The sequence below is a fragment of the Corynebacterium sp. HMSC077G07 genome (genome assembly GCF_001809225.1).
GTDB lineage: Bacteria > Actinomycetota > Actinomycetes > Mycobacteriales > Mycobacteriaceae > Corynebacterium > Corynebacterium jeikeium_D.
In genome coordinates this window covers 1-57671 of the sequence record NZ_KV796537.1, presented here as the reverse complement: position 1 = coordinate 57671, position 57671 = coordinate 1, and the positions used below count along the sequence as shown (strand labels likewise).

The following is a 57671-nucleotide window of genomic DNA, read 5'->3' as shown; positions in this document are numbered from 1 at the left end:
TTCAGCCATAATTGATTTCTAGAAGGCATACCGGCCTGAAATCCCTCAACTTATGGAGGAGTTCACGGTTACCGACATGGAAATCCTGAGAGTATTCAATAACAACGTGGTTCTGGCCAAGGACGCGACCGGCGAGAAAATCATCACCGGCCGCGGCATTGGCTTCAAGGCCCGCCCGGGGCAGCCGGTTGATTCGAGCAAAGTTGTTCGCATCTTTGTCCCAGCGGAAGGCCGTGATCCGGACCATATTGCCACGATGCTCACAGAAATTCCGCTGGCTCACATGACTCTTGTGACCGATGCGGTAACCGCAGCCGGCCTGCCGGAATCAATGACGAAGAACGCTTCCCTCCTTGTGGCGTTAGCCGATCACATTGGTTTCGCCATCATGAGGGCAGCTAACGGGCAGCGAGCAGATTACCCGCTGCTCGCGGAAGTCAGCCAACTTTATAGTGAAGAATACGCGCAGGCGCAGGCGATTTTGTCGCATATCAATCGCGCCCTCAATGACCGTCGTATAGCGCCATTGCCCCGCTCAGAAGCGGTGGCGATTACGTTACACCTGGTCAATGCTGGTTTTTCTACGGGTGATTTGAGCTTCACCTACACCATGACGGGCGTCCTGCAGCAGCTGCTCACAATCATTGAAAGTGATTTTGGCATCACGCTGGAGCCAGAGACTGTCAATGTGGGGCGCTTCATCACACACCTGCGCTACCTGTTCGTCCGGATTGCCAAGCATGAGCAGTTGAAAGATCACTCCTCCGCTATTGGCCAGGCCATCCGTGACTCCGCCCCAGAGGCGTTTCGCTGCGCACAGCGCATCTCCGCAGTCATTGAACTGCGTCTGGGGTCGGGGTTGACGGAAGACGAAGTTTCCTACCTCACCCTGCACATTGCACGCATTGTGCAGGCAGCGGCTGTATCTCCCACCGCCTCCAGGGCTTCCCGGAGCGTGCGCGACGTTGATGACAAGCAAGCACCAGCGGGCGGCGCACCCGCGGTGGGGTGTACAGGCACTGTGCCTGAGTCAGAAAATTTCACATATTCGACCCGAAAGGATTCAACCATGATTACTCGTACCGCTACCATCGGTTCCTCCGTAGGCCTGCACGCTCGCCCGGCTTCCCTGTTCACTCAGGCTGCTGCTGAGTACGACTACGACATTGTCATTTCCCTTGACGACGAAGAGGCTGATGCCGCCTCGATCCTGGAGGTCATGACCCTCGGTGCTAAGCACGGCGACGAAGTCACTCTGAGCTGCGAGGACGACTCCGCAGCTGCAGCTCTGGACGAGCTTGCAGCCATGCTCGAGCGCGACCTGGATGCCGAGTAAGCCCAGCTAAAACACTCCTGGATAACACCACGGCACACCACGACCGACGAGTATCCCCGCAGAGGTCCCGAAAAGGAGATCGGAAGCAATGAACGAGCAGCACACTGTCATCTATGGCATCGGTGTCTCGACCGGTACGGCCAGCGCTGAAGTAGTAAAGGTACTCCCCGCCCCGGGAGTTGATACTCAAGAACCGTCGTCGACCGATCCCGTCGCCGATGGTGAGCGCGTCCGCGAAGCGATGGCCAACGTCGCAGAGTCGCTGAAGAAGCAGGCTGAGCACTCCAGCCCGCAGGCACGTCCGATTCTGGAGGCCACTGCGCAACTGGCTTCCGATAGGGCGCTCGCCAAGGCCGTGGTGAAGAAACTCAAGGCAGGCTCCGGCGTCACCCAGGCCGTTCACGATGCCGTTGAGGACTACGCGCAGCTCCTAACCAGTCTCGGTGGCTACATGGCTGAACGTGTCACCGACCTCTACGATGTTCGCGACCGCACAATTTGCGAGCTGCGTGGCCTGCCAAAACCGGGCGTCCCGGATGTCTCCACCCCAACTATTCTGCTTGCCGACGATCTCGCGCCCGCCGAAACCGTGGGTCTTGACCCCGAGTTGGTCGTAGGCATTGCCACCGCTGGTGGCGGGCCGACCAGTCACACGGCTATCCTCGCAGCACAGCTGGGCATTCCAGCCGTCGTTAAGGCGAAGGGCGTCATGGAGCTTGAGGCCGGAACCTTCGTCGCCATTGACGGCGGCGCCGGTGAGGTGATTGCGAATCCGACCGCCGATGAGGTCGCCGCGTTGGAAGAGCGCGCTCGACGCCGGGAAGCAGCCCTGGCGCAGTCTGTGGGCGCAGGCAAGACCGCTGATGGGTACCCCGTGAATCTGCTGGCCAACATTGGTACGGCGGAAGATGGTGAGTCTGCAGCAGCGCAAGATAATGAGGGCACCGGCCTGTTCCGTACTGAGTTCCTTTTCCTCGACCGAGACAAGGCTCCGAGTTTGGAAGAACAAACGGAAACCTACACTCGTGTGCTGAAGGCATTCGGTGAGCGACGCGTGGTTGTGCGCACACTGGATGCGGGTGCGGATAAGCCACTGAGCTTTGCCGACCTAGGCGAGGAAGAAAACCCGGCGCTGGGGCGCCGCGGACTGCGCCTGTCGCAGGCTCGGGAAGATTTGCTGGATACGCAGCTGGATGCACTCGCCGCTGCGTTTGACGCCACCGGGCGCAAGGCTGACCTGCGGGTTATGGCTCCGATGATCGCAACGGTCGAAGAAACAAAGTGGTTTGCAGACAAGGCACGGGAGCGTGGCCTGCCGAAGGTCGGCATCATGATTGAGGTCCCCGCAGCAGCAATTCGCGCGAAGCAGCTGCTGTCCATCGTGGACTTTGCCTCCATTGGTACTAACGACTTGTCGCAGTACACTATGGCGGCCGACCGTATGCAGGGGGCTCTGGCGGATCTCCTATCGCCATGGCAGCCGGCTGTGCTGCAAATGATTAAGTCCGCATGCAAGGGCGGCAATGCTACCGGCAAGCCCATTAGTGTCTGCGGTGAAGCCGGCGGTGACCCGCTGCTGGCACTGGTCCTGGTGGGACTCGGCGTGAGCTCGCTGTCCATGGCTTCCAAGAAGGTGCCGGCCGTCCGCGCCGCTCTCCGCCTCCACGACCGCGCTACCTGCCAGCAGATGGCAGCATACGCTGTCGATGCCGAAACTGCAGCCGATGCGAAGGCCGCAGTGACCGCGCTGGTGGATCCGAAAGTGAAGGATCTGCTGTAGAGCAGACGGAATTAGTACTAAGCCTGGCGTACACACGCTGTCAGCGTAAACGTGTGCGCCAGGCTCTTTCTCTTTTGTTCGCTGCCCCATCACAGGCAGCAAACTTTCTGGGAAATTTCTTGATTTTCCCTCTCTCGAACGCCCCATTAGGATAAATAGAGTGCCTTCGTCGGCACCACCAACGCCGTCGAAGCCCCTTAATAATTCAAATAAAGACGGCTCATACAAGCCGCAACTTAATTCACGCATCAGGCTCCACCCAGCCCGTGAAAATTCACAATTTCACATTAAGAGTGTCAGTTTTCGACATCGTGGCCTTTCATCTACATGGGCACACGAACTGCAATTGCGCTGCTGTAACGGGCGTTTGCGCCACCGCAGCACAGGCAACAACGGCGTCGCCACAGCAGCATGCAGCATCGCCCTTGACCTTACGGGCGACACTAATTTAGAAAGAACACAATTCTCATGACCAAGTCGAGCGGAGTGGAGTCCCCGAAGTCTTTCGCTTCCATTATCGTTGTTACAGCTCTCATGCTGTTTTCGATGTTCTTCGGCGCGGGCAACCTCATCTTCCCGCCGAAGCTCGGAGTGGATTCCGGTACCAATTTTGGCCCCTCAATCACCGGCTTCCTGCTCACCGGTGTGGCGTTGCCAGTTCTGGCCATCATCGCCATCGCCATTTCAGGCAACAACCTGCGTGACCTAGCGTTTCGCGCAGGCCGCATCTTTTCCTTGGGCTTCCCGGTAATCGCATACCTTTCCATCGGTGCTTTCTACGCTCTGCCGCGTACCGGTGCCGTGTCGTACGAAACCGGTGTCCAGCCGATTTTCGGCAGTGATTCACTGGCCGTCGCTGCGGCCTTCTACTTTGTTTTCTTCGGTATCGCCTTAGCACTTGCGTGGAATCCAAATGAGATTGTGTCCAAACTGGGCAAGATTCTCACTCCGGCTCTGCTGATTCTCTTGGTTGTATTGGTTGGAATGTCGGCATTCAAATTCGATGCCGCTCCAGCTGCGCCAATTGAGAAGTACTCCTCTACCCCATTTGCCTCCGGCCTAGTCGAGGGCTACCTCACCATGGACTCCATCGCCGGCCTGGCATTCGGCATTATTGTCATTTCTGCCCTCCGCGTCAGCGGTGTCCCAGAGGGCAAGCGTATGGTTCGCGGCACAATGATCTCAGGCCTGTTCGCCGGCATTTTGCTGGCCATCATCTACTTGGGTCTGGGCTATGTCGGCCAGGTGCTGCCGAATGCCGCCTCCTTCGATAACGGCTCGGGCATTCTTGCAGAGGCTTCCAAGCTGGCCATGGGCCAGGTCGGACAGATTGTCTTCGGCCTCATCGTTCTGCTCGCATGTATGACCACCGCTGTCGGCCTGATTGCCGCCACCAGCGAGTTCTTCAACCTGCTACTTCCGGGCATCAGTTACAAGGCCTGGGCGATTATCTTCACGGTCATGTCCTTCGTAATGGCAACACAGGGGCTGTCTCAGGTACTGGCGATTGCCGCGCCGATTATCACCTTTATTTACCCGCCGGCTATCACTCTGATTGCACTGACTCTTCTCGACCCGGTCATTTCCTACTCCTTCAAGCTGCATTACACCTACCGCCTGGGCGTCTGGGTTGCCACCATCTGGTCGGGTATCTCAGTACTCTCCGGTTTGGGTGTCGGTGGTTCTGCTTTGGCGGACTTCCTCAGTCTCGTACCTGGTCAGACCATCGAGTTCGGATGGTTCCTGCCGACTCTGGCAGCGACGGTGATCGGATACGCAATTGACGTCGTCACGCGAAAGCAGCGCGCAAATCGCCCGGCGAGTGTGCTTGCCGACGAGACCGTTGCAGAAGAGGTAGCCGAAAAGGCGTAAAACCACACCCGGTTATTTGCGTTGCATAACGTAAATACCGCACGCTAGAGAAGTAAATTCCATCCGAACAAGGATTGACTATGAGTACCCGAATGCGTTTTACGCAAACGCTCCTATTCCGCGTTATTGTCGCGATTATTCTGGGCATTGTCTGCAGCTTTTTCTTCCCGGAATGGCTGGCTCGAATTTTTGTCACTTTCAATGGCCTCTTTGGTAACTTCCTGGGCTTCTTTATCCCGGTGCTGATTTTTGCCCTCATCACGCCGGCGATTGCCAGCCTGGGCCGCGGCGCCGGAAAGTGGCTGGGTATTACCACTGCTATCGCCTACGGCTCGACGGTGTTTTCAGGCTTGCTGGCCTACGCCGCCACCCAGGGGCTCTACCCTTGGCTGCTCGGCGCTGATCAGGCCGGCACATCGGTGGATATTGATGAGGGTGCGCTGGAGAGCTTCTTCAATGTGGAGATGCCACCGCCGTTTGACGTCATGACCGCCCTGCTGCTGGCTTTCACGGTCGGTGTGGCGATGACCACCGTGAAGTCGGACTCGCTCTACCGCGGTGCGACGCAGCTGCGCGACGTGATTATGAAGATTATCTCGGCGTTTATCATCCCGCTGCTGCCGATTTACATCTTCGGCATGTTCCTGTCTATGGGCATGAACGGCAACCTGACCACGACGCTATCGATGTTCTTCAAGGTGCTGGTTCTAGCAGTCATCGGCACCGTGCTCCTGTTGGCAATCCAGTTCTCCATCGCTGGCGCCATCGCCGGCCGCAGCCCGTGGACGTCCCTGAAGAACATGCTGCCGGCTTATGTCACCGCACTCGGCACCTCCTCCTCGGCCGCTACCATTCCGGTGACGTACAAGGCCGCGCTGAAGAATGGTGTCTCGGAGAAGGTCGCTGGCTTTACCGTGCCGCTGTGCGCAACCATCCACCTGGCCGGTTCGATGATGAAGATCACGCTGTTCGCGTTTGCGGTGATGTTCATGGCGGACAAGCCGCTTTCGCCGGGCATGGCCATCGGCTTCATTCTCACTTTGGGTATCACCATGATTGCGGCTCCGGGCGTTCCGGGTGGCGCAATTATGGCCGCGGTCGGTGTGCTGCAGTCCATGCTGGGCTTCGATCAGGAGCAGGTCGCTTTGATGATTGCCGCCTACATCGCCATCGACTCCTTCGGTACCGCATGTAATGTCACTGGTGACGGTGCAATTGCCATGATTGTTAACCGCTTTGCCAAGGATGATGTCATCGACCGTTCCGAAGAGCTCAGCTTCGACGCTGAAGAGGCCAATTCCGCATCTTCCACAACCGAGGCCTAACTGGCTTCGGTGCATATGTAAAAATTAAAGAAAACATCCACCGGTCAACCCCGTCGCAATCTTTCAAAAGGCCTTCTTATGGGCCGATGCGGCGGGTGTTGGCATACATGTAAGGGGCCCGCCTTGGACTTCATTTCGACTCGCGACCCAGAGCGCACGCCGCACAAGTTCTCAGACATTCTCCTGGGAGGTCTCGCTAACGACGGTGGCCTCTACCTGCCGGTCGAGTACCCACAGGTTGACGATGCCACTTTGACGCGTTGGCGCTCCGTGCTTGTCGACGACGGTTACGCAGCCTTGGCTGCAGAGGTCGTCAGCCTTTTTGTGGACGACATTCCACTGGAGGATTTGCGCGGTATCTGTGCACGGGCGTACACCTACCCGAAGTTCTCCGATCCGGATATTGTGCCGGTGACGAAGCTGGAAGATCAGCTCTACATCGGTCACTTGTCCATGGGCCCCACAGCGGCATTCAAGGATATGGCGATGCAGCTGCTCGGTGAGTTCTTCGAGTATGAGCTGGCTCGTCGTGGCGAGACCCTGAACATCCTCGGCGCCACCTCTGGTGACACGGGTTCCTCGGCCGAGTATGCAATGCGCGGCCGTGAGGGAATCAGCGTGTTCATGCTAACTCCGGCTGGTCGAATGACCGCGTTCCAGCAGGCTCAGATGTTTGGTCTGCAGGATGCCAACATTCACAACGTCGCCCTCGACGGTGTCTTCGACGATTGCCAGGACATCGTTAAGGCCGTCTCCGGTGACTTGGAGTACAAGGCCAGCCGCCACATTGGTGCAGTCAACTCGATTAACTGGGCTCGCCTGATGGCTCAGATCGTGTACTACGTCTCCTCGTGGATTCGTGTCACTGGCGGCAACGGTGCTGAGGCGAACAACGCGCAGAAGGTCAGCTTCAGTGTGCCGACCGGCAACTTCGGTGATATTTGCGCCGGCCATATTGCGCGCCAGATGGGTGTGCCAATTGACCGCCTGATTGTGGCTACCAATGAAAACGATGTCTTGGATGAGTTCTTCCGCACGGGTGCCTACCGCGTGCGCAGCGCTGCGGAGACGCAGGCTACCTCTTCCCCATCGATGGATATCTCCCGCGCGTCTAACTTTGAGCGTTTCATCTTCGATCTGCTGGGGCGCGATGCTGAGCGCACTGCAGACCTCTTTGGTGTCAAGGTCAAGGAGGGCGGCTTCTCGCTTACTGCTGATCCAATCTTCCCAGAGGCTTCTGCCCAGTACGGTTTCCTCTCCGGTCGCTCGACTCACGCTGACCGCGTCGAGACCATCAAGGACTGCTGGGAGCGCCTAGAGGTCATGGTCGATCCGCACACCGCTGACGGTATTCACGTCGCCCGCGGCCTGGTAGACCAGGTATCCACCCCAATCGTCTGCCTGGAGACCGCCCTGCCGGTAAAGTTCTCCGAGACCATCCTGGAGGCCACCGGACGCGAGCCGGATTGCCCGGAGCGTTTCGCGGACATCATGAATGCCCCGCGCCGCGTTACCGAGCTGCCGAATGATGTCGATGTGGTGAAGAAGTTCATCGACGACAACGTGGCTTAAAACCGGGCATAGCCCAACGTCACCCCCATCCGCGCAGCAGCGATGTGGAATAGTGCCCTCTTTTTTAAGGGCAAACGGCATTATCTTGGGCTATAGGGCTGTTATTACCCCCGTGATTACCTCACAATTGTTCACATGAGTTTCACTCGAGTTAATAGCCGTCCTATGCCCCACGCGCCCGCATCTTCCCCGCAGGAAGGTTCCCAAAAGACAACCACGGTCTCGCGGGCGCTGGCCGACACACTGGCCCAGCACTGCGACCACTGCTTCGGTCTCATCGGCAACGCGAACTCCCACTTCACGTCAGCCCTTACTGAATCGGGATTCGGCTACTCCTCCGTCCGACACGAATCGGCTGCTGTCGGGGCCGCCGATGCCTTCCACCGCGCAGGCGGAGGGCTAGCCATCGCGACCGCCACTTGCGGCGCAGGATTCACCAATGCGCTAACCACTCTGGCCGAGGCTCGGGTAGCCCGTATTCCGCTGATTTTTGTCGTCGGCACGCACCCGGAACGCCCACGTCCCTTTGACCTTAATCAGGCGGCGCTCCTCGACGCCCTCGACGTCTGTCATCGCACCGTTACTCCCGAGTCCGCGCTTGACGACGCAAACTTTGCGGTCCAGCACGCACTGAGTTCTCGGCAGCCTGTCGTGCTGCTGCTCCCCTATGACATCCAAGAAGCACCGATTACGGCATCTGCGTCTGAAACACAGTCGACTAATCAGGAGCATCTGCACACCGGCCGACCAGAATGGTTGGAGTCAACTGTCGCGTCGCTGGCCGAGGAACTGCAAACTGCCCGTCGCCCACTCATTATTGCTGGTAGAGGTGTGTTGCTCTCTGGTACCGCAGATCTAGTTCGCCGCATCGGGGACGGTGCGGGGGCACTGTTTATGCACTCAGCGATGGCTCGTCATGTGCTTTCCAGTCCGTGGCAGATTGGCACCGTGGGCGGTTTTGCGCACGCGTGGCAGGTGGAGCTAGCTCGACAGGCCGATGTGGTGCTGTTCCTGGGAGCAAGCTTCAACGCTTTCCAAAACCGTGGCGGCAACATGTTTGCACCGGACGCGAAGATTATCCAGGTTGTCGACGAACCCCATCCCGCCGCTCAGCCGTCCGTGACACCGCTATTGGCTAAGTTGGAGGAACTTCTGCCCGTACTGGCAGAGCAGCTGGAGAAGCCCCGGGCGTCGTCAAGCACATGGCGTGCGGAGTTGAAGACACTGCCGACGACAGCGGAGGTCGAGTCGCTGACGTGCGCGGATGGCCGGTTGGATCCGCGGGCGTGCCTGCAGTATCTGAATCGTATCCTGCCCAATCAGCGCGCTGTGTGTACTGACGGTGGCCATTTCCTGGGGTGGGTACCGAAGTATCTCGATGTGCCTGGTCCGCAGCAGCAAGTGATTGTGGGCACGGCGATTCAGTCAATTGGTTTGGGGATGGGGTCGCTTGTCGGCCTCGCGGCAGCGCGGCCCGAGGACTATTGCGTGCTAGTCGCCGGTGACGGTGGCGGCACGATGGGTATTGCGGATTTACCTGCGGCGATTGAGCAGCTGCGACGTGGTCGTGGCGGTTGCGTGGTGTTCATTAACGATGCTGCCTACGGCGCGGAGCTGCACCAGTTTGGCGATGTCGGGTTGGACACCTCGTCCATGGAGATTGCCGACTACGACTTCGCCGCAGTCGGACGTGCCTATGGCGCTCACGGTTTCAGTGTCGGCACACCTGAGGACTTTGCCCAGCTCGACGCCTATTTCCATGACGTTTCCAACTCCGATGAGGCCTCCGTTGCCGTAATTGATTTCAAGGTCTCACGGCTGGTGGTTGCGGACTTCGTGAAGGAAGTTCTGGCTAAGGCACAAAGGTAGATTGCCGCAGGCATAATCGGGCTGCCTAGAACCCCCGGTGCGACCCAACTTCAGGCCGGTTGGTTGATGGGGTCTACAATGTGGCGAGTGGTAAAGCAGCGTAACGGTAAAGATCAAATTTCATCAACAGATCAGCCCGCCACAGCGGTGGCAAAGGACCCGCGCGAGCACGTCACTGGCCGCGCGATTGCCGTCTGGCTGGCGGCGCTGATTACCTACATCGTTGCCATCGTCGGCCGCACCTCCATGGGTGTCGCTGGCGTCGAGGCGCTCGATCGCTTCCATATCAACGCCTCCCAACTCGCGCTGTTCACCGCCGTGCAGGTTGGCGTCTACGCTCTGGCACAAATTCCGACGGGCATCATCATTGACCGCGTCGGCGCCAAGAAAACCATGGTCGTGGGCGCACTGATTATGGCGCTGGGCCAGGTCATCATCGCGTTTACGACATCGTATCCACTGGCTGTCATCGCTCGTGTATTCATCGGCGCCGGCGATGCCACCGCATTCCTCGGTGCTATGCGGCTGCTTCCCGCGTGGTTCCCACTGCGCGTCACTCCGCTGTTCACGCAGCTCACGGCTGGTCTTGGCCAGCTCGGCCAGTTCATCTCTGCGGTCCCGTTCCTCGCGATTCTGCACGCCGCGGGGTGGGTGCCCGCGTTCTTGTCGCTGAGCACCGCGGGTCTTCTCATCGCTATCGTAGGCATGATCGCGCTTGCCGACGTCCCGGAAAACTCCTCCACAGCCAAGATGTCACTTCGTAAACGCCGCGCCGCCAAGAAGGCCGCGAAAACGGCTGCCGATGGCGGAGCCTCTGCCGCAGCCGATGAGAAACTAACTATCGGCCAGACTCTGAAGATTGTGACCACTCACCCGGTGTGCTGGCAGGGTTTCTTCACTCACTGGACTGGTTTGATGCATCAGTGCATCTTCACATTGCTGTGGGGCATGCCTCTGATGATGCTAGGTATGGGTCTTAAGCCCTCCGAGGCCAGTGTGGTGCTGGTCGTTAACACGCTGTCAGTAATTATCGCCGGGCCGTTGATGGGCATGGTCTCGGCACGCACCGGCCGCGACCGTATCAAGGTTGTTGTCGCAATCGCGTTTATCAACATGGCCGTCTGGATTGTGTTCCTGGCACCGAGCAACCCACCAGCGTACTGGGCAATTATTGTAGTCAACATCCTAATGGCCGGTCTTGGTGCAATGTCCAACTTCGGCTTTGACTCAGTGCGCGAAGAGGTCGATCGCAAGGTACTCGCCACCGGCACTGGGTTGGCGAATATGGGCGGTTTTGTGGCCACCATGCTCGCTGCACAAGGTGTCGGCTTCCTGCTGGATATTGCAGCTCCCGATGGAAATTACACCTGGGAGACCTTCCGCATTGGCTGGTTGGCTGTCGTCGGTGTGTGGGTGATTGGTTTCGTTGGCCTGCTGGTGGCAAAGCGTGCGGCGGCACGCTTTGTCGCCCAGCAGAGCCGTTTTGAGCTGGAACCTACGGAGTAGGAACTACAGGAAGTCGAGAGACGGAGCGGCTAGAACAGCGAAAGCTGCTCTGGTCCTTCCAGTCCCTCCGAGTCATCCGAGTCCTCCGCTTGCTCGGAGGAGTCTGCGTGGCCGCTATCCTCCATGCGTTCGCTGCCATCAGTCTGAGCACCATGGGAAACGCGCTCACCGGTGTCAGTTTCGGGGGCTGAGTTCTCCGGGACGTCGTCAAGCGAAGGCGTTGCTGCTACGGCCTCACGCTCATACATTTCCTGCAGCTTCTCGGTCTTGGTAATACGGACTAGCTCGGCGTAGATGACCAGCTTCATAGAACTATTGACCAGTGGCCCCAGCTGGGAAAACAGGACATCGACGTCGCCGTCAACCGCGAGGCAAGCGCGACGCAGGCTCTCCTCGGAAATAATCCAGCGAGAAGTTTCAGCGCAGGTTTCGCGGTCGCCGATGAAGTCCAACGCGAGGGCAACCTGGTTGCTGGCGACGCCATCCAATGTGGCAGCCAGGCGCTCGTTAGGTGCGGCATCCTTGAACAGGCGGGCAATCTGGACTGCCTCCGCCGTCGGCACCTGACCAGCGGCATACTCAGCGATGAGTTCGGCCATGCGCTGAGCACCGACGTGCTGATCAGTCAGCCAGATGTCGTGCAAGGCATACATGATGGCCATGGCCTGCCAGGAGGCGTGCCCATGGTAGAGAATGCCCAAGATGCCGGCCTGCTCCAGTAGCCAACCGACCATCGCTTCCCCATCGGCGCCATTGCGAGCGCAGAGGTTGTCGACATTCCAAGCCATATGCCCTTCGACGCAGCAGCCATAGAACTTCTGATCTTCCTCCAGCTGCGCGGCCAGTGACACTACTTCACGCGCGGCATACGGGTAGCCGTAGGCAAGGGTGGCATGCGACAAATCATCGACACCCATGGTCACCCACGGAAACTCGCCGTGCCACGGACCGCGACCAACGAGGAAGCCCGCCGCGAGATACGCCCATCGAGTCGAGGCATCAGCGTTGTACCAGTACTGCAGTGCGCGCGGCGTCGGATGCCCGCTGTCAGCGTGAATCAATCCCGCGTTGACCAGCATCTCCACAATCCAGGGCGCCGCGAAAGCACTCGCCCCTATTGAGGCTGCGAAGTCCTGAATCCACAGCAGGCTCGATTCCTCATACATGTGCAACGGGTCCTTCAGGCGCCCGTCGCCGCTGCCCGCAGCATCCATAAACGCCGAAGCAAACGCCACCGCAGCCACCGAAGCTTCGGTCAATTCCTTTGACTCCAGCGTTGCCGGGAAAGACTCCGTCGGATGCGGCTTACGAATCGACCACATGTCGCCCTTGAGCGCCAACGCGACTGCGCCCACCAGGCGGGCAACCACTGTCGATTCGTTGCGTGCTTCCGATTCTTGCTCAAATGTCGGTATCGCCGGTTCTTCTAGCACAGTCAGCAGCAGACGCTCTTCGGCCCAGCGCACCGCGTCGGCACGTAGTTCAGACCACATATAGGAGGGCAAGTACTTCTCGTCGGTTGCCATCCAGCGCAGCTCATTGCGAATATCCACCGGAGCTGTCATCACCAGAGCCCGCACCTTCACCGGATCGCAGAGGAAGCCTGCAATGTGCTCCACCTGGCGAGCCTGCACATTCCGCACCGTTAAATCGCTGGCGTTCAGAGCTCGCGATGTGCCCTCTCCCGGCGCGTTATCCGGCTCCAGCCCCATGCGCTCCATACGGCGACTCAGCACATCCGCTGGCATATTCGCCACCAAGTCGGCGACGCGGAAACTGAGGCTCGGTTCCGCCGGGAACACCTCCGAAATATGTGGTGGCACATGCCACACGCCCGCCGGTTCCTCCCACACGAGCCCCTGGCGCTGGCCACGGCGTAGCACATGCTCAAGCTGCTGCTTGCCGACGCGACGACGCTTGCGGTCAACGCCCTTCGGCGTATCGTGCGCCATCACGTCCGCATCCGATGCCCAATAAGCCACTTCTGTGAGGGTATCCAGCGATGCGGAATCCTCCAGAATATGAACCAATTGGGCCACATCGAGAACATCGGGATCACAAAAAGACAGCGCCGTATGCGCTGAATCCTGTGACATCAGCAATTCCACCGCCTCTTGTCCAGCAGCTGAGGTGTCAGCTGCTGGACACGTGCGGCTCAATAAAAAACGCAGGTCAGTGCCATCTAGGTTGAGAATGAAATCCTCATACCTAGGGCGTACCGAGTAATCGACGTTGCGTTCCATAGCCCACCATTATGCCCGGTCGCCGTGCTAAGACAAAGGCTGCACCCCGCTGCCACATAATGAGCCTCGCAGCGAGGTGCGGCAGACCTCTGCCCGGCCTACTCGTGGTCGGGGTTCTCCTCACCCCAAAACACACGATTGACGACACGGCTGGAGTGACGAGTCAGACGCAAATAGTGCTCAATAAAACCGTTGGAATCCGATGCTTCCCCCCCCGCCGCACCTGCGACCTGAGTCAGCTGACGCCCCGGCTGTGGCAGCTGATCCGTGCGTTTACCACGCGTGAGCACCAGCGCATTGCGAGCATTCGTCGCCATCAGCCAGGCATCCCGAAGTGCGTCGGTATCCTCCTCATCTAGAATTCTGCGGTCTTTCAGCACTTCCAGACACTCCAGTGTCGACGTGTTGTGCAACTCCGGCACTTCGTGGGCATGCAGCATGATTAGCAGCTGCACAGTCCATTCAATATCGGTCAGTGCACCGGAACCGAGTTTGGTGTGGGTACGCCGATCAGCTCCGCGAGGCAGCCGCTCGGAATCAACACGCGCCTTCATACGACGGACATCGCGGACCATCTTGGCATCAGCTCCGCCCTGTGGGTACCTCAGCGGATCGATGGCCTTAAGGAAGCGGGTGCCCAGGTCTTTGTCGCCGGCAATCCAGGTAGCCCGTAGCAGTGCCTGAATCTCCCAGGTTTCACCCCAGCGCTCGTAGTAGGTCACATAGGAATCCAGGGTCCTGACAATCGGGCCCGAGCGTCCTTCTGGGCGCAGGTCCACGTCGACCTCCAATGGCGGGTCCTGGCTTGGCTTTGCCAGCCGACGACGCAACGAGTCACAAATCCTGGTTGCCCACTTGACCGCCTCGGAATCGTCGACAAGCGGCGCTCCATCGGCGTCCTTGCGGGGTTCACAGATGAACATCACGTCGGCATCGGAGCCGTACCCCAGTTCAGCACCGCCGAGTCGCCCCATACCAATCACGGAGATAACGCCCGGGACCTCCGAGTCAGGATGCTCCAGCGACCATGCACGGATTTCGGCGGCAAGGGCAGCTTCGAGCACGTTGTCCCACACCATCGACAGAGAGTGACAGACCTCTTGCACATCCATCAGTCCGAAGAGATCTGCGGAGGCAATGCGCGCGAGCTCTGCACGGCGCAACGCACGTGCCACACCAATGGCCTTAGCTGGACTGTTGTGTCGGGCAGCCGCTGCGACCAGCGCACGCCCGACTGCATCGGAGTCGGTATTCAGAAGCTTCGGCCCAGATGCACCGTCGCCGAACCGTTTAATTACGTCCGGCGCACTCATAATCAGATCAGACGCGTACGGCGAAGAACCGAGCACACGCATCAGCCGTTGGCCGACGACGCCCTCATCGCGCAGCGTACGCAGGAACCACGTTTCGTCGTGGAGCTTCTCAGAGAGCTTGCGATAATTGAGCAGACCCGCGTCGGGGTCTGGCGTCGACGATAGCCACTCCATCAGCGTCGGTAGCAGCATCGCCTGAATACGCGACTTGCGCGAGGTGCCCGCCGCCAGCGCAGAAAGATGCTCGTAGGCGCGATCCGGGTACTGATAGCCCAGCGCGGCCAGCTGGCGCTTTGCCGCATCGGCCGATAGCTGCAGGGTTCCAATGTCCTGCTCCACCACGGAGTTCAGCAGTGGACGGTAGAAAAGCTTGTTGTGCAGGGAGCGGATCTGTGAGCTGGCCAGTCGAACCTGCTTGGCCAGCGGTTTGCTGGCATCGGTGCCGCCCTCACCGACGATGCCAGAGGCGCGACCGAGCCACTGAAGAGCTTCGGTGTCGTCGTCGGCAGGCAACAAATGCGTCCGCCGCATCTTTTGCAGCTGCAGGCGGTGCTCCAGCAGACGGACGAACTCGTAGGCGTTAATCAGCGCGGCACCGTCTTCGCGACCGATATAGCCAGCCTCGACAAGTGCGTCGAGTGCCATCACAGTTGGCAGCACGCGGAGGCTATCGTCATAGCGACCATGGACCAGCTGCAGCAGCTGCACCGCGAACTCGACATCACGCAGACCACCGCGACCGAGCTTGAGCTCTCGGTAGCGAAGCTCTTCGGGGACGTTTTGGACCACACGGGCGCGCATGCGTTGAACATCATCGACGAAGGATTCCCGCTGAGAGGCGGTCCACACCATCGGAGCTAGAGCATCGATGTATTCGCGGCCCAGCTCGATATCGCCTGTCATCGGCCGCGCCTTCAGTAACGCCTGGAACTCCCAGGTTTCGGCCCAACGCTTGTAGTAGGCGACGTGGGAATCCACGGTGCGTACGAGTGCACCCGACTTACCCTCCGGTCGGAGATTCGCGTCGACCTCAAAGAAGCAGTGGCAAGAAATCCGGATAAATTCGCTGGCCAAACGGGTGGCTCGGGCATCCGCCGGCTCTGCGACGAATATGACATCCACATCGGAGATGTAGTTCAGCTCTTCCGCACCGCACTTGCCCATGGCGATTACGGCCAGGCGTGTTGAGACCGGCGACGAAGGAAAGACCTGTTGCACCGCGACAGAGAGTGCAGCCGTCAACGCCGCATCAGCCAGATCACTGAGTGCCTCCGAGACCTGACGGAATGGGACTTGTGGCTGTCCCGGACGGCGAGGACCCCGTGGATACGTGCCAGCCAAGTCGTAGCACGCAATACGCATGATCAAGTCGCGGTAGGCGCACTGCATCGCAACTTCGGCCTCACGGCCGGTTAGCTTCGCACGGTACAAACCGGGGCCTTCAAGCGTGGCGGGCGCAACGACGGGGTTGCGATACTCGGGATCCTCCTGCTTTTCCAGACTGGCCTCATCAGTGAGTTCGATGACCTCGGGCACAGCCCCGACGCTGGAGAGCATCTCGCGGAACATGTCTGCCTCAGTTGGAAACTCAGCTTGGAGCAGAACCCACTTTTCTGGGTGTGCAACCAGGTGATCGCCCAGTGCACTCGAGCCGCCGAGCAGCGCAAACATACGCGTACGTAGCGGCACCTGCTCGCGCATGGCTTCATCGAGACCGGACCAGGTGGCCCAGTTCTCCAGCTTTCCCTGCTGCTCCAGCTCGTCGAGAGCGCCTTTCAGCCGCACTAGCGCCATAAGCGCCAGCTTGGGGTCGCTGGCTCCGGCAAGACCCCACAACAGATGTAGGGACTCCTCGTTGTACCACCCCAAATCTTCCAGGTCAGCCCGCGTCCGATCGTCGTTACGCAAGCCCAGCGCTGCGGGCCGCGGCACTGATTGGCGAGATGTGCGAGGTCGATTCATCACCATTGAAACTGGTCACCCAAAAACAAATTAAAGACGAAAAAGGAAGGGGGCGGTACGGGGAAACTAGTAATCCAGAGTTGTGCGCAGCTCCCACTGCGTCACCTGACGCTGGAACTCGCGCCACTCGCGCCACTTATTGAGCAGGAAGAACTCGTAGACATGGTCACCGAGAGCATCGGCCACCAGATCGGAGCGTTCCATCTCCTGCAGCGCCACCTCCAGGGATGTCGGCAAATCGCGGTAGCCCATCGCACGTCGTTCCCGCTTGGTCAACTCGGAGATGTTGTCCTCTGCCTGCTCCGGAAGCTGGTAACCCTCCTTAATTCCCTTCAAACCGGCGGCCAAAATCACCGAGTAAGCAAGATACGGGTTACAGGCCGAGTCCAAGGAACGAATTTCCACCCGGCGCGAATGTGCCTTACCCGGTGAGTACATGGGCACACGCACGAGAGCCGAGCGGTTGGCCATGCCCCATGTCGCGGACGTCGGAGCCTCATCGCCAAATGCCGTGCGCTTGTAGGAGTTGACCCACTGATTGGTCACAGCGGAAATTTCGCTGGCGTGAGTCAGAATGCCGGCAATGAAACCCTTTGCGGTGTCGGAGAGCTGGTTTTCATCATCCGGGTCGTGGAATGCATTAGTGTCCCCTTCAAAGAGGGAAATATGAGTGTGCATGCCATTGCCCGGCAAATCCTGGAAAGGTTTCGGCATGAATGTCGCCTGCACACCGTTTTTCATTGCGATCTGCTTAATGATGTAGCGGAAAGACATCACGTTATCCGCCATAGTCAGCGGATCGGCGTAGCGCAGATCGATTTCCTGCTGACCCGGCGCATTTTCGTGATGGGAGAACTCCACAGGGATTCCCATGTCTTCCAACACCGTGATCGCTTCTTGGCGAAAGCGGGGTGCGCGGTCGTAGACCGCCTGGTCAAAGTAACCGCCATTGTCCGTTGGCACCGGCGGCTTTCCATCAGTAGCCAGGCTCTCTACTAGGAAAAACTCAATCTCCGGGTGGATGAACGCGTGGAAGCCCTCGTCGGCAAGCGCCTTAATTTGGCGGCGCAGCACCTGGCGTGGATCTGCCCACGACGGCTGACCGTCGGGCATGACGATGTCGCAGAACATGCGCGCGGACGTGATTGTGTCTTCTTTATGCAGACGCGGCATGACCTGGAACGTCGAAGGATCCGGTTGCGCGATAGTGTCAGCCTCGGAAACGCGGGAAAAGCCCTCCACCGCGGAGCCATCGAAACCAATGCCCTCTTCAAAGGAGCCCTCGAGCTCAGCCGGTGCGACGGCAACGGACTTCAGATACCCCAAAATATCGGTAAACCAGAGGCGGATATAACGGATATCTTGCTCTTCGATTGCGCGGAGGACGAATTCCTGCTGACTGTTCATACTTTCCAACGTTACCCAGGTGCCCGGATTCGCGGTACACATTTTGACCATCCGGCGTGGCTAGCCAACTGCCGCGCCCGTGTCATAACCGCTGCCCTCGTGGCCTCGAATTGCGGGTGACTATGGCATGCTCTATTGACATGAGCGGAAAAAAGATTCGTCTGAATAATCTGGCCGAATGGAAGGCTGAGTCTCGCCCCTGGGCAATGCTGACTTGCTACGACTACTCCACCGCGCGCGCTTTTTCCGCCGCCGGTGTCGAGCTGCTGTTGGTCGGCGACTCTGCAGCAAACGTTGTCTACGGCTACGACACCACCACCGAGATCTCGCTGGAAGAAATGATCCCGCTTGCTCGCGGTGTCGTCCGGGGCGCTGGCAACGCACTTGTGGTTGCCGATTTACCCTTCGGCACTTACGAGGCCTCCGATGAGCAGGCCGTGCTGTCCGCCGCGAAGATGATGCGCGAAACTGGCGCACACATGATCAAGATTGAAGGTGGCGTGCGCATCGCTCCGCGCATCCGTGCGCTGGTCAACGCCGGCATTCCGGTCATGGCGCACATCGGTTTCACCCCGCAGTCCGTCAACGCGCTGTCCGGTTTCAAGGTCCAGGGGCGCGGTGCGGGGGCGGACCAGCTGCGTGCCGACGCCCACGCGGTAGCCGATGCTGGTGCCGCGGCCGTGGTCCTTGAGATGGTGCCTGCGGATCTGGCCACCGAGATTACCCGCGAGCTATCCATCCCAACCTGTGGCATTGGCGCTGGTAACCAGTGCGATGGCCAGGTTCTCGTCTGGCAGGATGCCTTTGCAGTTCCGGCCGATGGCCGCAGGCCGTCGTTTAGTTCGGTGTTCGAAGAGGTCGGCGAGATGCTGACCAAGGGAGCGAAGCAGTATGTCGACCAGGTGCACTCCCGCGAGTTCCCTACTGAGGCGCAGAACTTCTCGGGTTAGCTCTTCGATTCGGGGGTAGGATTAGTGGTTATGGCATCTAAGTCTGGTTCTAAGTCCAAAACTCCAACTGCGGCGTTGGAGGTGGAATCTAAGTTCTCAGCTACCCCAGAAGTGGTAGCCCCATCGTTCGATTTCGTTCCACAGGTTGGCTCCACCACCACTGAGGTGCGAAATCTCTCCGCGATTTACCTGGACACGGCGGACCTGCGTCTGACCCGGTCCAAGCACACTCTGCGTCGCCGCACGGGCGGCCCCGATGAGGGGTGGCATCTGAAGGCGCCGGGTACCGGCGGTCGCCTCGAATATGGCGTTGGCCTGGAAGAGGGCTCTGTTAACGGTGAAGGCCGCGATGCTGACTACATCGTGCCTACCGAGTTGCTTGCCCCCGTGCGCGCAATTGTGCGCAATCACCCGCTGCAACCAATCGCGCAGGTAGACAATGAGCGCCACGTCACCACGGTGTTTGCCCTCGATGGCACGCCCATGGCGGAGTTTGCGGATGATCACGTCACGGCGACTTCCTTCCTCGATGGCGGCGAAACCACTACTTGGCGTGAGTGGGAGATTGAGCTGCTCGGGGATTGGGCAAATCACCCGGACGGTAAGGCCGTAATGGCAGCGATGTCCAAGGTCGCTGAGGTGGCTGGCGCCGTGCCGTCGGAAAGCCCTTCGAAGTTGGCGACGGCGTTGGGTGACTCCATCGACTCCGCTCCCCTGCCGCCGGTTCCAGCGAAGCTGCCGAAGGGTACTCCGGGGCGCACTGTGGTCGATGCGCTGGCCGCTAACGTGGCCAAGATGGTCGAGTACGACCCGAAGGTACGCCGCGATGAGTTTGACTCGGTGCATCAGATGCGCGTCGCCACTCGTGAGCTGCGCAGTCATATGCAGACCTTCCACGGCATTGTTGTGGGCGATAAGGTCGCTGAACTGGAGGGCAACCTCAAGCAGCTGGCGGGTGTTCTCGGCGTGGCTCGTGACGCTGAGGTCGTCGCTATGCGCTGGGAGGAGCTGCTGGCCAATCGCGAAAGCGCCGCTTTGGGCGAGGAGCTGCGTGCGAATCTCGTCGAGGATGTCCAGAAGGACTACGACCGCGCTCATCAGCGCGTCATTTTCGCACTCAATTCAAGCGAGTACCTGCAACTTCTCGACGATCTCGATGAGTTCCTCGCCAATCCGCCAATTGCCGCAAATGCGGACGAGGCCGAGGCTGGGGAAAAGAAGTCTAAGAAGAAGGACGAATCGCTTGTCGACGGCGCGGAGAACGCAGACTCCGAGGATACGTCGGCAGCTGGTTCCGAGGTCGCGGCTGAGGCTGATACTGCCGCCGATGCAGCAGCTTCCACGACCTCAGACAAGGCCGAGCCGGAGAAGGTAGCGGCACCGAAGGAACTCGACACCACTGCGGTGCTGCTTGATCACCTGCGCAGCGCGTTTTCGAAGTTCCGTCGTCGCCACAACCTGGTACTCGATGGCCGCGAGGATGCTGACCTGCCAGAGGCAGATTTGGACGAGCGTTACCACGATGTCCGCAAGGCTGCGAAGAAGCTCCGCTACAGCGCGGAAGCTGCTCAGAACGCGGACCTGCCGACCGAGAAGCTCTACGTTGCCTGCAAGAACCTGCAGTCAGTTCTCGGTGACTTCCAGGACACCTGTACTGCGCGCGACTTCGTGCTGGCTCGCGCTAAGCGTGCCTCCCGTGCGGGCAGGGACACCTTCGGCTACGGCGTGCTTTACCAGATGGAGTACTACGACGGCCTGAAGGCCCTGGCTGAGTACGACGATGCCGTGGCAAAGGTTTTCAAGGCCTTCCGCAAGATGGAAAAGAAGATTAAGAAGGGCAAGAAGGCCTAAAGGCGTAGAGCCTTATTTTTCAGCTACTCCCCAGTCGTCATCTTCTTCATCCCAGTCGTCGGCCGCCTTGTTGCGCTCGGCGACTTTTTCCATGGCAGCGCGGGCTTCCTCTTCGGAATCGTAGGGGCCCATTCGGTCGTCCCAACCGGTTTTCTTCCCCTGAAACACCGTGCCCGTCGACGGCTGGTAGTACCACTTACTGCTGTTGTCGCTCACGATTTTTCTCCTCTTCCACATCGAGAACTTGTCGAGTTATCAAGCGGTTCTGCCACCGCCAACTCCACACATAAGCAAACTTGCAGAGAGGCAACCATTTGCCTGCCATGTGCGCTGCGGCGACATAAAATCCCAGTATATAGGTTTGTCACTGTCCCCCGAGCCGGGTATTATCGACGGAATTGTTCACCTTAGAACACAAGCGTTGAACGCGAACACTGCACACCAGCACTATGAGTCCGATCTCTGGAGAGGTTTCACCCATGCCCGCCGCACCCGCTGTCGTAAACGACGTCTTCGATGCCGTCGGTTCTAATGCTTCAGTTGCATACGCCCCGGGTTCCATCAACCTGTTGGGTGAGGACTGCGCGTCCTCCGGCGGCATGCTCCTAGCCACCGCCATTCCGGCCTATGCTGCGGTCGGCATCGAGGAAATTGACGAGCAGCAGCTCGTTGTCGTGTACAAGCGCGAAACTACCAAGATGGATTTCCCGGATAGCGTCCCCGCCGCTTTTTCTCAGGTGCCGACCGCTGTCGCGGCTGCCATCGTCGCATTGCAGCACTCGCTGCATCTCGTTCCGCGCAACAGCAACGGCCTGAAGGTCACCATTGCCTCCACTATCGCGCCAGGTCGCGGTTTTGGAGAAGTTCCGGCAATTCAGTGTGCTCTCGCGCTGGCTCTCAATGCGCGTTTTGGCGACCGCGATGATGTGCCCACCCGCACGCGTATTGCCACCGCTATCCACGAGACCATGGTGCAGATTAAGGGACAGTCGTGGCCGCTGTACCCCTACACCACGGCGCTGCGCAGCCGCCCGGACAGCCTACTGTGCATCAACCACTCCGATGAGGCAGTCACGCAGACGGCGTTCCCGCAGTCGTTGGCGCTGACTGTCGCTTACTCCCCCGATGTCACCGGCGGTTCGCCCGACGAGGAGCGCTACGAGTTCTTCCAGCAAGCCTGCGCCGCTTTTGGCGTGCCGACTCTCGCTAGCCTCCCCGACTCACAGGAGCGGGTCGCGGACTGGGTGCGTGCTCGTCACGAGGTGCACCCGGACGACGAAGACATCCCCACCATCGGCCGTGCCATTCAGTGGCTTGACGAAGCCGACGCATCCTCTGACCGTGCCCGCGCAGTCATCGGCCACATCCGTCACAGCGATATTCAAGCAGCCATCGCAGGGGTTTCGCGCGATGTCAGTGAGCGTGGCTCCGCGCCGTCGGCAAGCTCTGTGCTGGGGCAGATTGCCGAGCTGACCGACACCATTGACTGCGAGAAGATTGCCCGTTGTGCGCCGTGCCCGGGTGCGTCGCTGGTGATGTGGTCCCACGTCGACGATGCCGATCGGATTGCCTCCGCGCTTAACGACGGCGGTTCCGAGACCATCCGTGTGGAGAACACTGCGGCCGGCGCGGTGGTCGAGTAAAAAGCTTGTGTGAACGAGTCGGCCTATGAGCCGGATTCTGTCCCTCGGCGCTCCTTTCGGAAAGCGCCGGGTGGCGATCATCCATCTCGGTCTGCCATTGCTGACAGCCTGAAGCAGCACACCCGCGAGTATCGGACGGGCAGCCCTCAAACACTCGCGCACGCGCACGACGAAGCATGCGCGATTTTGCCTTGCTCCTGGTGGGGTTTACCTAGCCGGTGCAATCACTTGCCCCGCTGGTGCGCTCTTACCGCACCTTTTCACCCTCACCGGATCTCCACAGCTTTACGTCAAAGACATCGGCTGTGCGCCCGGCGGTCTATTTTCTGTGGCACTATTCCCGCAGGTCACCCTGGGTTGCTGTTAGCAACCACCATGCCCAGTGGAGTCCGGACTTTCCTCGACAGCGGCCTGGACACACTCTGTAAAAGAGGCGTCCGGTTCCGTTAACTGCCGCGATCACCCGGCCGGCTCGCTCGAATGGTTAGTGTACCCGCCACAACCGCAATTCAAATAACCCGCCGTGCTCGGCTGCTAACCACGCAGGTAGCTGGTGTCGTTAATCAGCCGCACTGATGTCGGCCCATCTGCGTAGAACTCCGCGATGGAGAGGCTGGCCAGGTCCAAGTGCAGGCGAGTGAAGATTTCAAAGCCGCAGCCGAGCCCCTGGCGCAGCAGCGACTTGATTGGCGTGACATGGCTGACTACCAGCACATCCGAGGCACCGAATTGTTGAGCGATGCGCTCACGCGCGGCGCTCACTCGGCTATCGACCGCGCGGAAATCCTCCCCCTCCGGTGGCGCCACGGCCGGATCCGCAAGCCAGGAACTGTGCAGCTCAGGGGTGGCGTTGTGAGCCTCGGAGAAAGTCATGCCCTCCCACTGCCCAAAGTCGGTCTCGCGCAGATCCTCTTCAACGTGGATGTCCAGCCCGAGCGCTTTGGCTGCCGCCTCTGCTGTCTGCTGTGCACGACGCTGTGGAGAGGCCACAATCGCCGAGAAACTCATGTTGCCGCTATCGACCAACGCCGCCAGGTGACGTGCTGCCGCTTCCGCTTGCTGTCTGCCCACCTCTGTCAGGTCGGGGTTCGAACGGCTTCCCGAGTACTCCCGGCGAATCGACATTGGCGACTGCCCATGGCGCAGCAGCACCAACCGCGTGGGATCCGTAGTCGCACCCGTCCAGCCCGGCGCGCTATCGCGCTTGTCTGCAGCCTGGCTCATCTACTTGCCTTTCACCGCTCCCAGCGTTTCCGCACGCACAATCATCGCACCGCATTCAGGACAGAACGTCACTTCTTCCGGCGCGAGCGTGGTGAATTCATGCACGGTTCCGACATCGAGCTCCATGAAGCAGGAACCGCAGGTGCGTCCGTTTAAGCGGGCAACGGGGATCCCATTAGCAAGCGCTAGACGACGGTACAGCTTGGCTGCCGAACCATCAATGAGTTTGTCAGCCTCTTCGATTCGGGTCTCAGCGATGGAAATGCGCGCAATGAGGTCAACCTCGGCGTCGTTAAGCCTTTGCTTGGCGGCGACGATGTCATCGTGCGCCTCGTCGGCGTCGTATTCGTGCTCAGCGTCGACCTGATAGGCCTCCTGCATGCGCTCGTACTGCTGGAGTTCCTGTTCAGCGCGTTCGCGGCGCCGCTTGGTGGAGCGCAGGTCGTGTTCGAGGTCACGGCGCGTGGATGCGTCTTCTGCGGCACCGAGCGACAGACGGTCTGCCTTTTCGCGGGCCTTCAGCTTGTTGATGTCCGATTCCAGCTTGGCAATATCGCGGCCGATATCGGAGGCGCTGAGCTTGGAGCGCGCTGCCTCACTGGCCTGACGGCTGTGCTTTTTGCGCAGCTCCTGCAACTCGGCACGCTCGGGCAGAACGTTCTGGCGGGCGGTGAGCCCATCCAACAGAGTTTGGTTTTCCGCCTTTTCCAACATCGCAACTTGGATTTGTGGACTAAGCCTCATGGTCTTCACTTCCTTGCCTGTGTCGACGATTCTGCCACTGTCCAGGGATCGGTGCGCACCTCAAGGACCTCGGTCGCGACCCCGAGCCTCTCGGCCAGCATGTCTGCGGCCTGGTAGCACCAGGGGAACTCGCTGGCCCAGTGAGCCGTGTCCACCACGCAGAAGTCCGCGGTCCGCAGTGTCTCATCGACAGGATGATGCCGCAGGTCAGAGGTAACGAACGCATCGACGCCCATCTTTGCCACAGTGTCCAGGAAAGAGTCACCTGAACCAGATGCGACGGCAACCGTGCGAATCATCCGCTCCGGATCGCCTGCGCCTCGCACGCCCCATGCCGTTGCAGGCAGGCGCTCAGCCACACGGGCGACGAATTCCTTGAATGGCATCGGCGTATCCAGCGTGCCCACTCGCCCAATGCCCACAGCCTGCTGCGGATCCAAGCCGGTGGCCTGATTGTCCACGATGTCGAAGGCAGGCTCCTCATACGGATGCGCTGCAACGAGAGCCTTGACAATCGCCGCGCGCACGGACCGTGGCGCGACCATCTCCAGGCGTACTTCCTCGACATACTCAATCTGCCCCTCGGCACCGATGAAGGGATTTGCCCCGCTCAGCGGGCGGAACTGGCCGCGGCCGTTAATGCGAAACGCACAGCTGTCGTAGTCGCCGATAGTGCCCGCGCCCGCCTCAAACATGGCTTGCGCGACCTTATCGACGTGATCTGCCGGAACCTTCACTGTCCAGGTATCCAAGCCGGGAGCCGGCTGCGGAGCTAGCGGCGCACCCGGTTCAACTCCGAGCACCGTGGCCAACTGGTCGTTGACACCCGGTCGGGCGCTGTCAGCGTTGGTGTGCGCTGCGAAGAGAGCTACACCTGCCCGGATCAGCTTATGAATAATCCGACCCTTCGGTGTATCCGCCGCCACGGAATTCACACCACGCAGAAGCAGCGGATGGTGCACAACGAGCATCTGAGCACCGGAGGCAATCGCGCGATCTGCAACCTCGTCAGTGCAGTCCAGCGCCAACGCGATGCGACGCACCTCATCCTGCGGGTCACCGCAGATCAGGCCAACTTTATCCCAGTTCTCCGCCAGTGCCGGCGGGTAGGCCGCGTCCATCGCCGCACGCACGTCGGCAACGGTCACCACTGCGTTATTGCCCTCGGCACGGGTCTGCGCAGAGTCCGTCATACATCCATCCCTTCAACATGCATTTCTCTCCAGCTTCTCTTCCAGCGTAGTGAACTCTGCCCCGACCCATCAGTTCTGCGACAGCAAATCCGCTACTTCCGCAATGAGCCGCCGCACACTGGTCTCGTCTCGCACAGCCAGCCGCCACCACGAACCGTCCAAACCGGCGAAGGTGTCGCAACGCCGCACGGCTACTCCGCGCGCAGCGAGCCGCTGTCTCAGGCGCTCGTGCTTGACGACGTCAACCTCCGCAGCGTCCGGACCATCATGCGTGCTCAGGGCAACCCCCGGGCGCGCCAGCACAAAGGGAGCCTTGGAATCCAACACCTGCCAGCCGGCGGCTACTAACAGCTGTGTCATAGCCTCGCGCTGCTGACCAATCTCAGCGCGGATTTGTGGCAACAGCTCTGCCTCGCGACACGCGATTGCCGCCATAGCGGTAAGTTGCAGCGTGCCCAGTGGCCAGTGCGGACGCAGTCGCCCCAACTTCGCCAGGAGCTCAGGGGTTCCCAGTGCGTAACCACAGCGCAGGCCTGCGATTGCCCAGGTCTTAGTCATGCTGCGGAAAACGATGACATTATCGGGGATACTGTTCGCTTCCCCCGGCCTGCAATCAGCTAGTGAGCACCGCCGAATAATCTCACCATCGGCGACGTCCATAAATGCCTCATCCACGACCAAGATCCCACAACGGCTGGCGAGCCCCCGCAGGTCATCCGCTGAATGAGCAACACCGGTGGGGTTAGTCGGATTGCCGATGATGACCATCCGACCGTCAAGCTGCTGGGAATGCGGGGAGGAGGCGTTCTCGTGGACGTCGGCAAGCGTAGGCGTGAGCGTGTACGGCGACGGTAGTACCAGCGAATCCACCCCGACTCCCGCGGCGCGGAACGCGGCTTCAGGTTCGGTGAACTGCGGCTGGACGATGGTGGCGGGCAAGCCCAGGTGCGGCAAGAGCGAAAAGCCCTCGGCGACGCCGTGGAGAAGCAGTACCTCGTCGGCGCTGCGATTGTGGTTGGTGGCAATGGCAGCGCGGACGTCGGCATCGAGCTGCGCAGACGGATACGCGGCAAGTTCTCCGAGGGACGTGGCCAGCGAGTCCTGCAGCCACTGCGGTGTGGTGCCGTGAACATTGACGGCAAAGTCCAGGTCAGCGCCATGGGCGGCCTGATCGCCGTGATAGCGCAGCGGGTCGTCTAACATGCCATCCAGCCTAATGACCTTTTAGGATGAACAATATGTCCACTGGCCATCGCCCCACTGTCCTTATTGATGTCGACGGCACCATCGCCGATTCTCTCCCCGCAATCGCACATGGGTTCCGCCTTGCATTGAAGGCAATTGACCACCCACTTCCGCCCGAGAGCTTTATCAACACGATCCCCGGCCCGCCAATGGTGGAGACACTCGCATCCCTCGGACTTTCCGACGAACAAGTCGACCGAGCCTTCGCTGTGTACATGGAGCATCAACACGCCGGTGCTTGGCAGCGTGCCGAGATGTTCCCCGGCTGGCCGGAGCTCCTGCGCGATTGGCGGGCAGCTGGTGTCCAACTAGCCACTGCGACGTCCAAGGGCGACTACTTCGCCCGCAAGACCCTGGACAATTTCGGGCTTCTCGACGCCTTTGACTTCATCGGCGCCGCCAGCGACGACGGCTCACGACAGACTAAGACTGAGGTCATTGAGTACACGCTCAAGGAGTTGGGCATTGAAACCGATGAAGCAGTGCGTCCGCACGGTTCGGTCGTAATGGTTGGCGATCGCATCCATGATTTTGAGGGCGCCGCACAGTTCGGCATCCCCGCCATCGCTGTTAAATGGGGCTACGGCTCGGAATCTGAGTGGGCATCGGCAGCGGCGGTGGCGTCGTCGCCTGGGGACCTGAATCGTGTTGTGCGGGAAATGTTGTATCTTTAAGACTCGTCAACGATTAGTGACAATCCTATTTTTATTTTCCGAGAAGTTTGGTTTTGCCTATTATGCTTATGAACTCGTCGCATCGTACTGAGTCCGTGTACGTCGTGTTTGTCTGCTCCGGAAATATCTGCCGCTCCCCCATGGCTGAAATCATCGTCCGTGACGCGGTTGAAGCCAATGCGCTTGCCGACGATGTCCTGCTCGCCTCCTGCGGAATCGGCGGCTGGCATGTCGGCGAACCCGCCGACGAGCGAGCGCAAGCCGAGCTGGAAAATGCTGGCTACGATCCGAACCACACCGCGGCACAGCTGGGCGATGAGCACATGGATGCAACGCTTTTCATCGCCATGGATGAATCGCACATCAATGGTCTACTCCACGCTGGCGTGCCAAAAGAGAAGATTCGCCTGATGCGTTCCTTCGACCCGGCATCCCCGAAGGGGGCCGTCGTGGCTGATCCTTACTACGGAGGTCCGGAGGGATTCGTCCGCACTCGAAACGAAATTGAGGCCGCGACGCCGGGAATCATCGCATGGTTGCGTGAGACTCTGGCGCTGGCCTCTGAGCGTTAAGGTTTCAAAACAACCTTTTCTTTTGTTTTGCTGGCATTGCCCCGGTTTCGAAACGCCCAAATCTTATTCAAGATGAAGTTAGCGGGCGTACCCAAGATGACGCCGATGAGGTTTGCCCAGTAGAGGCGGTTTCTAAAGCCGGTGGAGTCGTCGAAAATATCCACCGGCAGTGCCAGTGGCGAGGTGGGGTTAGTCAGCAGCGTGATGACAACCAGGTTCACAATCAGTGCTGAGATACCTGCAAATAAAAACGGGAAGAACTGTCTAAACCAGTTCGGGCGATTGTCAGTTCGGAAGGTCCAGGACCGGTTGAGCTGGAAGTTCCAGATGTTAGCCACGACAAACGCCAGAGTTGCATAGACGTGGGAGTAACGGATATTCCACCGCGTTCCGAACAAGTTCATAAACACGTCGTGCTCATTGGTGCCCAGACTGAGGCCCAACTTGCGGGCAATAATCACGACAATCAGGTTGACAACCACACCTGTGCCGCCGACCAGGCCGAACTTGATGAACTGGCGCGAGACTGTGCTGAAGCGGCGTGAAGGCGAAGATTTCGCTGTTTGCGTGCCCACCACGACACCTCTCTTTCCATCTATCCCCGGGTAGATTCCCCGTCAAATACGCTCAAATAACTTTACCCGAAGTTCACTCAATCTCCGCACCGCCAATCACCTGCCGCTCTAGTGCCATCCACACCACCGGGTAAGCTCAATGAATGTGTTTAAGAATGTGCGCCAGTTTCTGACCCCTGGATGGGTTCTCACTGCCATTGTCGCCATTGCGTTTTCCTATCTCGCATTTACTGTTCTGGCTCCGTGGCAGTTGGGTAAGAACACCGCGACGCAGCATCGCAATCAGCAGCTTGAGCACTCATTCGAGCTCGACCCCGTAGATGTCAATGAGCTAATGCCCAAGGGCAAAGGGTTCGTCGAGGGCAACGAATGGCGTCGCGTTACCGCCACCGGGTCCTTCCTACCGGATACCCGCGTGCTATTGCGTAACCGCCCGGTCAATGGAGCCCCCGCCGTCCAGGTACTCGATGTCTTCGTCGCTAACAATGGCGAAAACTACCTGGTCAACCGCGGCTTTGTACGCCCGACAGACTCCAGCACCCCCAATGTTGAGCCAGCCCCGAAGGGCACCTTGACTATCTCGGCCTTTACCCGCCGAAACGAGATTCCCGCCGAGACCGCCCCAATCCCCGGCACCCCGCCGCAGGTCTACGGAATCAACACCAAGGAAGTGTCCGAGCTAGTCGACACCGAACTCAACCCCGATTGGCTTCAGCTCTCGGACAAATCCGATGCCGTCATCGAGGCCATTCCACTGCCCACTCTGGAGTCCGGCCCCTACCTCTCCTACGGCATTCAGTGGATTTTCTTCGGCGCTCTCGTGCCGCTGGCCGTCGTCTGGTTCATTCGTGCTGAAATCGTCGAGCGCAGACGAGACCGCGCGGAGCAAGAGGAGATGGCTAAGAACCTCCGCGATGCCGAAGCCGCGGAACCAGTAGATGACGCTGATGACTCTGAGGACGCAACACCCGAATCGGACGATGCCACCACTCCCACTCCTCCGCAGGCTAAGTCCGAAGAGGATCGCGCCGCCGAGCTGCACCGCCAGCGCATGGCGCAACGCTACGGCAACACTGGCCACCGCGCCGCAGGTTACCGCGACAACCGATACGACGAACGCTTCTAGCTCGCAGCTCGCGCCTTCGCGTGCCGGACGCATCCGGCCACAACCACAGCTCCCGCACAGCTGAGCGCAACAATATTTTGCACTCGCTTGCTCAGCTCAGCTGCACGCCGAACATCCGCCACCGCAGGCGCCCGGCCACCGCCCAGCACTGGGCGCATCTCCACACCGCTGAGATACACCGTCTTACCACCCAGCTGCAGCCCCAGCGCGCCGGCCGCACTCGCCTCCACAACGCCCGCGTTTGGACTTGGATGGTTGCTGGCATCTCGTTGCCACGCTGCCAATGCTTGACGACGATTCGGGCCCGCAACCACAGTTGCGACAGCTGTGAGCCTGGCGGGGAGGAACCCGGCGACGTCGTCAAGCCGTGCACTGGCCCACCCGAACTGGCGATAGCGGTCATTGCGGTATCCGACCATCGCGTCAAGGGTATTGACCGCTCGATGAGCAACCACACCAGGAGCTCCTGCAATGGCTCCCCACATGAGTGTGCCGGTGACTGCGTCGGAGGTATTTTCGGCGAGCGATTCGACGGTGGCTCGGGCGATCCCATCAGCGTCGAGCGCCTCTGGATCACGCGAGCACAGCCACGGCACAAGCTCTCGGGCAGCATCGATATCTCCGGCGGAAAGTCGGTCGGCCATACGTTCGCCCGTGCGGCGGAGGGTAGTGCCGCCGAGCGATGCCCACGTGGTGGCAGTCAGTGCGAGGGTCGGGGCGACTGTACTGACTGCGGCGGTAAGCACTACCGGTGCGGCCACTGCGATTGTGGTGAAAGCTACACCGCGCGCCTTGGAATCGGCATAAATTCGGCGCTCAAGTTTGCTGACGGCCTGCCCGTAGATTGCCACCGGATGGTGATTGGTGGGATCTGCGAAAATGCGGTCAAGCGCATATCCCGCAGCGATGGCTGCACCGCGTCGCCAGAGGCGTCGACTTCTGGCTTTTATACGCAATTTAATCGAACTGTCCCTGCAGAACGGCTACGACATCGAGCGGAGTGACATGTGCTGCCGGATGACGGTGCGAAGATGCAGCCATCAAGGTGTAATCACAGGTGTGCCGGATACCGAGTAGGTGCCCAAACTCGTGTGCAAGCGTGCTGCGAATTGCATCAGGATAGAGTGTGGAAGTAACGAAAACCGTCATTTCTTTACTAATTTCCGATGCAGAAGCCAAAACGTGCGAGTTCGGCTTAGGCACGTAGCGAACGCTCACGGTATCCGAATCAGCTTTGTCTTTGGTCACTTCCCGGAGCACGACCTTGCCACCGAGCTTTTCATTCCACTCTTGGGCAGCAGCGTCCAGCTGCGCGCGGTACGGAAAGTCTGGAGCAACAACGTAGTCCAGGGTGCCGTCGGCAAGGTAGGAAGGCATCTTGTCGGAGAGATGGAGAATCGATGGATCCTCCACCGGCTCGCCTGCATTTGCGGCTTTGACCATTGCCTTACAGGTGGCAGCGTCGATTACTGGTTTACCGTCTCCTCCAATTGCGTAGGCCTGTGGGCCCGCAAGTAGAGATCCGGCAACAATGATGGTTACTAGCGATTTTGTAAAACGCACAGACCGGGAGTTTAGCACAAACAAAAATCCACCCGGATTCTCCATTACAAGAATCCGGGCGGATTATGTCTGTGCGGCGAGAGGGTTTCGAACCCCCGACCGCTGGTGTGTAAAACCAGAGCTCTACCGCTGAGCTATCGCCGCGCTGCTGCGAAACTTTAACACACGGCAAACATAGATTGCCAATTGCGCACTACACACAGCGTTTATGCAGATTATTTCAATAGCTCGGCTAGTAGCCGATTCAAACGGGACAGCGAAAGCCGGCTAGCTAGAGCGCTGCACCAGGCAATTGCCCTGCCAATCCCCCAGACGAAGCGCCGAGGTGTTGGAGAAACCTGCCAGCTGTGCGGACTCGTCAATCACACCAGGATCAATGGCACCCGGCTGACCAGCACCCGGCGTGAGCAACCAAACGCGGCCTTCATCCTCCAAAGGGCGGGAAGCATCCACAAGACCATCGACCAAGTCGCCGTCTTCTTCACGCCACCACAGCAATACGACGTCGACAACCTCATCCGTGTCTTCGTCGAGCAGGTCTGCATCCAGGAAATTCTCGACCGACTCACTGATTGCTGAGTCACAGTCCGTATCCCAGCCAACCTCCTGGACTAGCTGACCTTCCTTGATGCCGAGCCTGCTCGCATATTCATGAGCAGCGCCTGTGGCGTTGACCACTTCCCTTTTCCTCCTCTAGAAAAAATATTCAGCTCGATTTTTCGAACTATGTGGAGAAATTTTACCGCTCAAATACATTTTTCACAGCTGCAAAATAAGAATTTCCCCAAAAAGGTGCAGTTTTCGCAGTGTTCTTCGCAATGCTCGTCGTAAAGCCGACCGGATTGTTCGGTGAAAGCGTGTGCAAGAAACGGCTAGGGGCACAACAAACGATTCAGACGTAGAGTGGAGAAAAATAACCTTTGCCTTTCCTTCAGGGACTGAAAGGAGCTCACAATGTCCGATACCTCGTCGGGTACGCCACAAGCCCACTCTGATGAGTCAAACTTTGCCCTTATCCGTGATGGGGTCGCCTCCTATCTCACGGATGCAGATCCTGAAGAGACCAAGGAGTGGCTTGAGTCTCTCGACGGACTGTTAGAAGAGGCAGGTCCGGAGCGCGCACGTTTCCTCATGCTGCGCCTGCTGGAACGTGCCACGGCAAAGCGCGTGGCTCTACCGCCGCTGACCTCGACAGACCTCGTCAACACCATCCCAACTGAGATGGAGCCAGAATTCCCAGGCGATGAGGACATTGAGCGCCGCTACCGCAAGTGGATTCGCTGGAATGCGGCAATTATGGTCCATCGCGCACAGCGTCCGGGTATCGGCGTGGGCGGACATATCTCCACCTATGCGGGCGCCGCACCGCTTTACGAGGTCGGCTTTAACCACTTCTTCCGCGGCAAAGACCACCCAGGCGGCGGTGACCACGTCTTCTTCCAGGGCCACGCTTCGCCGGGTATGTACGCCCGCGCATTCCTAGAGGGGCGTCTGACCGAAGAGGACCTCGACGGTTTCCGTCAGGAAGTCTCCCTCGGCGAGGGCAATGGCCTTCCCTCCTACCCGCACCCGCATGGCATGCCAGAATTCTGGGAGTTCCCGACGGTGTCCATGGGCCTTGGTCCGCTCAACGCCATCTACCAGGCACGCTTCAACCGCTACCTGCATGACCGCGGCATCAAGGACACCTCACAGCAGCACGTTTGGGCCTTCCTCGGTGACGGCGAAATGGACGAGCCGGAATCTCGTGGCGCCATTCAGCATGCGGCGCTGAACAACCTGGATAACCTGACATTCGTCATTAACTGTAACCTGCAACGCCTCGACGGTCCGGTGCGCGGCAACACCAGCATCATCCAGGAGCTGGAGTCGTTCTTCCGCGGCGCTGGTTGGAATGTCATCAAGGTCGTTTGGGGCCGCGAGTGGGACGAGCTCTTCGCTAAGGACAAGGACGGCGCACTAGTCGACCTGATGAATAAGTTCTGCGATGGCGATTACCAGACGCTGAAGGCTAACGACGGCGCTTGGGTGCGCGAGCACTTCTTCGGCCGTGACCCGCGCACTGCCAAGCTGGTCGAGGACATGACCGACGAGGAGATTTGGAACCTCCGTCGCGGTGGCCACGACTACCGCAAGATTTACGCTGCCTACAAGAAGGCCTTGGAGACCAAGGACCAGCCGACCGTCATTCTGGCGCACACGGTTAAGGGCTATGGCCTCGGCCATAACTTCGAGGGCCGCAACGCGACCCACCAGATGAAGAAGCTGACGCTCGATGATCTGAAGCTTTTCCGCGATAACCAGCGCATTCCGATCTCCGACGAGGAGCTGGAGAAGGATCCCTACCTGCCGCCGTACTACAACCCGGGCCCAGAGTCCGAGGAAGTGCAGTACATGCTGGAGCGCCGCAAGGAACTCGGCGGTTTCGTGCCGGAGCGTCGCACTAGCTACGAACCACTGACAACGCCAAAGCCGGAAACCCTGAAAAACCTCCTCAAGGGATCAGGTAAGCAAAAGGTTGCCACCACTATGGCGACGGTGCGTGTTTTCAGGGACCTGATGCGCGATAAGGATCTCAAGGACCGCTTCGTGCCTATCATCCCTGATGAGGCCCGCACCTTCGGCATGGACTCCTGGTTCCCGACGCTGAAGATCTACAACCCGCACGGCCAGAACTACACTCCGGTCGACCATGAACTGATGCTGTCCTACAAGGAAGCGAAGGACGGTCAGATTCTGCACGAGGGCATTTCCGAGGCGGGCTCTGTGGGGTCGTTTACCGCTGTCGGCTCGGCGTACGCCACCCATGGCGTGGCCATGATTCCGCTCTACATCTTCTACTCGATGTTCGGTTTCCAGCGCACGGCTGACTCCATCTGGGCTGCCGGTGACCAAATGTCCCGCGGCTTCCTACTCGGCGCTACCGCCGGTCGCACGACGCTGACAGGTGAAGGCCTGCAGCACATGGACGGTCACTCCCAGCTGCTGGCAGCTACGAACCCGTCCGTGGTCTCCTACGACCCAGCATTCGGCTACGAGATTGCTTACATCGTCTGCGACGGTATCGACCGCATGTATGGTCCGGAGCGCGGCGAAGATGTCATTTACTACCTGACTATCTACAATGAGCCGACTTCGCAGCCGGCTGTCCCGGAAGACCTCGATGTCGAAGGGCTGCTTGGCGGTATCTACCGCTTCCGCAAGGCTGAGGGCGACAAGCATGTCAACCTGCTGGCTTCCGGCATTGGCATGCAGGAGGCGCTGCGCGCCGCGGACATCCTGGAAGACTACGGTGTGGCTTCCTCGATTTACTCGGTGACTTCGTGGAATGAGCTGGCTCGCGATGGACACGAGCGTGACACTGAGCGTCTGCACAACCCGGCTGAAGAGGTCGAAGCCGCCTTCGTAACCCGCCAGCTGTCCGACACCGATGGGCCGTTCATCGCAGTGACTGACTTCCAGCGTGCGGTCCCGGAGCAGATTCGCAAGTGGGTTCCAGGTGACTACACCGTCCTCGGCACCGATGGCTACGGCTTCTCGGATACCCGTCCGGCCGCTCGCCGCTACTTCAACTCCGACGGCGAGTCAGTCGCTGTTGCGGCCCTGGCCGCACTGGCACGCGCTGGCAAGCTCGACAAGAGTGTCGCCCAGGAAGCAGCTGAAGAGCTGCAGATTACCGATCCAACCGCAACCACTCAGGACGCTGAATAATGACCTCTAGCCTTGGAGATCAGCTCAGCGCCCTACTGGGCACACAGGTCACCGGCGCCGGTGACGCTGACGATGCCTCACCCAATGCAGCGAACGCGGGCTCGAAGAAGGGTTCCGCCGACGCTGACCTGCCCGCAGGTCTTCACGGCGAGGTCGCGGCAATCGTCAAAAAGATGGCTAACGACGAGGTGGAGTCCCTAGAGCTCTCCACTTCGCTGACCGACTACGGCTTTGACCGCTTGAGCGTCGTAGAGTTGGCTGTCCGCTGTGAGGAAGAGCTGGGAGTCCGCATTGAGGACGAGGACATTTCCTCGTTTAAGACCCTTGGCGATGTAGTTGACTACATCGCCGCCCGGCGCGGGTAGAGCTGCAGCACGTTAGCTGCCTCTACCCCACCGAGGTCTGCGTTGCCAGCGGTCGAGTTGCCGCTGGCACTGTCGGGTCCGGCAGGGGTGGACGTCGTAAAGCACTCTTCGGGGGCGTAGCCTGCCGTCATCATGCGCATCGGCTCTAGCACGCGGTCCCACGGCCCGCCGATGGCCGCGTCGAGGGTTCCTTCGATGTCGCCGCCGCGTGCCATGATGGAACGCAGCGCATCTTCGTTGACCACGATGTTTCCGGCGGCATCGGTCTGTCCGGCGAAAGTCCCCAGCTGCGGGGTATGACAGTAGCGCATGCCATCGATGGCGTAGCCGTCATCATCCACGGCTGGGTCTTGCGCCAGCTCGAAATAGAGGCGCGGCCACCTAGCCAGGTTGTCCACCAGTGTGGCGATGGTGTCAGCACTTGCAGTGAAAGGCACCTCGGCGCACAAAGTGGCATCCTGGTCGGTCGCACGCCAAATATCCCGGCCTGGCTTAGTGCCATCGGGCATGCTGAGTCGGGCCAGCGCCCACGTGATGTGTGGTTGCAGCGGCCCTGGCATGCTGTGAATCCACAGGACGCCTGAAAGTTGGGTGCGCATAGACGAAGGTCCTCGGAAAAGTTGCGGTCAATTGGTGTAAGACGAGATTCGTCTTCCCCTACGAACTCATCCAACGACACTTGCCACACTGCAGAAAAAGCACTGCGGTAAAACAACACTTCTGAGGTTTGCGTTGCACGTGTTTATGATTGTTATTTCCGAGACGGCTGCTGGCAACCCTCAAGTTGTCCTTAATCCCCCAGATGTGATTTAGCGCTGAGACGAAAAATCGGCGCCGCAGCCGACGCCGACTTAGCTCATATCCCCTTAACCTTTAGCGTGTTCTTCCAGTTCACGCCATAGTTCGTCGTTGAAGTCAGTCCACAGCGGCTTGGCCCATTCGCCGAAAGCTCGGTCGGTCAAGGCGATTGCCGCCCGCCCGGTTGGACGATGAAGCCACAGGAACGTGCCCGCCTGCCCGAAGTGGCCTGCGACATCCTTGGGCATCGAGGCGCCAAACCACAGCCCCTGCTTGGAATCGGGGTGCCCGAAAATCTCAAAGCCCAGGCCCCAATCGGCCGGACGTTGCATTCCATAGCCCGGCACGACACCATTCAGGCCCGGGAACTGCACGGTCAACGCTTCGGAGACGGTACCTGGGTGCAGGAAAGTCGGGGTGAAGATCTCATCGACGAAGACCATGAGATTAGCGACACTGCTACGCGCGCCATGCCCTGCCGAGCCATCCAGCACGGAATCTGACATCCCCAGCGGCTCAAACACGGCCTGGCGCAGGTATTCACTAAACGGCATGTCTGCCTCCGCAGCGATGGCATCGGCGATGATTTCAAAGCCCGCGGAGGAGTAAATGCGCCGCTCCCCTGGTTCTTTTTCCAGCTCACGGCTGGCAAACCTCACCCCGCCGGCGTGCGCCAGAAGGTGACGCACAGTCGCGCCGTGACCGGGTGGCGTGAGCTCTTGGTCGAGCTCCACCGCGCCCTCCTCGACGGCCACAAGCATGCCCACAGCGGCCAGTAACTTGGTCACGCTAGCGAGCTCAAAAACGCGACCGCTATCACCGTGGGTATGCCAACTGCCATCGTCGGCACGCACGGCAGCCGCGACCGTGTCAACTGGCCACTGATCAACTTGCGCAAGAACAGAGGGCTTCCAAGAAGTCATGTCCTCAAGACTACGCAAGCGTGGCGGACTCGGATTTTTCGGCGGAATCGGACTTCTCAGCAGGCGCGTCTGCAGACTCGTCGTCCGACTCGTCGGCTGGCGACAGGTCGGCGTTGGCGCTGGCGTCCCACTCGTCCTTATCCCAGATTCCCGCACGCTTTGCGACGACCAACGGGACCACGGCCTGACCGGTAACGTTCACCGCAGTGCGGCCCATATCCACGATCGGCTCGACAGCCAGCAGGAGGCCGACACCGGCAAGTGGCAGGCCAAGGGTCGACAGGGTCAGGGTCAGCATGACGGTAGCGCCGGTGGTGCCAGCAGTTGCAGCCGAACCGATGACGGAGACGAAGATGATGAGCAGGTAGTCCGTGAAGTCCAACGGCACACCGTAGAACTGCGAGACGAAGATAGCCGCGATAGCCGGGTAAATGGCGGCGCAACCATCCATCTTCGTGGTGGCGCCCAGCGGTACGGCGAAGGAGGCGTACTCATCCGGTACTGCCAGACGACGGGAGACAACGCGCTCAGTGACCGGCATGACGCCCATAGACGAACGGGTGAAGAAGCCGAGCGAGGTCACTGGCCAGACGCGACGGAAGAAGTCGATTGGGCTAATGCCATGAATCTTCAGCACAACTGGGTACACAACTGCGATGACCAGGAACAGACCAATGTAGATGGCAATGGCGAACTTGCCCAGGCTGCCGAGCGCTTCCCAGCCATACTCAGCGACGGCGTGGCCGATGAGGGCTGCGGTACCAATTGGTGCCAGACGGATGACCCACCACAGGACCTTCTGCACGATGGTCAAAAGAGAGCCGGAAAACTCGATGAATGGCTCAGCCTTCGGGCCAACCTTCACTGCGGCGACACCGAAGACAATCGCGATGACCAGCAGCTGCAGGACGTTGAAGTTCAGCGAGCCGGATACAGCACCGTCAGATTCGCTGATCTTCACGCCAAGGCCGAGGAAGTTCTGCGGGACGATGCTCTGCAGGAATCCCCACCAGGAGCCCACGGAACTCGGCTCCTGAGCTGCCGAGGCATCCACGCCAGAGTTAACGCCTGGCTTGATGACCAAGCCCAGCACGATGGCGATAACCACCGATACAAAGGATGTAATGGCAAACCAAATCAGCGTCGAAACAGCCAGCTTGGCTGCACCTGCGACCTGACGCAGGTTGGCAATCGACACTACGACTGCGGTGACCACCAGCGGTGGGATGAGCAGCTTCAACAGCGTGACGTAGGTACTGCCGACCTCGTCGAGCGCTGTGCGCAACGAGGAGTCATCGCCAGTACTGCGGGCCATGAAGCCCAAAATGAGACCAATAATCAGGCCATAGACAACTTGGGCACCGAAGCCGGTCGCCCATTTAAATTTATTCACTTTTCCTCCTGGATATTTCTTTCTCTGAAAACACTTGTGCCGCGCCTTATGCCGTCTGACAAATGCGCGCGACGGGATCCGAGGCCGCTGAGCTCAGCCTCGAAGAGACAGGCGCAGCGAGGCGGAAGCTCCGAAGTGTTTAGCGACAGGAGGAAGTGGAGATTCGGCCGTAATCGAGCCAACGCCGCTTTGTGAGCATTTTCATGTTGGTCATTTCTATCTAGCAAGTCCGGTTAAGAGACAAACGATAAGACTGCCACGATTGATGTTGTGACACCAATTTCCAACACGGCCCCTCACCCGAATATTCCACATCGCTAATTCGATTTCTCAGCCTGCCTGCGCAACTGCAGTACCTTCAGCGAGCAGAGGAAGCCAATAGTCAACGCGCCGACAGCGGAATACAGCGCAAACTGCGTGGCATGTGCAAACGCATTTGTCAGCGGCACCAACACACCGTCGGGAGCACCCTGCGCACGCAGACCAATCAGCATCGAGCCGGCGGAATCCTTCAGCCCCTGCCCCATCTGCTCCAGGCCCGGCGACAGCTTCGCGATCTCACGATCCAGCCCAATCGTCAGCGCCATACCACCGAGCGCAGCACCGAGCGCCGAACCAATCTGCCGAATCGTCGACTGCGTTGCCGATGCCTGCCCCGACAGCCGCACCGGAATATCACCAAGCACCAACGAGGTCAGCTGCGCCGATGCCAGACCAAGACCCAGACCGTAGACAATCAATGCAAACACAACCAGCCACAGCGGCAGGTCAACGCGCTCTTCGGCCGCCAACTGCAGCGAACCAAAGACCTCGAGACCAAGGCCCACAATCACCACACCGGCCGGGGTAATCCGAGCTGCCAGATGACGCGCCATGGCACCTGCGAAGAACGCACCGAGAGCCATTGCTGCCAGGACCAGGCCGGTTGCGATCGTCGATAAGCCAATCGCCGACACCAGGTAGAGCGGCAGCACGAAGACCAGCGCGAACTCACCCACCGCGACAAGCATCGCCGTGGTATTCCCCCAGCTGAACGTGGCGTAGGAGAACATCGACACGTCCAACAGCGCAGGATCCGCGTTCTTCCGACGACTGTTTTCCCACAGCACGAAAGCGACAAGCACCACCGCACCAACTAAGAGCGTGACGACGGGTGCGGAGGGAAAAGCAAACCCTATCTTGGCGCCTTGAATGATGCCGAAGACCACGGCACCAAAGCCAATTCCAGACAACACCAGGCCAAGGACATCGAAGCGACCCGCGCCATTGGTATCGCCTGCGGTGTTCGGCACCCAGCGCAGCGCAAGGACGAAAAGCACGACGGCGATGGGCACGTTGACCCAGAAGATAGCTTCCCAACCAGCAAACTGCGTAAGCACGCCACCCAGGAGTGGGCCGACTGCTGCAGCACCAGACATGACCGCACCCCAGATGCCGAATGCGGTGGCACGATCTTTATCACGGAATAGTGCGTTCACGCTGGACAGTGTTGATGGCAGAATGCACGCGCCACCAATGCCTTGGATGACGCGGGCAATGACCAGTGGCGCCAAGGCTGTGGAAAGTGCGGCCACGACGGAGCCGACCGTGAAGATGACCAGACCGACGAGAAAAAGCGTTCGACGGCCGAAGCGGTCGCCAGCGCGGCCAGAGGTCAGGAGTAGTGCGGCGAAAACGACCGAGTAGATCGTGGTAATCCACTGCGCGCCCACGATGTCAAGGCCCAGCTCCGAAATGATGGTCGGCAATGAAACACCAACGATGGTGCCGTCCAGGACAATCATGCCGAGGCCAACCGCGAGCACGAGCAACCCCCACCACCGCTGTGGCGAGGCCCCGAACTCAGCAATCTGATCCTCGTTGGCGATTGCCATGACGGGGGTGCCCTTCGCTTTCGCTGTGGCACCGGTTTGTGCGTCGACTGAGACGTCGGCGCTGCTCAAGGAAGGTTTTGTACTCATAGGATTAATGCTAGAAGTGTCCTAGGGCTGATTCATCAACCGAAAGTCGTAACTTTGCGGAAAGATCAGCTTCGTTGAGAACGGGGATTACCTTCGTCGACACGGAAACACTTAGCTTCATTGAACCCACGCAATGGCAGCCGAACCCGCTGGGTATAGGGCTTTTATCACCGCACGGTGGCAGATTGCTATGATGCTATGAGGTTTTGGGCACTGGTTCATAGTGCTTAATTGTCACTTCACAATGCCCAATCCTTGCCCCTATAGCTCAGTCGGTTAGAGCAGAGGACTCATAATCCTTTTGTCCCAGGTTCGAGCCCTGGTGGGGGCACTAAAAACTCTGGGCTCTACTCACGCCCATTTACCCGACATCCGGTTGTAGCAGCTGGCGCATAGGGAGATGTACTTCGGCGCTTCGAGTGCCTCAATTTCCACGGTTTCGCCGTCGAGGATAATGCTGCCGTCCGGATTCAACCGTGCAGTAAAGATGGCCTTCTGCCCACAGGTGCAAATTGTCTTGATTTCCTCAATGGTGTGGGCAACTTCGAGCAAGCGCTGGGAGCCTGGGAAGGCATGCGTGCGAAAGTCGGTACGCAGACCGTAGCAGAGCACCGGAGTACCGCGAAGGGTAATTCCCAGCAACTGATCGACCTGGTCAGGGGTAAGAAACTGTGCTTCATCGATGATAAGGCAATCGTGGCCGTCGGCAAGCGAGGAGAGGTCATCGCCGTCGTGGATGAGGTGCGCGCGTTCCGCGATTCCGATGCGGGAGTGCACGTCACCATCAGCCAAAGTATCCACGGCCGGCTTGGCGATCAACGGTCGCATGTCGCGCTCGCGGTAGTTGTGGGCGACGCGGAGGACCTCGATGGATTTTCCGCTGTTCATGGTTCCGTAGCGGAAGTACAGTTTTGCCATAGCCATCGATTGTAGGGCATCGATTCGCGGGCTCTGACGGCTGTAAACTCGGGCCGCCAACACGGATTTGAATTCCCGACTATCCTATATTTTTATGCAGCCGATTCCTGACCTGAATGAGAATCCAACAGTTGTTGTATGTGGATCTATCCACCTAGATACCCTGGTACAGGTCGATAGCGTACCCGCAGAAGGTGGCACGCTCATCGTTGATGACGGCACGAATATGCTGGGCGGCAAGGGCGCCAACCAGGCCGTTGCTATCGCTTATAACGGTGTCCGTGCGATCATGGCCGGAACTGTTGGCGAGGACCGCGCAGCGGATTTCGTGGTCGAGGAACTCAACGCACACGGCGTAGATGTCCACTCCATTCAGACTTCCTGGGATTTGCCGACCGGCAGCGCTTTCGTCGCAACGAACCGCAAGGGTCGCCCGGTGATTTTTGTCCAGCGCGGTGCCGATGCGCTAACCGACCCCACCGATTTCGTCGACGAGTTCGCATCAGCGGATGTCGTGCTCGCGCAAGGCGAGCTACTTCCGGAAGCAACTGAGGCCATCGCGTCCGTCGCATCCATGTACAGCGCGCGTCTGGTACTGAACCTCAATCCGGTCGTAACCGTTACACCTGCGCTGATTGACCATGCAGATCCGCTGATCGTCAACATGAAGGGCGCCTGGGAAACAATCCGTCGCCTGGACATCGCCGAGGGCATCCGCGCTACCGACTACCGCGCACAGCTCGAGGCACTTCTGCAGTACTGCCCCAGTGTCGTCATGCTCCGGGGCGACCACGGCTGTCTCTTCGCACAGCACTCCGACGGTCTCGACGACGAGCCGACAATCTACGAGCACCCCGCGCTCAAGCTGCCAGAGGAGAAGATTGTCGACGGCACTGGCTCCGGTGATGCGTTCGTCGGCACGCTCACCGCGGAACTGGCTAAGGGCACCTCGCTTTACGACGCCGTCCCCCTGGCCACCGCAGCAGGCGCAGCAGCTGTACAGGCGGTCGGCGCATGCTCCGCTTTTGCACGTCGCGAAAAACTGCTGGAGATGGTCGAGGCGGAGGATTTTCCCTCTGTGAAAGAGTACGCGGGCTAAGAATTGTCAACAGCCTGGTGTGCGAGCTGGCACCGATTAAGTCAGTGCCAGCCGGGCCAGTGGGGCCAGCGGGAGAACCTACCCAGCATTGTCTGGCAGAACGGGCTCAAGCGCCAGCATCACCAAGTACCAACTCAACGCGTACCCGATGAGGAAGACATAGGTAGCAATCGCGTAGATTTTCGCCGGGAAAAAGAATATGGCCGCGGGCACGATGAGAAGCGCCAAAACTGCGAGCGCAGTCCGCGGCAGGTTTTTGACGGTCATGCTGGTGGCCGTTGCCAGGGTTCGGCGTAGCGACGACTGACCGTCGGAAAGCGAGCACAGCGAGTAGACCCACGCGGTAATTCCCAGCAGGATTAGCGCCCCGGAGGTAACTCCTGCGGCGAAGATCAGGCCGACAGTGCCGAGGTCCGCGCGGGAGATAACGTAAAACTCATAGCCAATGCCACTGGCGAGAACCAAGGTGAATAGCCACCACACGGTTGGTGTGCGCCAATTGTCCAACAGTGCGCGCAAGAAGCGCCGTACGGGCCTTGAGCCTTCGTCACGGACCATGTCGCGAGCGACCACTACCCCAGCGCGAGTTGCGGCGCCTGCAGTGACTATCGGGATGGATGCGACGATCATCAGCAGGTTGATGATTACAAGGTCTGCTAACAGCGACCAGGCTGCGTAGAACTTTGTATCGGTGCTGAAAAATCTATCCACGGGTTCATATCCTAATAAAGGCTGATTAACAGACGAAAGCCTCAACCTACGCGGTTGAGGCTTTCGCTTTCGTAAAACGCGGTGCTTGGCGTCCTATGCGCTAACGCTTAGGCAGCTATCCCTTAACGGCACCCGCAGCAACACCCTCGATAATGTGCTTCTGGGTGGCGACGTAGAAAATCACAATCGGAATGATTGCGAGCACCAGCATTGCCATCATCGCGCCAAGGTCACGGTTACCGTTGGAGCCAACGAAGCTCTGCACGACAACCGGGATGGTCTTGTACTTAGTAGACAGGCCAATGACCAGGTACGGCAGCAGGTAGTCGTTCCATACCCACATAGCGTTCAGAATGGCGACAGTCACTGCAGTCGGCTTGAGCATGGGCAAAACGATGCGGAAGTAGTTCTGCATCGGAGATGCGCCATCAATCATCGCGGCTTCCTCGATGTCAATCGGGATGGACTTGATGAAGCCGGCAAACATGAAGACCGACAAGCCGGAGCCAAAGCCCAAGTAGAGAACCACGATGCCGATTGGGTTGTTCAAATGCAGCATGTCGGCGATCTTGACGGTCGGGAACATCACCATCTGGAACGGGATGACCATCGAGAACACAAACAGGTAATACAGCAGCGAGGTCCACCACGTCTTCACTCGCGTGATGTAGTAAGCCGTCATCGCAGAGAAGAACACAATCGCAATAACCGAGAGGATCGTGATGACAAAGGACCACACGATCGCCCAGCCGAAGCCCTCCTTCATCAGGCCGACGGCGTAGTTTTCGAACCCGACCCACATGTCACCTAGTGGCAGCTGGAAGGGGTTATCTGAAATTGCGAACTTGGACTTGAACGAGTTGAAGATAATGAACGCGATTGGCCCCAAGAACACGACGGTCAAAAACACCAGAATCGCGTAGATGATGACCTTAGATACGCCTCCCACCTTGGCCTCGTCCTGCTTAGCGGGCTTGGCCTTGGGGAGCTTGGTGGCCGTTTCAGTGGTCATTGCAGCGTCGACAGACATTTATGCCTCCACTTCCTTGCTGCGAGTAGCACGCAGCTGCAGCATCGCGATCGCTACGACCACGACGACGAATATTACTGCCTTGGCTTGACCAACGCCCTCCACACCAATTCGGTTGAACATGGTGTTGACGATGTTCAGAGCAACCATTTCTGTCTCTGAACCCGGCGCACCATTGGTCAGGGCCAAGTTTTGATCGAAGAGTTTGAAAGTGTTCGACAGAGTCAAGAAGAGGCAAATGGTAATCGATGGCATGACCATCGGGATAGTAACGTGCCGCAGAATCTCCCAGCGTCCGGCGCCATCAATCTCCGCAGCTTCGATGAGCTCCGGTGGGACATTCTGCAGACCGGCAATATAGATAATCATCATGTAACCGACCAGCTGCCAGTTGATGAGGATGATCAGACCGGCGTAACCGAACTTCCAGTCGGACACAATCGTCGTACCGTACGATGCCAGCACGGCGTTAATCATCGACTGCCAGGTATAACCGAGCACGATGCCACCGATAAGGTTCGGCATGAAGAAGACTGTGCGGAAGAAGTTCGTGCCCTTCAGCTTGCGCGTCAGAATCCATGCGATCCAGAACGCGAACAAGTTCACAGTAATGATGGAAACAACAACCACCATGAGAGTGAATCCGAAGGAGGCGACGAAGCCCTCGCGCTCACTAAAGGCCTTCTGGTAGTTCTCGATACCAACCCACTGCGCATTAGTGATGGTTGTGAAGTCAGTAAATGATAGGAAGAAACCGATAACGAACGGCACCAGGAACGCGATTGCAAAGGCAATCAGCGTGGGTAGCACGAAAATTGGGAAATACTTTTTCAATGTTGCTTGCATCTACAACACCGCTCCTAAAGCTAAAGGCGGAGCCCGGTGCCTCGAGACCGGTTTAACAGGTCACCGAGCCCCGAGCTCCGCCTTGCCATTGGATGAACTCATTCCGTCGGTTGTTCATGCGCGAGAAGCTTTCGCTTCACACTCACCGATGGAATGGATCACCATTGATTTGCTGGTATTTAATTGTTCGGAGATTCCGCATTCCAGCTGTCGGCGAAAGTCTCGACAACCTTGTCCCACGGCATCTTTCCGGAAGCGTACTGCGCCAGCGCTGCGCCAAAATCATCCTTGAACTGCTGCGACGGGAAGTACTGGAAGTCCCACGGGATGGTGGTCAGGTCCTCGTTCTCAATTGCTGCGGCCACTTCCTTGGCCAGCGGGTCATTCGGAGTGTCGGCTTCAGTGAAGTTCTGGAACGGAGCGATGAATCCGAGATCCTCGACGACGTACTTCTTGCCCTCATCGGTGTTGAACAGCCAATTGACGAAGTCCTTCGTTGCCTTTTGGGAAGCCTCCGAAGCCTTGGAGTTGACCGTCAGGTAGTTCTCAGTACCAACCGAGATGCCGGTCTTATCCTCGTCCTTCAGGCCCATGTACATAGGCATGAACTTAATCTTGTCCTGCTTGACCACGTTGCCGGAGACATCGTTGATCTGGGACCATGCCCAGTTGCCATTCTGAACCATAGCGGCCTTGCCCTGGGCGAATTCCGCCATCGAGTCGGACACAGCCTTCGACGGGGCCAGAGTCTTTTCGACAGTGGAGTTATTCAGGTACAGATCAAAGAGGTTCTTGAACTCCTTGTTGTACTTGAACTTCACATCAGCGGTTTCCTTGGTGCCAAGGTCCTCGAATTCATAATGAACCGGTCCGTTGGCCAAGTGTGTCTGCCAGCGCCAATCCTCACCGGATGCAAGCGAGGTGGAAGCGAAGGTGCCGGAAATCCCCAGCTTGTCCTTCTTGGCCTGCATGTCCTCAGCAACTTCCTTCAGCTTTCCGAAGGCCTTAATCTCGTCGATGCTCTTGGCCTTGGCATCGGGCAGCGCGAAGTACTTGTCCATGATCTCTTCGTTATAGATCAGGCCAAACCCCTCGACTGCAAACGGGACGCCGTATACCTTGCCGTCCTCGCCCTTCAGCGGCTCGATGCCCTCGTTGAGGTTTTGTGCGATCTCAGTGTCAGACATGTCTGCCATGTATTCCTGCCAAGTACGCAGGCCCGCCGGACCATTGACTTGGAACAGTGTTGGCGCGTCCTTTTTACCAATCTCGGCCTTCAGAGTTTGCTCATAGGAATTCGAAGCAGCAGTAACGACCTTGACCTGGACACCAGTCTTGTCAGTGTATGCCTTCGCAATCTTCTGATATGCGGCATCCTGCTCCGGCTTGAAGTTAAGGAAGTAGACACCACCATCTGCAACCGCATCATCACTCGAGCACGCAACCAAACCAGCGGTTGCCATCAGGCCTGCTGCACACAGAGCTGAAAGGCGCTTGAAGTTCTTCACTATATTTTCTCCCTTGAGAAGAAAGGCCACTTCAATGGCATCCTCCGAGCAATTCGGACGAATATTTGCCAGCAGCCGTGGCCTAATTGGATTATCCCGCCCTGCGGCTAGAAGTAGCCTTTCATGCGAACTTCGACGCCACCCACGCGGGTATTCGGTCTCACCAAAATCTTACTTGACCAAAACCAATTTAGGTTGGCCTTCAGCCAGCTGTGAACAAATGCAAAGGAGAAAAATAGCAAAAGCTCTCGAAAGCACACCTAGAATTTGAGCTGTTTTCGAGCTGTTTTCGCTGAACAGAGCCGCCTACCGGCACCAAAGTAAGCACCTGGCCGCGACAATCACACGCAGACCCGACAACCACCCGACCACCAAAAGCACCCCTGTTTGGCGTGAATGTATATTTTTATAATATCCTGGCGAGTCGTTTACTTGTCACTTTTGAAATAATCGTACGCTCGACAGTCTGCTTCTAGAGAGCTACTCGACCTCATCGCTCGCCGGAAGATATACGGACTCGTCGCGATGCCCGGGCAACACTCGGTCTACGTAGCTCTGCACCGCTTCTTGAAGCGGCACATCCGCACGGCGTTTTTCTGCCATGTACCAGCGATGCTCCAAGACCTCGTGGAAAACCTGCGCATCCTGCAGCCTTCCACGCAGCCCCTCGGGCACAGCCAGGATTGTGGCCTCGAAAACTTCACGCAGCCATCGGTGCGCAACCTGCTCTAGCGGAACCCCTTCAAGACCTTCCGCCAACCGAAAGGTCTGCATACTATTGAGCATCCGCCTCGCTTGCCGTTCTTGAACATCCAACCCCGTCAGTCGCATTAACTGCCTATGGTGATGCCCTGCGTCAACCACTCGTGGTCGGAACACAACGCGGCCACCATCACTGGTGACTTTCAGCTCGCCAACATCGAAACCGAGGTCGTTGAGCCTGCGAATCCGCTCATCGACAAGCCAAGGCTCCTCAACACCAATAGATTCTTCCCCCGTCAGCTCTTGCCACAGGTCCTCATAACGCTCAATAATGCGCCTACCCACCGCAATTACGTCCAACTCAGGATCGAGGAATCCGCCGGCCTGCAGATCCATGAGCTCTCCGATGATGTTGGTATGGGCAACGTCAACGTCGTAAAGCCTGCGGGAATCTGAGAGTGTGCCTTGCAAATCTCCCGTTTCCGCGTCGACAAGGTAGGCGGAGAAAGCGTCTGCGTCACGACGAAACAATGTGTTCGACAGTGACACGTCGCCCCAGTAAAAACCAAGGAGATGTAACCGAACTAGCAGGACTACCAGCGAGTCAATCAGGCGGACCACAGTTTCGCGGGTGACCTGTTGAGAAAAAACTGCACGATACGGCAGCGAATACTCGAGATGTTCTGTGACGAGTGCGGCAGTTAACGGTTCGCCATCTGGATCCTTCCGGCCGGTGATTACCGCGAGCGGGCGAACCGATGGAGCACCGAGCCTGACCAGGTCACGCAGCATTCGATACTCATGATGAGCAGTGAACTCACCAATTTCTTTCACTGCAATGACGCGGTCATCTAAGTTGACGAATCGAACAATGTGTCGCGAAATTCCCTGAGGCAAGGCGGCTAACAAATCATCTGGCCACTGTTCCAGAGGTATATGCCAAGGAAGGCGCAAAAGCTTTGAAGCCACCGTTGTCGCGGCTATTTTCATAGTTTCCGACACGGTGGCTCCTAAAACTGTCTTACTGTCCCACTGCCCTACCAGCTACTCATTTCATCTAAACGAAAGATTTTAGGCCGGAAGGCGCATACCAGTCGACTTCGAGAACAGGTGCAGCATGCCCGGACGAATCTTGCCGTAAACTACCGAGCCCAACTTCGGCGCGGTGCGCGGGGCGGTACGAATAACCACCTGACCGTGTTCCTCTTCGTCCGGGTTAGAGGAAGATCCGGAGCTCAGTGCTCCGCCACCGACGAGGTCTCCATACATGAATGCATCGGAGCCCAACTCCTCGACCAAGTTAACCTGCACCGGAATGACGTCATCGCCCGGACCCTCGACCAGGTCGAATGCCTCCGGACGGAAGCCCACGATAATCTGGTTCTGATCCTCCGGCGTGATTGCAGCAAGTGTGGCTTCCGGCAGCTTAATCTTGGCCTCGCCCAACGTGGCGTAACCATTAGAGACGTTGAACGTGCCCAGGTTCATCGCAGGCGAGCCAATGAAGCCCGCGACGAATTCGTTTGCCGGGGTTTCGTAGAGTTCGCGCGGGGTACCGACCTGCTGCAGAACACCGAAGTTAATGACCGCGATGCGGTCGCCCATGGTCAGCGCCTCAGTCTGGTCGTGGGTGACATACATGGTGGTCACACCCATCCGACGCTGCATGGCCGCAATCTGAGTACGGGTTTGAACACGCAGCTTCGCGTCCAGGTTCGACAACGGCTCGTCCATCAGGAACACCTGCGGCTTGCGCACAATCGCACGCCCCATTGCCACACGCTGACGCTGACCACCGGACAGAGCCTTAGGCTTACGGTCCAGGAACTGAGTTAGATCCAGGGTCTTCGCAGCTTCTTCGACACGACGGTCAATCTCGTCCTTGTCCACACCAGCAATCTTGAGCGCGAAGCCCATGTTCTCGCGCACCGTCATATGCGGGTACAGGGCGTAGTTCTGGAAGACCATCGCAATATCGCGATCCTTGGGCGAGACATTGGTCACATCACGATCACCAATGAAAATCTTGCCCTCATTGACCTCTTCCAGACCGGCAAGCATGCGCAGTGTTGTGGACTTACCACAACCGGAGGGGCCTACCAGAACCAGGAACTCGCCATCGGCAATTTCCAAGTTGAACTTGTCCACAGAAGGCTTCGTCGCACCGGGGTAAATGCGAGTGGCATCAGCAAAAGTCACAGTAGCCATGTGAATACAAACCTTTCATCGGCAGGTACGTGCCGAACGATCCGAGGGAAAGTAACCGCAGGAACAGCTCCTACGTATCTGCCTCACAAGCTTACTCTTAATCGAGCAGCCCCGTCACGAGCTCCGCAATCTTCGAGCGCTCCGAGCGCTTCAGCGTGATGTGTGCAAAAAGCTCGTTGCCCTTGAGTTTTTCAATCACCGCCTGCACACCGTCATGGCGGCCGACGCGCAGGTTGTCACGCTGCGCCACGTCGTGCGTAAGGATGACCCGGGAATTGCTACCAAGACGCGACAACACCGTCAGCAGTACGTTGCGCTCCAGCGACTGTGCCTCATCGACAATCACGAAGCTGTCATGCAGGCTACGACCGCGAATGTGAGTCAGCGGCAGTACCTCCAGCATGTCGCGCGAGGCAATCTCATCCATCACGTTGTCTGAAACCAATCCCTCCAGGGTGTCGTAAACAGCCTGTGCCCAGGGATTCATCTTCTCATCCTCGCTACCTGGCAAGTAGCCAAGGTTCTGTCCACCCACTGCGTAGAGCGGACGAAACACCACGATTCGGCGATGCAGTCCGCGCTCCAGCACCGACTCCAGACCCGCGCACAGCGCAAGCGCCGACTTACCCGTACCGGCCCGGCCGCCGAGGGACACTATCCCCACCGAGTCATCCAACAGCAGGTCAAGCGCCACACGCTGCTCCGCCGACCGCCCCTTCAGGCCAAACGCCTCCGTATCGCCCCGCACAAGCTTGACGACGCCCGGGGCGCTCACCCGTGCCAGCGCAGACTGGCTACCAGCGCTGAGCTGCACGCCGCAGTGCAGCGGCTGATCCTGGATCTGCTCGAGCTCAAGGAAGCCATTGGCGAAGAGACGATCAATTTCCTCCGGGTCGACGTCTACTTCCACCATTCCCGAGTACCCAGTCAGAACGACGTCCTGGGCGCGGTAATCGTCGGCAGGCAAGCCGACCGCACCAGCCTTGACACGAAGCGGAATGTCCTTGGTGACCAGCACGACATCATGGCCATCGTGCTGAAGATTGAGGGCGCAAGCGAGAATACGGTGATCGTTTTCGGCGGTGCGGAAGCCTGCGGGAAGGATGGAGGGATCGGAGTGGTTGAGCTCAATATGCATAAACCCGCCAAGATCATTGGCGGGCACAGGCCGGTCCAGGTGGCCGTAGCGGTAACGCAGCTCTTCGAGGAAACGGAGCGCTTCTCGGGCGAACCACCCCAGCTCTGGGTGGTGGCGCTTGGCCTCCAACTCACTCACCACGACCAGCGGAAGCACAACTTGGTGCTCATCGAACTTCTTGGTGGCGTGGGGATCGGACAGCAGGACCGAGGTATCAAGCACGTAGGTACGCATGCCCTCAGGCTAAAAGTCAGAGGTAGAAATTACGTGGTTGTGAGATGAATGCTTGGTTATCAGATGAACCACAGTTGGTTACAGGCTCTAATCCTCAAGTTGAACCCTAAGGAAGTGGCCGAGCACCGAGCACCGCTGCCCGGCCTCTCCACTGCCCTTTTAATGGCGACTAGTCGTTGCAATGGTGACTAGTCGTTGTGACGGATTTGGCGACCCAGCAACTTGTGGCGAAGCGGATCAACCGCCAAGGTCACAGCGCCAACTGATACAACTCCCACGAGATACGCCAGCGCAACAACAAGGGAGCGTTGACCAAACGTGATTTCGTTCGCAATCGGTCCGAACATGGTGGCTCCCAACAGCGCACCCATGACAAAGCCGAAGATACTGGTCGCAAGCATGGGAAAGAATGTCTGCTTGAAAGTGACCGTGCGGTGGAAGTTGATTGGCGTCCCGATGAAGTCCAGCGCCTTTGTCAGCGATGCCTCTTCATAGACGGCTGAGGCCTGAGTCAGAAGCGTTGACACCAGCAGCAGAATGAAACCGATTACGAAAGTGATAGTCACACCGGTTGCAATATCGTGCGCGAACGTGACATCTGCAACCTCTTCAATCTTGTCTTCGCCAGGCACCATCATTGTGTAGCCAAGCAGCAGAGACAGGAAGGCCATGGAACTTACTCGACGCCACGATTCCTTAGCGTTAGTCGCTACTCGTCGCGTCGCCACAAAATCACTTGACGTACCGAAGAAGCTGGAGATGCGGGCAACAAGCTGGATAAAGAAAGGCGCCACCAGGCCAATTGCCCAGACCATCAGGTACATCATCGCTGCGACACCAAGCGTGGCAGTGACGGTTCCACCCGCGATATTGGAGTTGGCAATCACGTACAGGACGATCGCACCGATAACAACGGCCACAATCATGCGCCATGCCTTCATCGACTTGGGCACTTCCTTGCGGCTAACGCCGAGTGGTGAAATCATCACCCTTCGCAAACCGACCACAGCGGCAAAGAGTGCGAGTAGCACCACTGCTACCCAAACCAGCGGGTAGCCCCACCAGGGCAGCAACATGTCCCAGGTATCCAGGTAGTCATTGTCGAACTTGATTATCGCCCAGAATGGCGCAGTGGCCACCGACAACAACGTGCCCACCACAAGCCCAACAGCTGCCAATACGAGGGTTTCGATAATCACCATGCGCGTAATTGCCCCGTTGGAGAGACCAATTAAGCGCAGAGTTGCCAACCTCTGCTCACGTCCCGCAGCGCCAAGCACCGCCGACTGTGCCACGAGCGAAACCATTGCCGGAATCACAAAAACACAGGCCACGAGTGCCAACTGCAGGTACATCTCGCCCTGACCTTGATTCATGTAATCCTCGGGCGTTGGGTTCGGCGGCAACTGTGGCTCAGCCTGCCAACGGCGGTAAAACATCGCCGTGCCACCGACGACGACCAACGCCAACCAGGTACTCACGGTCATAGCTACCACGGACAGTGCGGACAACCAGCCGTTTCCCGAATGCGATTCACGCCCGGCGCGCTGCAGCCGCGTGCTCAAGTCCGCTAGTGCGCCGGTACGAATTCTCTGGGGTTTTGGTGCTTCAGTTACGGTGCTCACTTTGTAACCTCCGCTCCTGCCAGCATGCGGTCGTCGTGAATCAGGCCATCGCGGATCTCCACACGTCGACGACACCAGTCGGCCACCTTCACATCGTGCGTGACCATCACCAATGTCGTGCCAGTCTGCTCCACCAACGCGGTGAGCTGCTGCATGACCTCATGGCCTGTGGACTGGTCCAGCGCGCCAGTCGGCTCATCGGCGAAGATGACACCTGGCTCGCCGGCCATCGCGCGGGCAATTGCTACACGCTGTGCTTGGCCGCCGGACATCTGTCCTGGGCGACGGCGCGTTAGGTCTTCTAGGCCCAGGCGGCTGAGGACATCGTCGGCAAGCGCGAGTGACTTCGAGCGCTTCTTGCCCTGCAGAATCATTGGCAGAGCAACGTTTTCCCGGGCGGTCAGTTCGGGGAGGAGTTGGCCGTCTTGGAAGACGAAGCCGAAGTCGTGCAGGCGGAGGGCGGAGCGGTCGGCATCAGAAAGCGAATTAATCTTTGTGTCACCGAAGATGACGTCGCCGTCGTCCGGCAGCAACACGCCGGACATGCAGTGCAGCAGCGTGGACTTACCAGAACCTGACGGTCCCATGACTGCCACGGTTTCGCCGGGCTCAATGGTCAGCGAAATGCCGGTGAGAACGGGAGCTGAATTGTAGGACTTAGTGATGTCACGAATACAAAGTCGTGCGTTTCTTGGGCTGTTGTTGTCTGTCATGGCACTCATTTCACTCGCACGGAGGCGATTTCAACACCGTGCCCACTTTCCTTTTGCGGTAGTGCTAGGTCTACTATGCCGGAAATTAATTCCTCCGTAGACAGAGCTTTCGTACCATAGGAAACTATGGAGCTGAAGGATTATTTCCGCAAATATATCGGCGCGAACCGCCGCGAAAAAGCGCATAAACGCAGCTACGAGGAATCCGCCGCCGCTCGCATCGCCGAACTTACCGCTTCACGACGAACAATTGCCGAAGCCTTCGAGATTGAACGTCGCCGCATTGAAAATGACCTCCACGACGGAGCTCAGCAATACATTGTTGCAGCTTCAATGAAATTGGGACTTGCAGAATTGGAGGCATCCAATACTGGCAATGAGGAATTAATGCAGCTCCTCGCGGAAACTCGCGGCCATTTGGAGGATGGATTACGCGCTTTGCGGCGGACAGTCCACGGAATTCACCCGCAGGTGTTGCGCGATCGCGGTCTGCAAGCGGCTGTTGAAGAGATTGCTGAAGGATACGGCCCTCACGTTGTTGTGCACACTCCCTATCCCCTGCCTGAATTGGAAGAAAGTGTGCTCGCCGCGGCGTATTTTTTCTGTGCAGAAGTGCTGACTAATGCGGCGAAATATGCACCGAACGCTCCTGTTTCTGTGCTGCTCACCTCGGATCAAACACTGAATATTTCAATTACGGACCAAGGCCCTGGCGGCGCAAAATTGGGGCGCGGTTTGCGGGGTATGAAAGAGCGTCTAGCCACTTTCGACGGTGCGATGACCATGCACTCTCCCGAAGGTGGGCCAACGCAGGTAATAGCCAGAATTCCTTTGATGTTGAACCGCTGGGAATCAGGTATTGGAGAAATAGAAGGCATGGATATGGAAAGCGTGGAGAAGAAAGGTGCGGCGAAATAATGAAAATTGTCATTGCGGATGACTCGGCACTCCTGCGGGAAGGAGTCGCGGGGCTCGTCGAAAAGCGCGGACATGAAGTGATTGCGATGGTCGACACTGCGCACGGTCTGGTGGCGGACATCGATGACCGGTTTGACGACTCGGGCGAGCTGCCAGACCTGGTGATTACCGATGTGCGCATGCCTCCGAAGATGAGTGACGACGGCCTGCGGGCCGCAGTGGAACTGCGCGAGCGTTATCCGCAGCTGAATGTCATGGTGCTGTCGCAGTATGTGGCGCCGGCGTATGCGCGTGAGTTGTTCTCGCCGGGAGGTGCTGGAGGTAGTGCTGGGGTTGGTACTGGGGGCGGTTCGAGTGGCAGCAGCTCGAGTGGCGGGACCGGGTATCTGCTCAAAGACCGCGTTGGCCAGGTGCTGGACTTCTTGGGTTCGCTCGAGGTCGTCGCAGGTGGTGGCGTGGTGATTGACCCTGATGTGGCGACGGCATTGATGCAGTCCGGCAAATCGGGGCTAGCCAGTTTAACGGCGCGCGAACGCGAAGTGCTCGAGCTGATGGCACGCGGCAAGTCCAATAAGCAGATTGCCGATGACCTCGTGCTTTCCGGGGCGGCGGTGGCGAAACACGTGTCCAACATCTTTATGAAGCTGCATCTGGAGCCCGGCGAGGAAAACCGCCGTGTGCGGGCAATTTTGGAATTTCTCACGGCGACGTCGGGGCAGATTTAGGGTCGGCAGCAATCGCATCTCTCGCAAAAGCGATGAAAAAATAAGTGTTGATTATGACACGAGTCACAATTTAAAGTTGGCTCATACGTTTGTTGTTTCCCCATAGAAAGGACGTGTCTACATGACTGTTTACGCCAACCCCGGCACCCCCGATGCAATCTTCACGTACAAGGAGCAGTACGAAAATTTCATCGATGGTAAGTGGACACCTCCAGTAGACGGGCAATACATGGACAACTCCACCCCGGTTACGGGCGAGGTTTTCTGCCGGGTTCCGCGGTCTAACGAGAAAGACATTGAGCTCGCTCTCGACGCCGCGCACAAGGCGAAGGACTCCTGGGCCTCGGTTCCTGCGGCCGAGCGGGCTCTGATCCTCCACCGCATCGCGGACCGTCTGGAGGAAAACCTTGAGAAGATTGCCGTCGCCGAGACCTGGGAGAACGGCAAGGCCATTCGCGAGACCCTCGCCGCTGACATCCCGCTCGCAATCGACCACTTCCGCTACTTCGCCGGGGCCACCCGCACGCAGGAGGGGCGCATCTCGCAGATTGACGACAACACGGTCGCCTACCACTTCCACGAGCCACTCGGCGTCGTCGGCCAGATTATCCCGTGGAACTTCCCCCTCCTGATGGCCGCATGGAAGATCGCCCCGGCCCTCGCCGCCGGCAACTGCATCGTGCTCAAGCCAGCAGAGCAGACCCCCGCGTCGATTCTCATGCTCACCGAGATTATCGCCGATTTGCTTCCGGACGGCGTTCTCAACATCGTCAATGGCCTCGGCACCGAGGCCGGTGCTGCGCTGACCGCAAGCGACCGGATCTCCAAAATTGCGTTCACCGGATCGACTGCCGTGGGCCAGCTAATCAACAAGGCAGTGTCCGACAAGATTATTCCGATCACGCTGGAGCTCGGCGGCAAGTCCCCGTCCATCTTCTTCCCCGACGTCATGGACGCCGACGATGCGTTCCGCGAGAAGTGCATAGAGGGCCTGGCCATGTTCGCGCTGAACCAGGGCGAGGTCTGCACCTGCCCGTCGCGAGCCCTGGTCCACGAAGACATCGCTGATGAGTTCCTAAAGCTCGCGGTCGAGCGCGTTAAGCAGATTAAGACCGGCAACCCGCTGGATACGTCGGTACAGATGGGCGCCCAGGCCTCCCAGGAGCAGCTGGACAAAATCTCCGGCTACTTGGAGTCCGGGCCGAAGGAGGGCGCGGAGGTTCTCACCGGCGGCAACGTCGCCAAGCTCGAAGGGCTGGAGGGAGGCTACTACGTCGAGCCGACCATCTTTAAAGGCAACAACTCGATGCGTTTCTTCCGTGAGGAGATCTTCGGCCCGGTCCTGGCCGTGACAACCTTCAAGACTCTGGACGAGGCTCTCGACATTGCCAACGACACTATCTACGGTCTTGGCGCCGGCGTGTGGAGCCGCAACCAGAACAACGCCTACCGCGCTGCCCGCGGTATCCAGGCTGGCCGCGTATGGGTGAATAACTACCACAGCTACCCTGCTCACGCAGCCTTCGGCGGTTACAAGCAGTCCGGTATCGGCCGCGAGAATCACTTGATGATGCTCGAGCACTACCAGGAGACCAAGTGCATGCTCGTCTCTTACGACGAGAACCCGACTGGCCTGTTCTAAGAATCCGACCCCTTGGGGCTAGGCGATTTGTCGATTCCGATTCACGTCCGATGAAGGTGTCGACAATCGCCTCTGCCCCCCCAAAAAAACGCCCTCCGCGCCTGGCAGGTTACGATGGTCGGCCTTAACCTGACGCACCAGGCGCTGGCGACTCCAAAGTTAGAGGCCTAGCTCACGGCCGCCAGCTAGGTCTCTCTTTCTTTCTTCACTTGCCGGTACCACCTACGCATCCGATTAATCGCGGCACTGGCGGCCCATCCGCCAAGAAATAGTAGCGGGATGTAGAAGAACACGACATAGGCGACGGCTAGGCCGTCCTGGCCATCGAGCGGCGTGGTGAGAAATAGGAATGCCAGATCGCCAAGCGCGGCAATTCCTGCGCCGGTAGCTGCTGCGACAATGCTCCGCGCGCTGGTCATCCCCCGAGCCAACGACCCATCACCGGCGAAAACGGCTATTGCTCCGACCAGCATTACTGAGACCAGCATGGACACAATCCACGACGCAATTCCTTCGTCGTAGGCGAGGTTGGGCTCCGGCAAGATTAGCCCACCTAAAACACTCCACGCGACCGCGGCGAAAAAGGACGCCAGCAAGGGGCGAGTTATATTGTCGAGCCTCATGCGTCCCAGGTTACGTGAGATGACCTCCAAAAATGCTGGATCTCCCCTCCTCAGTGGAGAATCGAGTCACGCCCGCAAGAGCAAAAATCCCCCGACCATAGAGTGGGTTAAGTAGCAAAACTGACAACCCCGAAAAATTATGGGCTGCAAATGTGAAACTGTGTGAGTTTATGACACTTTCAGGCCATTTTTCGAGCCATTTTTGACATAAACGCAGTCAGTAACTCGCACTGGGGTAAGTGGCGAAAGGTGCCCACCGGCGACGCACCGACCAGACACGCTTTTCTTTACCTACCCCATTATCCGCGGGTTAAGTAAAGAAAAGTGTGTCCGCA

The 57671-nt window shown here is 58.6% G+C and carries 46 protein-coding genes, 2 tRNA genes, 1 other RNA gene and 2 pseudogenes (1 of these 51 running past the window's edge); 22 read left to right on the top strand and 29 right to left on the bottom strand.

All coding sequences use genetic code 11. The features are described from left to right. From HMPREF2562_RS07065 to HMPREF2562_RS07030, 9 genes and pseudogenes are all read left to right on the top strand, one after another. Positions 1-11, top strand: the final stretch of a protein-coding gene (locus HMPREF2562_RS07065; protein WP_070549803.1) for a glucose PTS transporter subunit IIA. Its footprint begins 2110 nt before the window's first position; 11 of the gene's 2121 nt are visible here — the last part of the coding sequence; the start codon falls outside the window, past its left edge; its stop codon occupies positions 9-11. A gap of 41 nt (positions 12-52) precedes the next feature. Then, a pseudogene (locus tag HMPREF2562_RS11075) lies at positions 53-892 on the top strand (PRD domain-containing protein); the annotation flags it as partial. Positions 893-1069: 177 nt separating this feature from the next. Further along, positions 1070-1336 (top strand): HPr family phosphocarrier protein, encoded by a 267-nt coding sequence (locus HMPREF2562_RS11070; protein WP_224433282.1) that lies wholly within the window; start codon positions 1070-1072, stop codon positions 1334-1336. Positions 1337-1424: 88 nt separating this feature from the next. Continuing rightward, positions 1425-3116: a phosphoenolpyruvate--protein phosphotransferase gene (gene ptsP, locus HMPREF2562_RS07055; RefSeq protein ID WP_016423057.1), complete on the top strand. Its 1692-nt coding sequence runs from the start codon at positions 1425-1427 to the stop codon at positions 3114-3116. Between the two features lie 468 nt (positions 3117-3584). Further along, on the top strand, positions 3585-4988 hold the full coding sequence (gene brnQ, locus HMPREF2562_RS07050) for a branched-chain amino acid transport system II carrier protein (protein WP_070549801.1): 1404 nt from the start codon (positions 3585-3587) through the stop codon (positions 4986-4988). Positions 4989-5068: 80 nt separating this feature from the next. Continuing rightward, a complete protein-coding gene (locus HMPREF2562_RS07045; protein WP_049192895.1) occupies positions 5069-6313 on the top strand; it encodes a dicarboxylate/amino acid:cation symporter in 1245 nt (414 codons plus the stop codon). Positions 6314-6436: 123 nt separating this feature from the next. Continuing rightward, positions 6437-7885, top strand: coding sequence for a threonine synthase (gene thrC / locus HMPREF2562_RS07040; RefSeq protein ID WP_049189589.1), 1449 nt, complete (start codon positions 6437-6439; stop codon positions 7883-7885). Positions 7886-8020: 135 nt separating this feature from the next. Continuing rightward, positions 8021-9754, top strand: a complete 1734-nt coding sequence (locus HMPREF2562_RS07035; protein WP_246819339.1) for a thiamine pyrophosphate-binding protein — start codon at positions 8021-8023, stop codon at positions 9752-9754. A 78-nt stretch (positions 9755-9832) separates the two neighbouring features. Further along, positions 9833-11260, top strand: coding sequence for an MFS transporter (locus tag HMPREF2562_RS07030; protein ID WP_070429146.1), 1428 nt, complete (start codon positions 9833-9835; stop codon positions 11258-11260). 29 nt (positions 11261-11289) lie between these two features. Here the strand turns inward: HMPREF2562_RS07030 and HMPREF2562_RS07025 are convergent, their stop codons facing one another. The 3 genes from HMPREF2562_RS07025 to HMPREF2562_RS07015 form a co-directional block, all read right to left on the bottom strand. Beyond that, positions 11290-13503 (bottom strand): hypothetical protein, encoded by a 2214-nt coding sequence (locus tag HMPREF2562_RS07025; protein WP_070549799.1) that lies wholly within the window; start codon positions 13501-13503, stop codon positions 11290-11292. Between the two features lie 98 nt (positions 13504-13601). Beyond that, positions 13602-16784, bottom strand: a complete 3183-nt coding sequence (locus HMPREF2562_RS07020; protein WP_070549798.1) for a bifunctional [glutamine synthetase] adenylyltransferase/[glutamine synthetase]-adenylyl-L-tyrosine phosphorylase — start codon at positions 16782-16784, stop codon at positions 13602-13604. 60 nt (positions 16785-16844) lie between these two features. After that, positions 16845-18185 carry a glutamine synthetase family protein gene (locus HMPREF2562_RS07015; protein WP_005511085.1) on the bottom strand — a complete coding sequence of 447 codons (1341 nt, stop codon included), beginning with the start codon at positions 18183-18185 and terminating at the stop codon, positions 16845-16847. Between the two features lie 140 nt (positions 18186-18325). On the opposite strand from HMPREF2562_RS07015, the gene panB reads away from it, so the two are divergent. Together panB and HMPREF2562_RS07005 are read left to right on the top strand one after the other, a co-directional pair. Beyond that, complete coding sequence (gene panB / locus HMPREF2562_RS07010) at positions 18326-19135, top strand: 3-methyl-2-oxobutanoate hydroxymethyltransferase (RefSeq protein ID WP_224783789.1); 810 nt, start codon at positions 18326-18328, stop codon at positions 19133-19135. Positions 19136-19165: 30 nt separating this feature from the next. Further along, on the top strand, positions 19166-20986 hold the full coding sequence (locus tag HMPREF2562_RS07005; protein ID WP_070549797.1) for a CYTH and CHAD domain-containing protein: 1821 nt from the start codon (positions 19166-19168) through the stop codon (positions 20984-20986). Between the two features lie 12 nt (positions 20987-20998). Here HMPREF2562_RS07005 and HMPREF2562_RS07000 read toward each other — a convergent pair whose 3' ends face one another. Next, on the bottom strand, positions 20999-21202 hold the full coding sequence (locus tag HMPREF2562_RS07000; RefSeq protein ID WP_016423068.1) for an SPOR domain-containing protein: 204 nt from the start codon (positions 21200-21202) through the stop codon (positions 20999-21001). Between the two features lie 263 nt (positions 21203-21465). On the opposite strand from HMPREF2562_RS07000, the gene HMPREF2562_RS06995 reads away from it, so the two are divergent. Beyond that, positions 21466-22629 carry a galactokinase family protein gene (locus HMPREF2562_RS06995; RefSeq protein WP_070549796.1) on the top strand — a complete coding sequence of 388 codons (1164 nt, stop codon included), beginning with the start codon at positions 21466-21468 and terminating at the stop codon, positions 22627-22629. 10 nt (positions 22630-22639) lie between these two features. Here HMPREF2562_RS06995 and rnpB read toward each other — a convergent pair. The 5 genes and pseudogenes from rnpB to cobC form a co-directional block, all read right to left on the bottom strand. Then, positions 22640-23104: RNase P RNA component class A (gene rnpB / locus HMPREF2562_RS06990), an RNA gene on the bottom strand. A 59-nt stretch (positions 23105-23163) separates the two neighbouring features. Then, positions 23164-23829 (bottom strand): annotated as a pseudogene (locus HMPREF2562_RS06985) (histidine phosphatase family protein); the annotation flags it as partial. Positions 23830-23853: 24 nt separating this feature from the next. After that, the gene (locus HMPREF2562_RS06980; protein ID WP_049189597.1) at positions 23854-24597 is read right to left on the bottom strand and encodes a zinc ribbon domain-containing protein; all 744 of its coding nucleotides are present in this window, start codon (positions 24595-24597) and stop codon (positions 23854-23856) included. A gap of 5 nt (positions 24598-24602) precedes the next feature. After that, the gene (locus tag HMPREF2562_RS06975; protein ID WP_070549795.1) at positions 24603-25790 is read right to left on the bottom strand and encodes a Nif3-like dinuclear metal center hexameric protein; all 1188 of its coding nucleotides are present in this window, start codon (positions 25788-25790) and stop codon (positions 24603-24605) included. A gap of 69 nt (positions 25791-25859) precedes the next feature. After that, positions 25860-26993, bottom strand: a complete 1134-nt coding sequence (gene cobC, locus HMPREF2562_RS06970; protein ID WP_049170167.1) for an aminotransferase class I/II-fold pyridoxal phosphate-dependent enzyme — start codon at positions 26991-26993, stop codon at positions 25860-25862. Between the two features lie 35 nt (positions 26994-27028). Between cobC and HMPREF2562_RS06965 the strand changes: the two genes are divergently transcribed. Together HMPREF2562_RS06965 and HMPREF2562_RS06960 are read left to right on the top strand one after the other, a co-directional pair. Then, positions 27029-27709 carry an HAD hydrolase-like protein gene (locus HMPREF2562_RS06965; RefSeq protein ID WP_070549794.1) on the top strand — a complete coding sequence of 227 codons (681 nt, stop codon included), beginning with the start codon at positions 27029-27031 and terminating at the stop codon, positions 27707-27709. A gap of 68 nt (positions 27710-27777) precedes the next feature. Further along, complete coding sequence (locus HMPREF2562_RS06960) at positions 27778-28281, top strand: low molecular weight protein-tyrosine-phosphatase (protein ID WP_369707166.1); 504 nt, start codon at positions 27778-27780, stop codon at positions 28279-28281. Here HMPREF2562_RS06960 and HMPREF2562_RS06955 read toward each other — a convergent pair. Further along, positions 28278-28859, bottom strand: coding sequence for a GtrA family protein (locus HMPREF2562_RS06955; protein WP_042388795.1), 582 nt, complete (start codon positions 28857-28859; stop codon positions 28278-28280). The two genes, HMPREF2562_RS06960 and HMPREF2562_RS06955, sit on opposite strands and share 4 nt — an antisense overlap. A 136-nt stretch (positions 28860-28995) precedes the next feature. Between HMPREF2562_RS06955 and HMPREF2562_RS06950 the strand changes: the two genes are divergently transcribed. Then, positions 28996-29982, top strand: coding sequence for an SURF1 family cytochrome oxidase biogenesis protein (locus HMPREF2562_RS06950; protein ID WP_049170162.1), 987 nt, complete (start codon positions 28996-28998; stop codon positions 29980-29982). Here HMPREF2562_RS06950 and HMPREF2562_RS06945 read toward each other — a convergent pair. From HMPREF2562_RS06945 to HMPREF2562_RS06930, 4 genes are all read right to left on the bottom strand, one after another. Next, complete coding sequence (locus tag HMPREF2562_RS06945; RefSeq protein WP_222865368.1) at positions 29979-30938, bottom strand: cobalamin biosynthesis protein; 960 nt, start codon at positions 30936-30938, stop codon at positions 29979-29981. The two genes, HMPREF2562_RS06950 and HMPREF2562_RS06945, sit on opposite strands and share 4 nt — an antisense overlap. A 1-nt stretch (position 30939) precedes the next feature. Continuing rightward, positions 30940-31545: a zinc metalloprotease gene (locus HMPREF2562_RS06940; RefSeq protein WP_141698021.1), complete on the bottom strand. Its 606-nt coding sequence runs from the start codon at positions 31543-31545 to the stop codon at positions 30940-30942. 72 nt (positions 31546-31617) lie between these two features. Beyond that, positions 31618-31689: transfer RNA gene (locus HMPREF2562_RS06935), tRNA-Val, on the bottom strand. Positions 31690-31812: 123 nt separating this feature from the next. Further along, complete coding sequence (locus HMPREF2562_RS06930) at positions 31813-32223, bottom strand: DUF3052 domain-containing protein (RefSeq protein WP_005511050.1); 411 nt, start codon at positions 32221-32223, stop codon at positions 31813-31815. A 276-nt stretch (positions 32224-32499) separates the two neighbouring features. On the opposite strand from HMPREF2562_RS06930, the gene aceE reads away from it, so the two are divergent. After that, on the top strand, positions 32500-35256 hold the full coding sequence (gene aceE / locus HMPREF2562_RS06925; RefSeq protein WP_070546218.1) for a pyruvate dehydrogenase (acetyl-transferring), homodimeric type: 2757 nt from the start codon (positions 32500-32502) through the stop codon (positions 35254-35256). Beyond that, entirely contained in the window at positions 35256-35621 is a 366-nt protein-coding gene (locus tag HMPREF2562_RS10765) for an acyl carrier protein (RefSeq protein ID WP_083276308.1), read from the top strand. The genes aceE and HMPREF2562_RS10765 overlap by 1 nt, the downstream gene beginning before the upstream one ends. On the opposite strand, the gene HMPREF2562_RS06915 is transcribed toward HMPREF2562_RS10765, so the two are convergent. The 4 genes from HMPREF2562_RS06915 to HMPREF2562_RS06900 all read right to left on the bottom strand — a co-directional run bounded on the left by HMPREF2562_RS06915 (position 35597) and on the right by HMPREF2562_RS06900 (position 40696). Beyond that, a complete protein-coding gene (locus HMPREF2562_RS06915; protein ID WP_070546216.1) occupies positions 35597-36220 on the bottom strand; it encodes a DUF3145 family protein in 624 nt (207 codons plus the stop codon). The two genes, HMPREF2562_RS10765 and HMPREF2562_RS06915, sit on opposite strands and share 25 nt — an antisense overlap. 267 nt (positions 36221-36487) lie before the next feature. Beyond that, a complete protein-coding gene (locus HMPREF2562_RS06910) occupies positions 36488-37342 on the bottom strand; it encodes a serine hydrolase domain-containing protein (protein ID WP_070546250.1) in 855 nt (284 codons plus the stop codon). Between the two features lie 10 nt (positions 37343-37352). After that, positions 37353-38735 carry a dicarboxylate/amino acid:cation symporter gene (locus HMPREF2562_RS06905; protein ID WP_048732641.1) on the bottom strand — a complete coding sequence of 461 codons (1383 nt, stop codon included), beginning with the start codon at positions 38733-38735 and terminating at the stop codon, positions 37353-37355. 317 nt (positions 38736-39052) lie between these two features. After that, on the bottom strand, positions 39053-40696 hold the full coding sequence (locus tag HMPREF2562_RS06900; protein WP_083295715.1) for a DHA2 family efflux MFS transporter permease subunit: 1644 nt from the start codon (positions 40694-40696) through the stop codon (positions 39053-39055). A gap of 257 nt (positions 40697-40953) precedes the next feature. Between HMPREF2562_RS06900 and HMPREF2562_RS06895 the strand changes: the two genes are divergently transcribed. Then, positions 40954-41027 (top strand) — tRNA-Ile (locus tag HMPREF2562_RS06895). Between the two features lie 20 nt (positions 41028-41047). On the opposite strand, the gene HMPREF2562_RS06890 is transcribed toward HMPREF2562_RS06895, so the two are convergent. Then, positions 41048-41614, bottom strand: a complete 567-nt coding sequence (locus HMPREF2562_RS06890; RefSeq protein ID WP_038625984.1) for a thymidine kinase — start codon at positions 41612-41614, stop codon at positions 41048-41050. 94 nt (positions 41615-41708) lie between these two features. Between HMPREF2562_RS06890 and HMPREF2562_RS06885 the strand changes: the two genes are divergently transcribed. Further along, positions 41709-42713 carry a PfkB family carbohydrate kinase gene (locus HMPREF2562_RS06885; protein WP_070429154.1) on the top strand — a complete coding sequence of 335 codons (1005 nt, stop codon included), beginning with the start codon at positions 41709-41711 and terminating at the stop codon, positions 42711-42713. A 78-nt stretch (positions 42714-42791) separates the two neighbouring features. Here the strand turns inward: HMPREF2562_RS06885 and HMPREF2562_RS06880 are convergent, their stop codons facing one another. The 9 genes from HMPREF2562_RS06880 to HMPREF2562_RS06840 all read right to left on the bottom strand — a co-directional run bounded on the left by HMPREF2562_RS06880 (position 42792) and on the right by HMPREF2562_RS06840 (position 53428). Then, positions 42792-43424: a MusI family membrane protein gene (locus tag HMPREF2562_RS06880; protein ID WP_049189607.1), complete on the bottom strand. Its 633-nt coding sequence runs from the start codon at positions 43422-43424 to the stop codon at positions 42792-42794. Between the two features lie 115 nt (positions 43425-43539). Next, the gene (locus HMPREF2562_RS06875; protein WP_042389412.1) at positions 43540-44436 is read right to left on the bottom strand and encodes a carbohydrate ABC transporter permease; all 897 of its coding nucleotides are present in this window, start codon (positions 44434-44436) and stop codon (positions 43540-43542) included. 18 nt (positions 44437-44454) lie between these two features. Next, positions 44455-45300 carry a carbohydrate ABC transporter permease gene (locus HMPREF2562_RS06870; protein WP_016423090.1) on the bottom strand — a complete coding sequence of 282 codons (846 nt, stop codon included), beginning with the start codon at positions 45298-45300 and terminating at the stop codon, positions 44455-44457. A 179-nt stretch (positions 45301-45479) separates the two neighbouring features. Beyond that, complete coding sequence (locus HMPREF2562_RS06865) at positions 45480-46763, bottom strand: ABC transporter substrate-binding protein (RefSeq protein WP_088611979.1); 1284 nt, start codon at positions 46761-46763, stop codon at positions 45480-45482. Between the two features lie 525 nt (positions 46764-47288). Next, positions 47289-48500 (bottom strand): DUF4032 domain-containing protein, encoded by a 1212-nt coding sequence (locus HMPREF2562_RS06860; protein WP_172620277.1) that lies wholly within the window; start codon positions 48498-48500, stop codon positions 47289-47291. Positions 48501-48581: 81 nt separating this feature from the next. Next, on the bottom strand, positions 48582-49718 hold the full coding sequence (locus HMPREF2562_RS06855) for an ABC transporter ATP-binding protein (protein ID WP_016423093.1): 1137 nt from the start codon (positions 49716-49718) through the stop codon (positions 48582-48584). A 97-nt stretch (positions 49719-49815) separates the two neighbouring features. Further along, positions 49816-51090, bottom strand: coding sequence for a PhoH family protein (locus HMPREF2562_RS06850; RefSeq protein WP_042388806.1), 1275 nt, complete (start codon positions 51088-51090; stop codon positions 49816-49818). Between the two features lie 188 nt (positions 51091-51278). After that, positions 51279-52715 carry an FtsX-like permease family protein gene (locus HMPREF2562_RS06845; RefSeq protein ID WP_070549793.1) on the bottom strand — a complete coding sequence of 479 codons (1437 nt, stop codon included), beginning with the start codon at positions 52713-52715 and terminating at the stop codon, positions 51279-51281. Continuing rightward, positions 52712-53428 carry an ABC transporter ATP-binding protein gene (locus tag HMPREF2562_RS06840; RefSeq protein ID WP_042389415.1) on the bottom strand — a complete coding sequence of 239 codons (717 nt, stop codon included), beginning with the start codon at positions 53426-53428 and terminating at the stop codon, positions 52712-52714. The genes HMPREF2562_RS06845 and HMPREF2562_RS06840 overlap by 4 nt, the downstream gene beginning before the upstream one ends. A 126-nt stretch (positions 53429-53554) precedes the next feature. Here HMPREF2562_RS06840 and HMPREF2562_RS06835 point away from each other — a divergent pair, with 126 nt between their 5' ends. The 3 genes from HMPREF2562_RS06835 (at position 53555) to HMPREF2562_RS06825 (ending at position 56713) form a co-directional block, all read left to right on the top strand. Then, complete coding sequence (locus HMPREF2562_RS06835; RefSeq protein WP_080969558.1) at positions 53555-54346, top strand: sensor histidine kinase; 792 nt, start codon at positions 53555-53557, stop codon at positions 54344-54346. Further along, positions 54346-55071, top strand: a complete 726-nt coding sequence (locus HMPREF2562_RS06830; protein WP_070549792.1) for a LuxR C-terminal-related transcriptional regulator — start codon at positions 54346-54348, stop codon at positions 55069-55071. The genes HMPREF2562_RS06835 and HMPREF2562_RS06830 overlap by 1 nt, the downstream gene beginning before the upstream one ends. A gap of 121 nt (positions 55072-55192) precedes the next feature. Beyond that, positions 55193-56713 (top strand): acetaldehyde dehydrogenase ExaC, encoded by a 1521-nt coding sequence (locus HMPREF2562_RS06825; protein ID WP_070549791.1) that lies wholly within the window; start codon positions 55193-55195, stop codon positions 56711-56713. 185 nt (positions 56714-56898) lie between these two features. Here HMPREF2562_RS06825 and HMPREF2562_RS06820 read toward each other — a convergent pair whose 3' ends face one another. Continuing rightward, a complete protein-coding gene (locus HMPREF2562_RS06820; protein WP_070549790.1) occupies positions 56899-57336 on the bottom strand; it encodes a hypothetical protein in 438 nt (145 codons plus the stop codon). Positions 57337-57671 lie beyond the last annotated feature (335 nt).

Bases quoted from the DNA above. Each gene is read 5' to 3' on its own strand.
- HMPREF2562_RS11070 (WP_224433282.1), top strand. From the start codon at position 1,070: ATGATTACTCGTACCGCTACCATCGGTTCCTCCGTAGGCCTGCACGCT.
- ptsP (WP_016423057.1), top strand. From the start codon at position 1,425: ATGAACGAGCAGCACACTGTCATCTATGGCATCGGTGTCTCGACCGGT.
- brnQ (WP_070549801.1), top strand. From the start codon at position 3,585: ATGACCAAGTCGAGCGGAGTGGAGTCCCCGAAGTCTTTCGCTTCCATT.
- HMPREF2562_RS07045 (WP_049192895.1), top strand. From the start codon at position 5,069: ATGAGTACCCGAATGCGTTTTACGCAAACGCTCCTATTCCGCGTTATT.
- HMPREF2562_RS07035 (WP_246819339.1), top strand. From the start codon at position 8,021: ATGAGTTTCACTCGAGTTAATAGCCGTCCTATGCCCCACGCGCCCGCA.
- HMPREF2562_RS07030 (WP_070429146.1), top strand. From the start codon at position 9,833: ATGTGGCGAGTGGTAAAGCAGCGTAACGGTAAAGATCAAATTTCATCA.
- HMPREF2562_RS07025 (WP_070549799.1), bottom strand. From the start codon at position 13,503: ATGGAACGCAACGTCGATTACTCGGTACGCCCTAGGTATGAGGATTTC.
- HMPREF2562_RS07020 (WP_070549798.1), bottom strand. From the start codon at position 16,784: ATGGTGATGAATCGACCTCGCACATCTCGCCAATCAGTGCCGCGGCCC.
- HMPREF2562_RS07015 (WP_005511085.1), bottom strand. From the start codon at position 18,185: ATGAACAGTCAGCAGGAATTCGTCCTCCGCGCAATCGAAGAGCAAGAT.
- panB (WP_224783789.1), top strand. From the start codon at position 18,326: ATGAGCGGAAAAAAGATTCGTCTGAATAATCTGGCCGAATGGAAGGCT.
- HMPREF2562_RS07005 (WP_070549797.1), top strand. From the start codon at position 19,166: ATGGCATCTAAGTCTGGTTCTAAGTCCAAAACTCCAACTGCGGCGTTG.
- HMPREF2562_RS06995 (WP_070549796.1), top strand. From the start codon at position 21,466: ATGCCCGCCGCACCCGCTGTCGTAAACGACGTCTTCGATGCCGTCGGT.
- HMPREF2562_RS06980 (WP_049189597.1), bottom strand. From the start codon at position 24,597: ATGAGGCTTAGTCCACAAATCCAAGTTGCGATGTTGGAAAAGGCGGAA.
- HMPREF2562_RS06975 (WP_070549795.1), bottom strand. From the start codon at position 25,790: ATGACGGACTCTGCGCAGACCCGTGCCGAGGGCAATAACGCAGTGGTG.
- cobC (WP_049170167.1), bottom strand. From the start codon at position 26,993: ATGTTAGACGACCCGCTGCGCTATCACGGCGATCAGGCCGCCCATGGC.
- HMPREF2562_RS06965 (WP_070549794.1), top strand. From the start codon at position 27,029: ATGTCCACTGGCCATCGCCCCACTGTCCTTATTGATGTCGACGGCACC.
- HMPREF2562_RS06960 (WP_369707166.1), top strand. From the start codon at position 27,778: ATGAACTCGTCGCATCGTACTGAGTCCGTGTACGTCGTGTTTGTCTGC.
- HMPREF2562_RS06950 (WP_049170162.1), top strand. From the start codon at position 28,996: ATGAATGTGTTTAAGAATGTGCGCCAGTTTCTGACCCCTGGATGGGTT.
- aceE (WP_070546218.1), top strand. From the start codon at position 32,500: ATGTCCGATACCTCGTCGGGTACGCCACAAGCCCACTCTGATGAGTCA.
- HMPREF2562_RS10765 (WP_083276308.1), top strand. From the start codon at position 35,256: ATGACCTCTAGCCTTGGAGATCAGCTCAGCGCCCTACTGGGCACACAG.
- HMPREF2562_RS06915 (WP_070546216.1), bottom strand. From the start codon at position 36,220: ATGCGCACCCAACTTTCAGGCGTCCTGTGGATTCACAGCATGCCAGGG.
- HMPREF2562_RS06910 (WP_070546250.1), bottom strand. From the start codon at position 37,342: ATGACTTCTTGGAAGCCCTCTGTTCTTGCGCAAGTTGATCAGTGGCCA.
- HMPREF2562_RS06900 (WP_083295715.1), bottom strand. From the start codon at position 40,696: ATGAGTACAAAACCTTCCTTGAGCAGCGCCGACGTCTCAGTCGACGCA.
- HMPREF2562_RS06890 (WP_038625984.1), bottom strand. From the start codon at position 41,614: ATGGCAAAACTGTACTTCCGCTACGGAACCATGAACAGCGGAAAATCC.
- HMPREF2562_RS06885 (WP_070429154.1), top strand. From the start codon at position 41,709: ATGCAGCCGATTCCTGACCTGAATGAGAATCCAACAGTTGTTGTATGT.
- HMPREF2562_RS06875 (WP_042389412.1), bottom strand. From the start codon at position 44,436: ATGACCACTGAAACGGCCACCAAGCTCCCCAAGGCCAAGCCCGCTAAG.
- HMPREF2562_RS06870 (WP_016423090.1), bottom strand. From the start codon at position 45,300: ATGCAAGCAACATTGAAAAAGTATTTCCCAATTTTCGTGCTACCCACG.
- HMPREF2562_RS06865 (WP_088611979.1), bottom strand. From the start codon at position 46,763: ATGGCAACCGCTGGTTTGGTTGCGTGCTCGAGTGATGATGCGGTTGCA.
- HMPREF2562_RS06860 (WP_172620277.1), bottom strand. From the start codon at position 48,500: ATGAAAATAGCCGCGACAACGGTGGCTTCAAAGCTTTTGCGCCTTCCT.
- HMPREF2562_RS06855 (WP_016423093.1), bottom strand. From the start codon at position 49,718: ATGGCTACTGTGACTTTTGCTGATGCCACTCGCATTTACCCCGGTGCG.
- HMPREF2562_RS06850 (WP_042388806.1), bottom strand. From the start codon at position 51,090: ATGCGTACCTACGTGCTTGATACCTCGGTCCTGCTGTCCGATCCCCAC.
- HMPREF2562_RS06840 (WP_042389415.1), bottom strand. From the start codon at position 53,428: ATGACAGACAACAACAGCCCAAGAAACGCACGACTTTGTATTCGTGAC.
- HMPREF2562_RS06835 (WP_080969558.1), top strand. From the start codon at position 53,555: ATGGAGCTGAAGGATTATTTCCGCAAATATATCGGCGCGAACCGCCGC.
- HMPREF2562_RS06830 (WP_070549792.1), top strand. From the start codon at position 54,346: ATGAAAATTGTCATTGCGGATGACTCGGCACTCCTGCGGGAAGGAGTC.
- HMPREF2562_RS06825 (WP_070549791.1), top strand. From the start codon at position 55,193: ATGACTGTTTACGCCAACCCCGGCACCCCCGATGCAATCTTCACGTAC.
- HMPREF2562_RS06820 (WP_070549790.1), bottom strand. From the start codon at position 57,336: ATGAGGCTCGACAATATAACTCGCCCCTTGCTGGCGTCCTTTTTCGCC.